Source organism: Ramlibacter sp. WS9, assembly GCF_003797765.1.
In the GTDB taxonomy this organism is placed as follows: domain Bacteria; phylum Pseudomonadota; class Gammaproteobacteria; order Burkholderiales; family Burkholderiaceae_C; genus Ramlibacter.
Genome location: NZ_RKMB01000009.1, coordinates 115,344 through 168,920, shown reverse-complemented (window position 1 = coordinate 168,920; position 53,577 = coordinate 115,344). Strand labels below are relative to the sequence as shown.

Annotated in this window: 66 protein-coding genes and 1 pseudogene (2 of these 67 running past the window's edge); 48 read left to right on the top strand and 19 right to left on the bottom strand. The window is 64.1% G+C overall.

What is annotated here, in order from left to right; translation table 11 throughout:
* Positions 1 to 1,680, bottom strand: partial view of a phosphogluconate dehydratase gene (gene edd / locus EEB15_RS15695; RefSeq protein ID WP_141510810.1) — the 5' portion only. Its footprint begins 162 nt before the window's first position; 1,680 of the gene's 1,842 nt are visible here — the first part of the coding sequence; the start codon lies at positions 1,678 to 1,680; the stop codon falls past the left edge of the window.
* A 175-nt stretch (positions 1,681 to 1,855) separates the two neighbouring features.
* Between edd and EEB15_RS33990 the strand changes: the two genes are divergently transcribed.
* The 11 genes from EEB15_RS33990 to EEB15_RS15640 all read left to right on the top strand — a co-directional run bounded on the left by EEB15_RS33990 (position 1,856) and on the right by EEB15_RS15640 (position 10,696).
* The gene (locus tag EEB15_RS33990) at positions 1,856 to 2,212 is read left to right on the top strand and encodes a hypothetical protein (protein WP_199236548.1); all 357 of its coding nucleotides are present in this window, start codon (positions 1,856 to 1,858) and stop codon (positions 2,210 to 2,212) included.
* Positions 2,213 to 2,270: 58 nt separating this feature from the next.
* Positions 2,271 to 2,858, top strand: coding sequence for a gamma-glutamylcyclotransferase (locus EEB15_RS15685; protein ID WP_141510809.1), 588 nt, complete (start codon positions 2,271 to 2,273; stop codon positions 2,856 to 2,858).
* Between the two features lie 71 nt (positions 2,859 to 2,929).
* Positions 2,930 to 3,454: a superoxide dismutase family protein gene (locus tag EEB15_RS15680; protein WP_141510808.1), complete on the top strand. Its 525-nt coding sequence runs from the start codon at positions 2,930 to 2,932 to the stop codon at positions 3,452 to 3,454.
* Positions 3,455 to 4,802: 1,348 nt separating this feature from the next.
* Complete coding sequence (locus EEB15_RS15675; RefSeq protein ID WP_141510807.1) at positions 4,803 to 5,279, top strand: hypothetical protein; 477 nt, start codon at positions 4,803 to 4,805, stop codon at positions 5,277 to 5,279.
* Positions 5,280 to 5,375: 96 nt separating this feature from the next.
* Positions 5,376 to 5,648: a hypothetical protein gene (locus EEB15_RS15670; protein ID WP_141510806.1), complete on the top strand. Its 273-nt coding sequence runs from the start codon at positions 5,376 to 5,378 to the stop codon at positions 5,646 to 5,648.
* Between the two features lie 985 nt (positions 5,649 to 6,633).
* Positions 6,634 to 6,981, top strand: coding sequence for a hypothetical protein (locus EEB15_RS15665; RefSeq protein ID WP_141510805.1), 348 nt, complete (start codon positions 6,634 to 6,636; stop codon positions 6,979 to 6,981).
* A 505-nt stretch (positions 6,982 to 7,486) separates the two neighbouring features.
* Positions 7,487 to 8,248: a hypothetical protein gene (locus EEB15_RS15660; protein WP_141510804.1), complete on the top strand. Its 762-nt coding sequence runs from the start codon at positions 7,487 to 7,489 to the stop codon at positions 8,246 to 8,248.
* A 113-nt stretch (positions 8,249 to 8,361) separates the two neighbouring features.
* The gene (locus EEB15_RS15655) at positions 8,362 to 8,787 is read left to right on the top strand and encodes a hypothetical protein (protein WP_141510803.1); all 426 of its coding nucleotides are present in this window, start codon (positions 8,362 to 8,364) and stop codon (positions 8,785 to 8,787) included.
* Between the two features lie 642 nt (positions 8,788 to 9,429).
* On the top strand, positions 9,430 to 9,669 hold the full coding sequence (locus EEB15_RS15650) for a DUF6719 family protein (RefSeq protein WP_141510802.1): 240 nt from the start codon (positions 9,430 to 9,432) through the stop codon (positions 9,667 to 9,669).
* Positions 9,670 to 9,829: 160 nt separating this feature from the next.
* Positions 9,830 to 10,288, top strand: coding sequence for a GNAT family N-acetyltransferase (locus EEB15_RS15645; protein ID WP_141510801.1), 459 nt, complete (start codon positions 9,830 to 9,832; stop codon positions 10,286 to 10,288).
* Between the two features lie 30 nt (positions 10,289 to 10,318).
* The gene (locus EEB15_RS15640; RefSeq protein ID WP_141510800.1) at positions 10,319 to 10,696 is read left to right on the top strand and encodes a hypothetical protein; all 378 of its coding nucleotides are present in this window, start codon (positions 10,319 to 10,321) and stop codon (positions 10,694 to 10,696) included.
* 27 nt (positions 10,697 to 10,723) lie between these two features.
* Here the strand turns inward: EEB15_RS15640 and EEB15_RS15635 are convergent, their stop codons facing one another.
* Complete coding sequence (locus tag EEB15_RS15635; RefSeq protein WP_199236547.1) at positions 10,724 to 11,776, bottom strand: alpha/beta hydrolase; 1,053 nt, start codon at positions 11,774 to 11,776, stop codon at positions 10,724 to 10,726.
* Positions 11,777 to 11,931: 155 nt separating this feature from the next.
* On the opposite strand from EEB15_RS15635, the gene EEB15_RS15630 reads away from it, so the two are divergent.
* The 28 genes and pseudogenes from EEB15_RS15630 (at position 11,932) to EEB15_RS15500 (ending at position 28,617) form a co-directional block, all read left to right on the top strand.
* Complete coding sequence (locus tag EEB15_RS15630; RefSeq protein WP_141510799.1) at positions 11,932 to 13,638, top strand: winged helix-turn-helix domain-containing protein; 1,707 nt, start codon at positions 11,932 to 11,934, stop codon at positions 13,636 to 13,638.
* A 39-nt stretch (positions 13,639 to 13,677) separates the two neighbouring features.
* Entirely contained in the window at positions 13,678 to 14,235 is a 558-nt protein-coding gene (locus tag EEB15_RS15625; RefSeq protein WP_141510798.1) for a dihydrofolate reductase family protein, read from the top strand.
* A gap of 298 nt (positions 14,236 to 14,533) precedes the next feature.
* Positions 14,534 to 14,839 carry a cupin domain-containing protein gene (locus EEB15_RS15620; RefSeq protein ID WP_141510797.1) on the top strand — a complete coding sequence of 102 codons (306 nt, stop codon included), beginning with the start codon at positions 14,534 to 14,536 and terminating at the stop codon, positions 14,837 to 14,839.
* Between the two features lie 69 nt (positions 14,840 to 14,908).
* Complete coding sequence (locus EEB15_RS15615; protein WP_141510796.1) at positions 14,909 to 15,466, top strand: hypothetical protein; 558 nt, start codon at positions 14,909 to 14,911, stop codon at positions 15,464 to 15,466.
* Positions 15,467 to 15,542: 76 nt separating this feature from the next.
* On the top strand, positions 15,543 to 15,968 hold the full coding sequence (locus tag EEB15_RS15610; RefSeq protein WP_141510795.1) for a GNAT family N-acetyltransferase: 426 nt from the start codon (positions 15,543 to 15,545) through the stop codon (positions 15,966 to 15,968).
* Positions 15,969 to 16,062: 94 nt separating this feature from the next.
* A complete protein-coding gene (dfrB, locus tag EEB15_RS15605) occupies positions 16,063 to 16,299 on the top strand; it encodes a trimethoprim-resistant dihydrofolate reductase DfrB (RefSeq protein ID WP_199236546.1) in 237 nt (78 codons plus the stop codon).
* Positions 16,300 to 16,322: 23 nt separating this feature from the next.
* Positions 16,323 to 16,859, top strand: coding sequence for a GNAT family N-acetyltransferase (locus EEB15_RS15600; RefSeq protein ID WP_141510794.1), 537 nt, complete (start codon positions 16,323 to 16,325; stop codon positions 16,857 to 16,859).
* A pseudogene (locus EEB15_RS34610) lies at positions 16,859 to 17,134 on the top strand (glutathione S-transferase N-terminal domain-containing protein); the annotation flags it as partial. The gene EEB15_RS15600 and the pseudogene EEB15_RS34610, both read left to right, overlap by 1 nt.
* 48 nt (positions 17,135 to 17,182) lie before the next feature.
* Positions 17,183 to 17,554 carry a glutathione S-transferase domain-containing protein gene (locus EEB15_RS34235; RefSeq protein WP_233259497.1) on the top strand — a complete coding sequence of 124 codons (372 nt, stop codon included), beginning with the start codon at positions 17,183 to 17,185 and terminating at the stop codon, positions 17,552 to 17,554.
* Positions 17,551 to 18,300, top strand: a complete 750-nt coding sequence (locus EEB15_RS15590; protein ID WP_141510792.1) for a ubiquinone/menaquinone biosynthesis methyltransferase — start codon at positions 17,551 to 17,553, stop codon at positions 18,298 to 18,300. Before EEB15_RS34235 ends, EEB15_RS15590 begins: the two co-directional genes overlap by 4 nt.
* Positions 18,297 to 18,722: a hypothetical protein gene (locus EEB15_RS15585; RefSeq protein WP_141510791.1), complete on the top strand. Its 426-nt coding sequence runs from the start codon at positions 18,297 to 18,299 to the stop codon at positions 18,720 to 18,722. Before EEB15_RS15590 ends, EEB15_RS15585 begins: the two co-directional genes overlap by 4 nt.
* A gap of 377 nt (positions 18,723 to 19,099) precedes the next feature.
* Complete coding sequence (locus tag EEB15_RS15580; protein ID WP_141510790.1) at positions 19,100 to 19,906, top strand: hypothetical protein; 807 nt, start codon at positions 19,100 to 19,102, stop codon at positions 19,904 to 19,906.
* A 38-nt stretch (positions 19,907 to 19,944) separates the two neighbouring features.
* A complete protein-coding gene (locus tag EEB15_RS15575; protein WP_141510789.1) occupies positions 19,945 to 20,448 on the top strand; it encodes a hypothetical protein in 504 nt (167 codons plus the stop codon).
* 36 nt (positions 20,449 to 20,484) lie between these two features.
* On the top strand, positions 20,485 to 21,015 hold the full coding sequence (gene aac(6'), locus EEB15_RS15570) for an aminoglycoside 6'-N-acetyltransferase (RefSeq protein WP_141510788.1): 531 nt from the start codon (positions 20,485 to 20,487) through the stop codon (positions 21,013 to 21,015).
* 16 nt (positions 21,016 to 21,031) lie between these two features.
* Positions 21,032 to 21,394 carry an iron chaperone gene (locus tag EEB15_RS15565; protein ID WP_141510787.1) on the top strand — a complete coding sequence of 121 codons (363 nt, stop codon included), beginning with the start codon at positions 21,032 to 21,034 and terminating at the stop codon, positions 21,392 to 21,394.
* A 5-nt stretch (positions 21,395 to 21,399) separates the two neighbouring features.
* Entirely contained in the window at positions 21,400 to 22,143 is a 744-nt protein-coding gene (locus tag EEB15_RS15560; RefSeq protein WP_141510786.1) for an AAA family ATPase, read from the top strand.
* Between the two features lie 423 nt (positions 22,144 to 22,566).
* Entirely contained in the window at positions 22,567 to 22,689 is a 123-nt protein-coding gene (locus EEB15_RS34470) for a hypothetical protein (RefSeq protein WP_255466334.1), read from the top strand.
* 32 nt (positions 22,690 to 22,721) lie between these two features.
* Positions 22,722 to 23,105, top strand: a complete 384-nt coding sequence (locus EEB15_RS15550; protein ID WP_141510785.1) for a cupin domain-containing protein — start codon at positions 22,722 to 22,724, stop codon at positions 23,103 to 23,105.
* 11 nt (positions 23,106 to 23,116) lie between these two features.
* Entirely contained in the window at positions 23,117 to 23,434 is a 318-nt protein-coding gene (locus tag EEB15_RS15545; RefSeq protein ID WP_141510784.1) for a hypothetical protein, read from the top strand.
* The gene (locus tag EEB15_RS15540) at positions 23,434 to 23,940 is read left to right on the top strand and encodes a DUF4440 domain-containing protein (protein ID WP_141510783.1); all 507 of its coding nucleotides are present in this window, start codon (positions 23,434 to 23,436) and stop codon (positions 23,938 to 23,940) included. Before EEB15_RS15545 ends, EEB15_RS15540 begins: the two co-directional genes overlap by 1 nt.
* Positions 23,909 to 24,676, top strand: a complete 768-nt coding sequence (locus EEB15_RS15535; protein WP_233259496.1) for an SDR family NAD(P)-dependent oxidoreductase — start codon at positions 23,909 to 23,911, stop codon at positions 24,674 to 24,676. Before EEB15_RS15540 ends, EEB15_RS15535 begins: the two co-directional genes overlap by 32 nt.
* A 25-nt stretch (positions 24,677 to 24,701) precedes the next feature.
* Complete coding sequence (locus tag EEB15_RS15530) at positions 24,702 to 25,205, top strand: GNAT family N-acetyltransferase (protein ID WP_233259495.1); 504 nt, start codon at positions 24,702 to 24,704, stop codon at positions 25,203 to 25,205.
* A gap of 5 nt (positions 25,206 to 25,210) precedes the next feature.
* Complete coding sequence (locus tag EEB15_RS15525; protein ID WP_233259505.1) at positions 25,211 to 26,038, top strand: DUF2071 domain-containing protein; 828 nt, start codon at positions 25,211 to 25,213, stop codon at positions 26,036 to 26,038.
* An 18-nt stretch (positions 26,039 to 26,056) separates the two neighbouring features.
* Positions 26,057 to 26,743 carry a hypothetical protein gene (locus EEB15_RS15520; RefSeq protein WP_141510781.1) on the top strand — a complete coding sequence of 229 codons (687 nt, stop codon included), beginning with the start codon at positions 26,057 to 26,059 and terminating at the stop codon, positions 26,741 to 26,743.
* On the top strand, positions 26,740 to 27,108 hold the full coding sequence (locus EEB15_RS15515) for a nuclear transport factor 2 family protein (protein WP_141510780.1): 369 nt from the start codon (positions 26,740 to 26,742) through the stop codon (positions 27,106 to 27,108). Before EEB15_RS15520 ends, EEB15_RS15515 begins: the two co-directional genes overlap by 4 nt.
* Entirely contained in the window at positions 27,105 to 27,500 is a 396-nt protein-coding gene (locus EEB15_RS15510; RefSeq protein WP_141510779.1) for a GFA family protein, read from the top strand. Before EEB15_RS15515 ends, EEB15_RS15510 begins: the two co-directional genes overlap by 4 nt.
* An 11-nt stretch (positions 27,501 to 27,511) precedes the next feature.
* Positions 27,512 to 28,228, top strand: a complete 717-nt coding sequence (locus tag EEB15_RS15505) for an enoyl-CoA hydratase/isomerase family protein (protein ID WP_141510778.1) — start codon at positions 27,512 to 27,514, stop codon at positions 28,226 to 28,228.
* Positions 28,225 to 28,617: a DUF1801 domain-containing protein gene (locus EEB15_RS15500; RefSeq protein ID WP_233259494.1), complete on the top strand. Its 393-nt coding sequence runs from the start codon at positions 28,225 to 28,227 to the stop codon at positions 28,615 to 28,617. Before EEB15_RS15505 ends, EEB15_RS15500 begins: the two co-directional genes overlap by 4 nt.
* Here EEB15_RS15500 and EEB15_RS15495 read toward each other — a convergent pair.
* From EEB15_RS15495 to EEB15_RS15480, 4 genes are all read right to left on the bottom strand, one after another.
* The gene (locus EEB15_RS15495; protein ID WP_141510777.1) at positions 28,614 to 29,168 is read right to left on the bottom strand and encodes an NTP transferase domain-containing protein; all 555 of its coding nucleotides are present in this window, start codon (positions 29,166 to 29,168) and stop codon (positions 28,614 to 28,616) included. The genes EEB15_RS15500 and EEB15_RS15495 overlap by 4 nt on opposite strands.
* Positions 29,169 to 29,217: 49 nt before the next feature.
* Entirely contained in the window at positions 29,218 to 30,198 is a 981-nt protein-coding gene (locus EEB15_RS15490; protein WP_141510776.1) for an XdhC family protein, read from the bottom strand.
* Positions 30,199 to 30,270: 72 nt separating this feature from the next.
* Positions 30,271 to 32,508, bottom strand: a complete 2,238-nt coding sequence (locus EEB15_RS15485) for a xanthine dehydrogenase family protein molybdopterin-binding subunit (RefSeq protein WP_141510775.1) — start codon at positions 32,506 to 32,508, stop codon at positions 30,271 to 30,273.
* Between the two features lie 10 nt (positions 32,509 to 32,518).
* Positions 32,519 to 32,977, bottom strand: a complete 459-nt coding sequence (locus EEB15_RS15480; protein ID WP_141510774.1) for a (2Fe-2S)-binding protein — start codon at positions 32,975 to 32,977, stop codon at positions 32,519 to 32,521.
* 91 nt (positions 32,978 to 33,068) lie between these two features.
* Here EEB15_RS15480 and pdxH point away from each other — a divergent pair, with 91 nt between their 5' ends.
* Positions 33,069 to 33,716 (top strand): pyridoxamine 5'-phosphate oxidase, encoded by a 648-nt coding sequence (gene pdxH / locus EEB15_RS15475; protein WP_141510773.1) that lies wholly within the window; start codon positions 33,069 to 33,071, stop codon positions 33,714 to 33,716.
* Here pdxH and EEB15_RS15470 read toward each other — a convergent pair.
* Positions 33,713 to 34,663 carry an AEC family transporter gene (locus EEB15_RS15470; protein ID WP_141510772.1) on the bottom strand — a complete coding sequence of 317 codons (951 nt, stop codon included), beginning with the start codon at positions 34,661 to 34,663 and terminating at the stop codon, positions 33,713 to 33,715. The genes pdxH and EEB15_RS15470 overlap by 4 nt on opposite strands.
* A 61-nt stretch (positions 34,664 to 34,724) precedes the next feature.
* Between EEB15_RS15470 and EEB15_RS15465 the strand changes: the two genes are divergently transcribed.
* Positions 34,725 to 34,952 (top strand): AbrB/MazE/SpoVT family DNA-binding domain-containing protein, encoded by a 228-nt coding sequence (locus EEB15_RS15465; RefSeq protein WP_141510771.1) that lies wholly within the window; start codon positions 34,725 to 34,727, stop codon positions 34,950 to 34,952.
* A 250-nt stretch (positions 34,953 to 35,202) separates the two neighbouring features.
* Here EEB15_RS15465 and EEB15_RS15460 read toward each other — a convergent pair whose 3' ends face one another.
* From EEB15_RS15460 to EEB15_RS15425, 8 genes are all read right to left on the bottom strand, one after another.
* Positions 35,203 to 37,194: a TonB-dependent receptor gene (locus EEB15_RS15460; RefSeq protein ID WP_141510770.1), complete on the bottom strand. Its 1,992-nt coding sequence runs from the start codon at positions 37,192 to 37,194 to the stop codon at positions 35,203 to 35,205.
* A gap of 79 nt (positions 37,195 to 37,273) precedes the next feature.
* Positions 37,274 to 37,636 (bottom strand): hypothetical protein, encoded by a 363-nt coding sequence (locus tag EEB15_RS15455; RefSeq protein WP_141510769.1) that lies wholly within the window; start codon positions 37,634 to 37,636, stop codon positions 37,274 to 37,276.
* A gap of 4 nt (positions 37,637 to 37,640) precedes the next feature.
* The gene (locus EEB15_RS15450; protein ID WP_141510768.1) at positions 37,641 to 38,132 is read right to left on the bottom strand and encodes a DUF3299 domain-containing protein; all 492 of its coding nucleotides are present in this window, start codon (positions 38,130 to 38,132) and stop codon (positions 37,641 to 37,643) included.
* 18 nt (positions 38,133 to 38,150) lie between these two features.
* A complete protein-coding gene (locus EEB15_RS15445) occupies positions 38,151 to 38,384 on the bottom strand; it encodes a hypothetical protein (RefSeq protein WP_141510767.1) in 234 nt (77 codons plus the stop codon).
* 3 nt (positions 38,385 to 38,387) lie between these two features.
* A complete protein-coding gene (locus EEB15_RS15440; protein ID WP_141510766.1) occupies positions 38,388 to 39,590 on the bottom strand; it encodes an ABC transporter permease in 1,203 nt (400 codons plus the stop codon).
* Positions 39,587 to 40,255, bottom strand: coding sequence for an ABC transporter ATP-binding protein (locus tag EEB15_RS15435; protein ID WP_141510765.1), 669 nt, complete (start codon positions 40,253 to 40,255; stop codon positions 39,587 to 39,589). Before EEB15_RS15435 ends, EEB15_RS15440 begins: the two co-directional genes overlap by 4 nt.
* Positions 40,256 to 40,262: 7 nt before the next feature.
* Positions 40,263 to 40,805 carry a peptide-methionine (S)-S-oxide reductase MsrA gene (gene msrA / locus EEB15_RS15430; protein ID WP_141510764.1) on the bottom strand — a complete coding sequence of 181 codons (543 nt, stop codon included), beginning with the start codon at positions 40,803 to 40,805 and terminating at the stop codon, positions 40,263 to 40,265.
* A gap of 540 nt (positions 40,806 to 41,345) precedes the next feature.
* Positions 41,346 to 41,594: a GlsB/YeaQ/YmgE family stress response membrane protein gene (locus tag EEB15_RS15425; protein WP_141510763.1), complete on the bottom strand. Its 249-nt coding sequence runs from the start codon at positions 41,592 to 41,594 to the stop codon at positions 41,346 to 41,348.
* A 258-nt stretch (positions 41,595 to 41,852) separates the two neighbouring features.
* Between EEB15_RS15425 and EEB15_RS15420 the strand changes: the two genes are divergently transcribed.
* Genes EEB15_RS15420 through EEB15_RS15390 form a run of 7 tightly spaced genes read left to right on the top strand, consistent with a single transcriptional unit; the run spans position 41,853 to position 49,776 of the window.
* Entirely contained in the window at positions 41,853 to 42,551 is a 699-nt protein-coding gene (locus EEB15_RS15420; RefSeq protein WP_141510762.1) for a TetR/AcrR family transcriptional regulator, read from the top strand.
* Entirely contained in the window at positions 42,548 to 43,744 is a 1,197-nt protein-coding gene (locus EEB15_RS15415) for an efflux RND transporter periplasmic adaptor subunit (protein WP_141510761.1), read from the top strand. Before EEB15_RS15420 ends, EEB15_RS15415 begins: the two co-directional genes overlap by 4 nt.
* A gap of 5 nt (positions 43,745 to 43,749) precedes the next feature.
* On the top strand, positions 43,750 to 46,962 hold the full coding sequence (locus EEB15_RS15410; RefSeq protein ID WP_141510760.1) for an efflux RND transporter permease subunit: 3,213 nt from the start codon (positions 43,750 to 43,752) through the stop codon (positions 46,960 to 46,962).
* Positions 46,963 to 46,982: 20 nt separating this feature from the next.
* Positions 46,983 to 47,672, top strand: coding sequence for a protein-L-isoaspartate O-methyltransferase (locus tag EEB15_RS15405; RefSeq protein WP_141510759.1), 690 nt, complete (start codon positions 46,983 to 46,985; stop codon positions 47,670 to 47,672).
* Positions 47,673 to 47,682: 10 nt separating this feature from the next.
* On the top strand, positions 47,683 to 48,024 hold the full coding sequence (locus EEB15_RS15400; RefSeq protein ID WP_141510758.1) for a rhodanese-like domain-containing protein: 342 nt from the start codon (positions 47,683 to 47,685) through the stop codon (positions 48,022 to 48,024).
* A gap of 40 nt (positions 48,025 to 48,064) precedes the next feature.
* Positions 48,065 to 49,402: a TolC family outer membrane protein gene (locus EEB15_RS15395; protein WP_141510757.1), complete on the top strand. Its 1,338-nt coding sequence runs from the start codon at positions 48,065 to 48,067 to the stop codon at positions 49,400 to 49,402.
* 5 nt (positions 49,403 to 49,407) lie between these two features.
* Positions 49,408 to 49,776, top strand: coding sequence for a hypothetical protein (locus EEB15_RS15390; protein ID WP_141510756.1), 369 nt, complete (start codon positions 49,408 to 49,410; stop codon positions 49,774 to 49,776).
* An 18-nt stretch (positions 49,777 to 49,794) separates the two neighbouring features.
* Here EEB15_RS15390 and EEB15_RS15385 read toward each other — a convergent pair whose 3' ends face one another.
* The 4 genes from EEB15_RS15385 to EEB15_RS15370 form a co-directional block, all read right to left on the bottom strand.
* Positions 49,795 to 50,577 (bottom strand): hypothetical protein, encoded by a 783-nt coding sequence (locus EEB15_RS15385; RefSeq protein WP_141510755.1) that lies wholly within the window; start codon positions 50,575 to 50,577, stop codon positions 49,795 to 49,797.
* A 9-nt stretch (positions 50,578 to 50,586) separates the two neighbouring features.
* Positions 50,587 to 51,519, bottom strand: a complete 933-nt coding sequence (locus EEB15_RS15380; RefSeq protein WP_141510754.1) for a hypothetical protein — start codon at positions 51,517 to 51,519, stop codon at positions 50,587 to 50,589.
* 136 nt (positions 51,520 to 51,655) lie between these two features.
* A complete protein-coding gene (locus EEB15_RS15375) occupies positions 51,656 to 52,423 on the bottom strand; it encodes an ABC transporter ATP-binding protein (RefSeq protein WP_141510753.1) in 768 nt (255 codons plus the stop codon).
* 24 nt (positions 52,424 to 52,447) lie between these two features.
* Positions 52,448 to 53,577, bottom strand: the 3' portion of a protein-coding gene (locus EEB15_RS15370; RefSeq protein ID WP_141510752.1) for an ABC transporter substrate-binding protein. 199 nt of this gene lie beyond the right edge of the window; the window shows 1,130 of its 1,329 coding nt (coding positions 200-1,329); its start codon lies off the right edge, out of view; it ends in the stop codon at positions 52,448 to 52,450.

The following is a 53,577-nucleotide window of genomic DNA, read 5'->3' as shown; positions in this document are numbered from 1 at the left end:
TGTGCCTGCCACGCCGTCCAGTCGAACGACATCCCCGTCGCGCAGCTTGGCCAGCGGGCCACCGGCCGCAGCTTCCGGCGACACATGGATGGCGGCAGGCACCTTGCCCGAAGCGCCGCTCATGCGGCCGTCCGTCACCAGCGCGACGCGGAAGCCCTTGCCTTGCAGCACGGCCAGCGGCGGCGTGAGCTTGTGCAGCTCGGGCATGCCGTTGGCCTGCGGGCCCTGCCAGCGCACGACGCAGATCACGTCGCGCTCCAGTTCGCCGGCCTTGAACGCGGCGAGCAACTCTTCCTGCGCGTTGAAGATGCGGGCCGGTGCTTCGATGACGTGACGGTCTTCGGGGACGGCGGAGACCTTGATCACGCTACGGCCCAGGTTGCCGGTGAGGAGCTTCAGGCCGCCGGTGGTGCTAAAGGGATCTGTGGCGGGGCGGACGACGTTCGGGTCACGGGAGGGGCCGATGTCTTGCCACGCAAGGGCTTGCTCCCTCTCCCCCTGGGAGAGGGCTGGGGTGAGGGCTGGCACGCGCGTGAATTCGCGAATCCCGCCCTCTCTCACCGTCAGCACATCCTCATGCATCAGCCCTGCATCCAGCAACTCGCGGATCACATACCCCGGCCCGCCCGCGGCCTGGAATTGATTCACGTCCGCCGTGCCGTTCGGATATACGCGCGACAGCAGCGGCACCACGGCCGACAGCTGCGCGAAGTCGTCCCAGTCGATGGTGATGCCGGCCGAGCGCGCCACGGCCACCCAGTGGATCAAGTGATTGGTCGAGCCGCCCGTCGCCAGCAGCGCCGTCATCGCATTGACGATCGCGCGCTCGTCGACCACCCGGCCGATCGGCGCAAACCGCCGCGCCTTGACGATGCCCAGCACCGTGCGCACCGACTCGCGCGTGAGTTCCTCGCGCAGGTCGTTGCCCGGGTTCACGAACGCCGTGCCCGGCACGTGCAAACCCATCGCCTCCATCAGCATCTGGTTGCTGTTGGCCGTGCCGTAGAACGTGCAGGTGCCTGGCGAGTGGTAAGCCGCCTGCTCGGCCTGCAACAGTTCGGGCCGGCCGACCAGCCCTTGCGCTGCCCGCTCTCGCACCTTGGCCTTGTCGCTGTTCGACAAGCCGCTCGGCATCGGCCCGCCCGGCACGAACACTGTCGGCAGGTGGCCGAACTGCAGCGCGCCGATCAACAGGCCCGGCACGATCTTGTCGCAGATGCCCAGCATCAAGGCCGCATCGAACACGTCGTGGCTCAGCGACACGGCTGTGGCCATGGCGATCACGTCGCGCGAGAACAGGCTCAGCTCCATGCCGGGCGTGCCCTGCGTCACGCCATCGCACATGGCCGGCACGCCGCCGGCCACCTGGGCCGTGGCGCCGTGCTTGCGCGCCTCGTCCTTGATGAGGTCGGGGTAGCGGCCCAGCGGCTGGTGTGCCGACAACATGTCGTTGTAGGCGTTGACGATGCCGATGTTGGGCGCTTTCTCGGCAACGATCTTGAACTTGTCGTTGTCGGGGATGCCCGCGAAGGCATGGGCCACGTTGGCGCAGCCCATGCGGTCGGCGCCGCGGTCGCGGCCCGCAGCTTCGTCGATCTGCTTCAGGTACGCGGCCCGGGCCGTGGCGCTGCGCTCCCGGATCCGCTCGGTAACGGTGTGGACGGTCGGATGGAGTTTCATGAATGTTGGTAACTAAATTACAAGCGCCATCGTAACGCCATCCAGCCGGCAACGGGTAACAAACGGGTTCCAAAACCCTGTTTGGCTGCCAGCCAATACACTGCAGGAGCAAGGCCGGTCAACGGCGATCAGGAGGATTGATGCTTACTGTAGAAGAAAACTTTGGTGGCCGGAAATGACGACTCAACCCTCACGGCAGCCGCCGCGCATCGCCGAAGATACGGATGCAACGCCCAGCCCTCGCGGCCGTCTCACTTCGATGGTCTTCCTTGTGTGTTCGGCCCTGACGACTGCCACGTTCGTCGTCTTCTTCCTGATCGGCATTGGCGACGGATCCGTTTCCTCCTTCAATCTCGTCTTGTGGCTCGCCCTGCTGGCGGCGATGGGCGTCAGCCTCTGGGCCGGTCAGGCGCTTCGCGCCAAAGGCAAGTTCGGCGCTGCCATCGCCGCGCTGGCTTTCACTGCGGTTCCCGGGTTCGCGGCAGCATTCTTCATCCTGGTTCTCCTTATCGCTCAGCCGCGGTGGAACTGACGCATGCCGCACCCTGCTCGGCTGCGCGGATCGCGCGACCGCGCTACAGTGACACTTCATGAAAGAAGCGTTGAAGCCGCTGCGCGACCCGATGCCCCTTCTGGACAGGGTGCTGCAGGACTGGGGCGGGCATGACGACCTGTGGATCTTCGGCTACGGCTCGCTCATCTGGAAGCCGGATTTCGAATTTGCCGAGCGCCGGCCCGCCAAGGTGCACGGCTGGCACCGCGCCCTGAAGATGTGGAGCCGCATCAACCGCGGCACGCCCGAGCGGCCGGGCCTGGTTTTCGGGATGCTGTCGGGCGGCTGCTGCCAGGGCATGGTGTTCCGCATCCCCAAGGCCGCCGGCCAGGAAGTGCTGGCCAGGCTGTGGGCCCGGGAGATGTCGCTGGCGGTGTACGACCCGAAATGGCTCACCTGCCACACCAGCCACGGCCCGGTGCAGGCCCTGGCCTTCACCCTGTCGCGCAAGAGCCCCAGCCACACCGGGACCTTGACCGAAGACGAATACCGGCGGATTTTCGAAGAGGCCACGGGCATCTACGGCACCACCTTCGAATACGCGCACAACACGCTGGAAGAGCTGAAGCGCCTCAACATCCGCGACAAGCACCTGGAGCGGCTGCTCAAGCTGCGGGAGTCATAGTTGTTGCGGATTGCCCGCCGGGCGCGTTGGCCCTAGAGTGTGCGGCAACACCCACAACAAGGAGACTTGCCATGGCTTTGCGCCCGTTCGCCGCGTTCACGATCATCACCGCGGCGGCCCTCGCCGGCTGCGCCGCCCCGCCAGCCCCGAAAGTCATGGCCATGGCGACCTTGTCGCCCACCGCGGGCAACACCGCCAGCGGCATGGTGCACTTCACCCAGCAAGGCGCTAAGGTGCTGGTGAGCGGCGAAGTGCGCGGCTTGAAGCCGAATGCGGACCACGGCTTCCACGTCCATGAAAAAGGCGACTGCTCCAGTGCGGACGGCATGAGCGCGGGCGGCCACTTCAACCCCACGGGCGCACCGCACGGCAACCACGATGCCGGGGAACATCACGCAGGCGATCTGCGCATGCTCAAGGCCGACGCGAACGGCGTGGCGAAGTTCAACTACGAGTCGTCCACCATCAGCGTGGGCAGCGGCGTGACGGACATCGTGGGCAAAGGCCTGATCGTGCACAAGGACCCGGATGACTTCAAGACGCAGCCGACGGGGAATTCGGGGGCGCGGTTGGCTTGTGGGGTGATTGCTCGGTGAGAAAAGTTTTGAGGACTTTGGCGGCAAACTAATACACTACAAAATCAAGGCTGGATCGACGGCATCCAGCATCCATGCGGCCCGGGGAGGAGCGAATGAGCAGACCAAGGCAACAACGCCACGTTATTCCGCAGTTTTATTCCGCAACTGGGAGAACCTTCGTCTTGCGGGATAACGCCTGCAGTTCCGGCGGACGTGTTATTCCGCAAAGCTTGAATAATCTTCAACGCTCGCAAAGACTTGCGATCTCGACCTCAGAGCTGATAACCCGCAAGTGCCGGGTTGCAGGTTTGGGAGTGCGGGAGACATTACGTTAAAGCGCACGTGCAGAGCAGCTTGTGATCCGCCCCAGACGACTCCACATCGCGCTCGGGTGTCTATTTGTGTTGGTCGCCGTTTACGGGCTTATGGGTTTCTTTCAGGGCATCATGCTTTTTGCTGGCGAACGAGCCCTGAAGAATGCGAACCTGTGGGGCTCTGTGTTCTTACTCGCGTCTGCCGCAGCAGTTCGGCTGTTTCTGCCGACGCGCGCATCTGGGTCGCCGTCGTCGCCTCGCCGGGTGGTGGTTCGCCGAGTTGTCGGAGTCTTGGTGCTCGCTCTTGGGCTGTGGATTCTCTTGCCCGTACTTCGCGACCTAGTTGCAATTGACAGTTGCTTGGATAAGGGCGGAAGTTTCGATCACGTCCGGTCCACGTGCGACTTCGAGCAGTCCCACGTCAGCCTGTCTGTTTTTGAGCGGCAAGGCTTTCGCTTAGTGGCCGCTCTTGCTCTTGCTTTCCCGGCTCTGCTGGCTGTTGCACAGTGGTGGCAGCACAGAGGGAAGGCGGTTGGCAATGCACTTTAACTGGTCAATCGACACGGACCCACAACAGCAGGAGGCGGCTTCGCCGCTCATGTTGGTGGTCCGGTCATCTTCACGTTATAGGGCGGGGTGAAGGCAGTGGTACGCGAAGCTGTCACGCGATCGGCTTCGCGATCTCACAAACGGCGTCAATCGTTGCCATGCACTCGGACCGCTGCGCTTTTCTGGGGGTTCCGCCTTGGTGCTCGGGCAAGTCGCGGCGCCGCCATCCAAGCCCTTGGCCTGCCGACATCTCCGGCCGAGTCTCTCCATTCGTTGGCCTTCGCGCCGCGGCCTCCTCAAATTGGAGGAGGCGCAGTACTCGGGCGAGTTGGCTTGCCAGCGTCGGTGCGGCAAACTATGGGCATGGGTATCGCGAGGCAAATTATGAGCACGTGCAAAAAGGCCGTCCTGCCCCATAACTTGTCAATCGACGCGGACCCACAACAGCAGGCTGCGGCTTCGCCGCTCATGTTGGTGGTCCGGTCATCTTCACGTTAGACGGCATGAACACTCTATTGCGCGCGATCGGAATTGCTGCCGCGTTGTGGTGCGGTTCCGCGACGGCGCAGATATACAGTCCGCTGTTGGATCTCCGAAACTCGTTCACCCTTCGCACGATCGCGGAGTTCACGGCGTACAGACTTGACTTCCTCGAGCGGAGCTGCGCGGACTCGCTGCCCGATCAGTCCGATCGATTTGGCTCGACGCGCCGCCGTCTCACCGAACACATGTCCCGGACTGACGCGCTCATCGTAAAAAGCAGGACGCAAGCGGAACGCCGCGTGGGAGACGTCGTCGAGGACTGGTATAACCGGTCAAGCGCTTCGCATCAGGCCGACGTGCAGCGCTTCCGCATTTCGTTCGATAACGGCACGCCCAAGGAAGGCGCGGCATGCAAGAGGATTTTTGGCGCAGTTGTGGAGGCACTGGACGAAATGGACGATATGGTTCCGTCGGTCGAAGAGAACACTGAGCACTGACGTGCCGCCTAACTTGTCAATCGACGCGGACCCACAACAGCAGGCTGCGGCTTCGCCGCTCATGTTGGTGGTCCGGTCATCTTCACGTTAAATCGCATGGGCATACTCGCGTCACTTCCGGGCGACACGCTATTTGCGCTGGGGTTATCCGTGCAGGCGTTGTGTGGCTTGGGGGTGTTTCTTATTGCCGGTTGGAGGGCGCTCGTACTGTTCGTGGTTCTTGTCCCGCTTTACTGGCTCATTCCATTCGGACTCGCTTCAGCGCACATGCTCGCGGCTTTGGATGGCGTCTTGTTCCTGCCAGCTGCCTTTCTCGTTGTCGTTTTCATTCGCAAGGTTCGTTCAATCGAGGAAGGCAATGGAAAATAGCCTCTTCAGCTCCACACCGTTTTGTGCGCTCTCCGGAAGAGCGCGACTTAACTTGTCAATCGACACGGACCCACAACAGCAGGCTGCGGCTTCGCCGCTCATGTTGGTGGTCCGGTCATTTCTACGTTATAGCGCGGGGTGAAGGCAGTGGTGCGCGAAGCTTTCACGCGATTGACTTCGCACCGCATACATGGCGTCGAGCGTTGCACATCGCTCGTAGCGGCTCCGCTTTTCTGGGGGTCGCACCCTGGCACTCGGGTGAGTCAAGGCGCCGGCGCCCAGGCGTTTTGCCTGCCGACATCTCCGGCCAGGTCTTGCCGTTTGTTGGCCTTCGCGCCCTGGCCTCATCAAATCGGAGGAGGCGCAGCACTCGGGCGAGTTGGCTTGCCAGCATCCGTGAGGCAAACTATGGCCATGCGTATCGCGCGGCAAACAATGAGCACATGCACAAGGGCCGGCCTGCCCCATAACATGTCAATCGACACGGACCCACAACAGCAGGCTGCGGCTTCGCCGCTGATGTTGGTGGTCCGGTCATCTTCACGTTGTACGGCATGGAAGTGAGGTCGTTGAATGCGGCCGCGAGTTTCCGGCTGCATCGTTGGCCGCGGGTTACGACGCGCGCCTGCGTAGTCATTTCTCTGGGGCAGCGTGGTCAGTGCTCGGGTGAGCGGGCGGGCGCTGCGTGGCTGACTCGTGCTGGCGCCAAGACAAAGGCCCGCGCGCCCGCTGGGCGCAGCCTGCATTTGTGGCGAGCCAGCACACTGCGGGGTTGGCATTCCACGGCCGTTGCGCTACCGTGGTGGCCCATGCCGCCTTCCTCACGCCTACATCCCTTGCATCAGTGGCGCACAGGCGTGCCTGGCTGGTTGGCGCTGGCCACCACGGCTGCGTACAACAAGGCAGTCGACACGGACCCACAACAGCAGGAGGCGGCTTCGCCGCAAATGTTGGTGGTCCGGTCACCTCTACGTTAAATCTCACCATGACACGTCGGCGCGAGCGACAGAAGCGAGAACAGCCAATCCAAGAGGCCGTGCGAGTCGCCGTCTCTAGCGTCGTAGGCAACTATGGTGAGGTAGAGGTCGAGCGCCACAGTTACGACTGGCGAGCCGACGATCTATTTGTTCGGGTTCGCGCCGGCGAGCCGTTGAGCGGCGCTACCCGCAAGGCTTTCCGCAGCCGAGTGGCAGAAGTCATGCGAGAGCTTTGCCCAGCCGGGCAACCCTTCGAAGACTGGATGGTGGTTGTGCAGCGTGGTAGCGAGACCCTCGACACCATCGCGTGGCACGAAAAGACTGACGAAAGCGACGATGCACGGGTTGAGACTTAACATGTCTATCGACACGGACCCACAACAGCAGGCTGCGGCTCCGCCGCTCATGTTGGTGGTCCGGTCATCTTCACGTTATAGGGCGGGGTGAAGGCAGTGGCACGCGAAGCTGTCACGCGATCGACTTCGCGATCTCACAAGCGGCGTCAATCGTTGCCATTCACTCGGATCGCTGCGCTTTTCTGGGGGTTCCGCCCTGGTGCTCGGGCGAGTCGCGGCGCCGCCATCCAAGCCATTGGCCTGCCGACATCTCCGGCCGAGTCCCTCCATTCGTTGGCCTTCGCGCCGCGGCCTCCTCAAACTGGAGGAGGCGCAGTACTCGGGCGAGTTGGCTTGCCAGTGTCGGTGCGGCAAACTATGGGCATGGGTATCGCGAGGCAAATTATGAGCACGTGCAAAAAGGCCGTCCTGCCCCATAACATGTCAATCGACGCGGACCCACAACAGCAGGAGGCGGCTTCGCCGCTCGTGTTGGTGGTCCGGTCATCTGTACGTTAGGTCTCACATGGTCGACCTGCACCGAATTGACCTGACCCGAGAACAATTGGATCGGATACCTGACGGGGAGCGCCGTCTTCTCGTCTTGGTCGCGCATGCGTCGAACGAGCTCAATGCTTTGGCTAAGCTGTTTCACTTTGCCGCCGGATCTGCCGCCGACGAAGGCCTGACTAGCCAAGCAGAGACTATGCAGGCTATGGTGCTAGCGAGAATACTCACGGGGAAGATCTATGAGTTCTGGCAATTGCTGCAGAACTCCTTCTTCGGAGCCCAGCTCTCTCGCGAGTATCAACCACTCCTGGACACTGAATCCGCTACCGCTCTGAACGAGTTGAAGAAGTATTTCGGTAGGGAAAACTTAGTGGCTATCGTTCGGAACAAGTTCGCCTTCCATTACGCTGGAGACCAACTCGACGCAGGCTACGCGGCATTGGTAGATGGGGATCCGCTCCAGATCTACCTCGCGAAGCACAATGCGAACACCCTGTTCTCGTTCGCGGAGACAATCGCCGGTCGATCCATGCTCGAAGCGATTCGACCTGGCGATCCTGCTGGCGCGTTTGAGTCACTGGTAGCCGAGACGTCCAAACTGGTTGGGAACATCGGGGAGGTCGCTGCGGGTCTGATGGTTGTGTGTGTGCAACGGCACATCGGAGCTAACCTTTACGAGCTCGGCGCGAAGGTGATATCGGTGGATGCGGTGCCCGACTCGCAGGCCGTCAGAATCCCCTACTTCATAGAGATTCAAGAGGCCGGCGGTGATACCTAACATTTCGCTCGACACGGAAACGCAACATGAGAAGGCGGCTTCGCCGCAGTTGTTGCGTTCCGGTCAGCTTCGACGTTAGGCCGCATACCGAACCACGTGCAAAGGAGGAAGCTATGGCAGATGAGCAAACACTTCTGAAGGCTGCGATGGACATGTACCAAGCTCAGTACACCGCAACCGACAAGCTTTGGGGGTACTTCTCAGTCGTCAGCCTTGCGCTAGTCGCTTACACGATCTCTAGCGAGAAGGTCACGCGAATCTTTCCCGAGGCGTTCGCCGTTCTTGCTGCCTACGTGGTTTTTTGCTTCGGAAACTTCGCGGCTCTCGAGTCATCGCAGCGCCAACTCGTCGCGCTCGCGAATTTGCTGCGAGAACGCGGGAAAGCGGCTGGCGTAGACGTCGAAGCCTTCAAGTCATTCGACCCTTCTGACCTCAAGTTGTACTACGTAGCAGTTGTGCTCGCAATCTGCATCGCCACCATCCTGCTGGCTTGGTATCGCGGCCGGAAGTCAACTCAGTCAACTGCTGGGCAAAAGTAGCCCAATGCGGCCTAACCCTTCGTTCGAGCGGACCCACACCGGCGTGCGGCGATTGGCCTCCATTTCATTCTGGGCCAATCGCCGCACGCCGGTGTGGGCCGCTCAACTCAAACGTTGAGCGCGCCAACCGCCCGGAGATGCTCGTGCCGCCGAAAGAAACGCGAATGCCGAAGACTTTTGTTGTCGACCTGAGACATTGGCTCACCGAAGAAGGTGCTATTGCTCCAATGCCTGGTCCGGCGCGGCGCCTCGCCGAGTACACGGCCATGATCGTGGCCGATGCCACTAGCTTGATGTCGGATCAGTGTGGCGGAGAAGGCGTGAAGTGCCGATGCCGTCCCGGCCGCAGGCCCTGTTCGGGGACAATCGAAACCGATTTCGAGCTGGAGACAAATCGAGTTGTGTGGTGGTGTCCCGAATGTGGCGAAAGTGGTTTCATAGACAACTGGAAGGGCACACTGTGGGACCGCACGGCAGATCACACAGCCCACTGAAGGCGAATATGAGTCAACCATGCACGCGCCCTAACTTGTCAATCGACACGGACCCACACCTGCAGGAGGCGGCTTCGCCGCAAAGGGTGGTGGTCCGGTCATTTTTACGTTTCAACTACAGCGACGACCAACTTCACGGAGACGAACCATGAAATCACTTTCCTTCGCTTTGGCCTCTACTCTTGGGCTCCTCCTTTCGTATCCGTGCCAATCCCAAACGAAGGTCGAGTACCTCAAAGAAGAGCCACCGAAAGGCTCGGTGCGCTACGGGAAAGTGGTCTATGTCGATGATGGAACTTGCCCCAAAGGAGAAGTGAAGGAAATCACAGGAGGAAGCCAGGAGAAGTCCATCCCGCGCAAAGTCCGCTGTGTCCCTCACCCAAACTAGCCTCATGCGGAACAGATCGTGCCAGCGTCGGCAGGGACTCCTCCGCGTAGCGGCTTCGTCCAACTTGTCACTCGACGCGGACGCGGAGCACCTGCTCCCTTCGGTCGGGCCGTTCCGGGTGCGCCGGTTACGTTCACGCTAGGCATCGAGTTCGAACCTCATGACCACCATCCGTACCCGAATCGCAACGCTGGCTGACCTCGATGTCGTCGCCTCACTGTTCGATGCGTATCGACAGTTCTATGAGCAATCATCCGACCTCCCTTTGGCCAGGAGCTTCATCCGCGATCGCCTCACGAACAACGAGTCCGTGGTTCTTCTGGCCCTGAATGAAAACCAACACGCCGTTGGTTTCTGCCAGCTCTACCCTACCTTCTGTTCGGTCGAAGCAAAGCCGATCTACTCGCTTTACGACCTGTTCGTCACACCAGAAGCAAGGCGCGCAGGCGCTGGCAAGGTGCTGCTACAGGCGGCAGAGAAGCTTGCGGCCGAGAGCGGCAAGGCGAGAATGGATCTCACCACCGCAAGAACAAACAAGGCGGCACAGGCCACATACGAGTCGCTTGGCTGGGTCCGGGATGAAGTCTTCTATGCCTACAGCAAGGCCATCGATGTATAACCCTCTCATTTCGAACGCGGAGGAGCCGCAATGCCGCAGGCCAGCAAATCGGAAGGTCGTTTGCCCGTTTGGGGCTACGCCATAGTCTTGGTTGGCACTTTGTGCACCTACTTCGCCGTCGGTCAATTGCTGCACGCGCCGGATTTCCTGAACGATCTGGAGCAGTACCTCCTGTCGTACCACGCTGTAGAGAGTGTCGATGCCGAGAGGGTCGCGCCGCTTGTCCTGCTCTTGATTCCTGCGGTACTTGGCGGTTTTGGGACACGCGCGATCGTTCGCAGGTTACTTGAAGGTGTGAAACGCCAGGAGTCTCGTCGCTCGATGGCACTCGCAGTCGGCGGCATGCTCGTCTCAGCGCTTGTATTCATCCTTCTGGCGCTCTTCTCGTCGGGCAAGGGGCGGCGGTGAGCCCGCTCGATGCTGCGCTCAAGGTCGTCACCGTCCCGGGCTATCAAGGAACTCCTGGACCGCGCGGAACAACTGCATGCGATTTCTCTCCAGCATGACCGAGTGCGTCCCCTCACCGATCTCGAGGTATTGCTTCCGCGGTGCGTTGACGAGCAGCGGAAACAGGGTCTGCGCCATGTAGCTCGGCGTGTCGGCGTCCCACTCCGCTTTGACCAGGAGCGTCGGTGCCCTGACGGCCGCCGGGTCGTACGGAGGTACCCACTCGCCCGGTACCTGCAGGTCCGCGAAGACGCCGTTGGGAGCGCGCATGACCGGCGGTGTCTGTTTCGATCCCCAGGGGTCGGTTGCAAGCGATGCCTTGACCCAGGCCTCGAACCAGCCGCGCGGAATAAGCTGTTCCTGCTTGTCCTGCGCGACGCCGGCAAGCCAGCGCACTTTTGCCCCGGCCACGTCGACGTGCCGATACGGCACCTTCAAGTCGACTCCACGGGTCGATAGCGGCGCCGCCCTGCGTTGCCACAGCGGCGCGTAGAGCACCAGGCGGTCGACTTTGTGCCCATGGGTGGCGGCGTAGCGCCCTGCGACGGCAGTCCCCCAGGACCAGCCGATCAGCTGGATGCGTTCGACGTTGCGACGGCGGCGGATGAATTCGACGGCGGAATCGACGTCGTCCATCGCTTCGGCAAGCGTGGCGATGGGGCCTGCCGCACCGGCAGAAGCGGAACCCGCGACGGGGCGCGTGGACCCGCCGTAGCCCCGGATGTCGACGAGGTAGACGTCATAGCCGGCCCCTGCAATGAAGTCCATCCACGACATCCCGTCCAGCGGCAGGTCGAAGGTCGACTCCGAAGGGAAGGTCGCGCCGTGAACGAAGAGCACGATCCGGCCCGAAGTGAAGTCCTGCATCCCCGCCGGCCGCTTGTTGCGAACGAAGAGTTCGACGCCCGGCGCTTTGGAGGGTACCTGGAATTCCTCGACTGCCAGGGTGGGCGTTCTCGGTGCTGGCTGCATGCCGGCACAGCCGGCCAGCACCGCCATGATGGCGGCGGCGGTGATCCGCCGTAAGAGATCGTTGAACATGTTCGGCTCCGTTCCTTGGGTGGAGATGCCAATCTGCGCCCGGCACCGGCGGCGCGTCCTGAAAATTGCCGTGCGCCGGCTGAATAATCCTGAATAGCTCTGTACCCGTTCGCCCGCTCGCGGCAAACTACGCTGCGGGAAGGGTTCTCACTCCGATGGGCCGAACCGAAGACTTCACTGCTGCGACCACGTTCCGCTTCGCCGACTTCGAGCTCGATGTTCACCGGCGCACGCTGCGTCGCTCGGGCGCCAACGTCGAGTTGCGGCCGCTCGCTTTCGACGCGCTGGCCTGGTTCGTGCGCCACCCGGGATCCGTTGTCAGCAAGGACGAGCTGATCGCTGCCGTCTGGCCCGGGCAGGTGGTGACGGACGACTCGATCGCGCGCTGCATCAGCGACATCCGGCGCGCGCTTGGCGATGTGGGGCAGACGGTGATCAAGACCGTGCCGCGGCGAGGCTACACGCTGGCGGTCCCGGTGGAAACGGACGGGCCGGGGTCCGGCGAACCCGAGCCTGCCGGGCTTGCGCCCCGCAAGAGTGGCATCCGGGGCCGGAATTGGTTCCTGGGAGCGGGCGTGGCCCTGTTGTGTATCGCCCTGGCTTGGGTGGCCTGGGCAGTGCGGCCGCATCCGGAAACTGGAGCCGCCCGCCCGGTTTTGTCGATCGTGGTGCTGCCCCTGGCCAGCGTGGGCGGCGACCCGGCACAAGACCGCCTCGCGGCCGCACTCACCGATGAGATCACCGTCGACCTGTCGCGCATCCCGGAGACCTTCGTCATCGCCCGGGCCACCGCGGACAGCTACCGCGGCCGCGGTATCGACGCCCGTCAGGTGGGCCGCGAGCTCGGCGTGCGATTCGTTCTCGACGGCAGCCTCGTGCGTATGGGCGAATCGGTGCGGCTGACGCTGCAGCTCGTCGACAGCGAGAGCGGGCGCGCCCTGTGGGCAGACCGCATCGATGGCGAGCTGTCCGACCTTCCTGCGCTCTATCGACAAGTCACGGGTACGGTGGCGCGCTCGCTCGACCTGAAGCTGCAGGAAGTGGTGACCGCCGGCGCGCGGGTACGGGCCGCAGCCGACCTGCAAGACCTGCTGCTGCAGGCCCGATGGCTTCTCCAGTTCAATCGCGCCACGCCTGACTCCGTCCAAGAGGCGCGCCTGCTTCTGGAGCGCGCAAATGCGCGCGACCCGGGATCGGCGCTCGCGTTGGCGCTGCTGGCGCAAACCTACAACATCGACGTCTCTCAGCGCTGGTTGAGCCGGCGCGGCGCGACGCGCGAACAGTGGCTGCAACATGCCGACAGACTGTCGGAAAGGGCCTTCCAGCTGGATCCCGGAGACTCGCGTGTCGTCGGTGCGCGCGGCACGGCATTCGCCTTGGCCGGCCGCTCCGAGCTGGCGGTGGAGTTGCTGGAGCGCCAGATCGGACTCAATCGAAACGACGCCAGTGCCTGGTTCTGGCTCGGTTATGCCCGTTGCACCCTCGGACGGCAGGATGAAGCCATCGCTGCCCTCGCGCAGGCACAACGACTCAGCCCGCGCGACCCGAACCTCAACGGCATCTACCTCGTGACCGCCGCGGCGCATCTGTACCTGGGACACGACCGCGAGGCGCTCGATTGGGCGCGGCGCTCGGTGCTCGAACGACCGCAGCATGCAGTGGCCCATTCATGGGTTGCCGCGGCGGCTGCGAACCTGGGCGAGGCGGATGCCGCGAGCAGCGCGCTTGCCGCCTTCAGGCGACTGCTGCCCTCCTACACGATCCAGTCGTTCCGCGACGAACGGTTGTGCGCCAATGACCTTTGCCGCAGCCAGCGGGAGCGCTATTACGCGGGACTGGCGAAAGCTGGGCTCCCTCACTAGCGAGTCATAGACTGCAAGCATGCCAGAACGGAGGACACCATGGGACTCTTGGCCTTCAGTATCAACATCACCCTGGACGGCTGCGTCGACCACCAGGAAGGAATCGCCGACGACGAGACGCACGCTTTCTTCACCCGCCTCATGGACGAGAGCGGAGCGATGCTGTGGGGCCGCGTCACCTACGAGATGATGGAGAGCTACTGGCCGGCGGTCGCCCGCGGCGACGCGCAGGCACCGCCGGCGATGCGCGAGTGGGCGGTCAAGCTCGAGGCCAAGCCGAAGTACGTGGTGTCCAGGGCGCGAAGAGACTTCCCGTGGGCCAACAGCCACCACATCGCCGGCGACCTGCGCATGAGCGTACAGAAGCTCAAGGACGCGACCCCGGACGGCGTACTGCTCGGTAGCGGCAAGCTCGCGACCGAGCTGGACCGGCTTGATCTGATCGACGAGTACAAGTTGCTCGTCCACCCCAGGATCGCCGGCCACGGCCCGACCCTGTACGAGAGCGGGCTGCCCAGCACGCGACGGCTCGAATTGATCTCGGCGAAGCCGCTCCGTTGCGGCGCGGTCGCCATGCACTACCGGCGCGCGCGCTGACTCGGAGATGGGTCATGTCGCCCAACAACGCGCTGCACTCGACGGGCCTCGCACTCAAGGGCCCAGCGCTCTCGCATCAGCCGCCGCGCATCTTCCGCCGCATTGCGTGATGCGAGCGAAGATGCAGGCCGACTGCGACCAGCGCCGAGCCTCCCGCTATCAGCAGCAGGCCGAACACGCTGCTTATCGCGCCTCTAATTCATAGCGCAGCCTCACGACATCCGTCCCAACGGTACCGCGTCGACCGGTCCAGCGGCTACATTTACGACATGCTTCATGTCGCGGCTCAGGAGTTGAGATGATCATCAAGAAGAATCAGGTACCCGCCGAACGGGCGGAACGCGAGTCCTTTGGTGTTTCGGACACCCTGCGGTTGTCAGACGCCGGAGGGCTTTCACAGTACGGAGCCTACGTGCAGACACTGCACCCCGGGGCGCGGTCCTCCAACAATCACTGGCATGAGAACGAAGACGAGTTCCTGTACGTGCTCTCCGGTGAAGTGACCGTCACAGAAGGGGCGGAAGCTCAGGTCTTGCACACCGATGGCAAGGCTTGGCGCCTGCTAGAGGCAGATGGGCAACTGTTCAAATCCGGCGTCTTTTGAAGCGGCGCGACTGCCGCCTGACCGCTCGTTCAACTCGAACCTGAAGCGTCACACGCATCTCGCGTCTCAATGCCAAGTCAATCGGTTCTCCTCTACCTTCTGATCGTCGGCTGCGAGGTGGCGTTCTGGTTGGTTCTCCTTCTGAGCCTGACCGCGCGATACCTGCTGCATCGAGAAGTTCTGAGTCGATGGCTTCTCCACTCACTGCCGGCTATCGACGTCTTGCTCTTGGTGTTCACCGCCTTGGACCTGAGTTCTGGAACCACGGCCACAACTGCACACGGCCTTGCTGCGGTCTACGTTGGATTCACCATTGCGTTCGCTTCCGTGGCGGTTCGATGGGCGGACGCGCACTTCGCCTACCGCTTCGCGTCCGGACCCGTACCGACCAAAGCACCGACGACCGGATGGAGTCCCGTCAGACTTGAGCTTGGGCTCTGGCTACGCTGCATCGCAGCATGGATCATTGCCTTCGCCTTACTCGAAGCCTTGATAGCCTACGTGGGGAACGACGCGATCACTAATCCCTTGCAGGCCTGGTACAAATTCGGTTTCGGGTGCGTCTTCTTCTGGTTTATCTTTGGCCCGGTCTGGAGCTTGGTGTTCTTTCGTCGGGAGGCACGATGACGCCTAACCCTTCCATCGAGGGGACGCCCAAAAGGCACATCACCCATTTTTACTAGCGCGCAGGTAGAAACAACCCATGCTGTCACTCCGAACCGATCCCGCGGTGCAAGACGTGGACTTGATCCATCGCTTTCTCTCGGAAGACTCTCCCTGGGCCAAGGGCATCCCCAAGCTCCTGGTGCGTGAATCCATACAGAACTCGCTGAACTTCGGCCTATTCGAGTCAGAGGCGCAGGTCGCATACGCACGGGTGGTGACTGACTACACAACCTTTGCCTACGTCCTTGACGTATTTGTTCTTCAAGAACACCGCGGCAAAGGCTACGGCAGAATGCTCATGGAAGCAGTCCTCGCCCATCCGCGCCTGCAGGGCTTGAGGCGGTTGGTTCTCGTCAGCAGCACCGCGAGGGGTCTCTATGCAAAGTACGGCTTCGCTCCACTCGAGAAACCGGAGACGTTCATGGAGATCACGCGCGCAAACCCATACGCCAGTGACGCCTGACCTGCGCTCAACTGGAGAGGCGAAGACACTGCAATCCAGGCGCTAAACTATTTGCATACTGAGCGATCTCGCGAGACCTTCAGCAAAGGGCGATATGGAACAAATCAGCAAAGTCGTTGGTTCTCAAAATGAGCGCCAACTCAAGCAATCAGAACCGACGACGTTTGGACTGGGAGATCGCGTACGAAAAAAGTCCGGGGCCGCGTGGCAAGGCTGCGTCGTCGGCTGGTACAGCACAACTCTGACTCCAGAGGGTTACGCCGTCGAGTCCGAGGCTCATCCAGGCTCAGTACAAATCTATCCGGTCGCGGCACTTGAACGCGTGGCCTAGGCCTGGGAACCAAGAAGGTTGCCATGTCGAACATTGCACTTCATCATCGACTGGCCCGACTGGAAGACCTCGGCGCGCTACGGAGCCTGATGGACGCCGCGATCTCCGAGCTGCAGAAGCCCTTCCTTGACGACCGTCAGATCGCGTCAAGCCGAACGATCATGGGGCTGGACACACAACTCATCGAAGACGGAACATATTTCGTCGTCGAACTGGACGGCCAACTCGTGGGTTGTGGAGGTTGGAGCCGCCGTGCCACGCTTTACGGGGGCGATCAGTCTCCCGGGCGAAGTGCCGTTCTGCTGGATCCGAAGATCGATGCCGCACGTGTGCGAGCGATGTATACCCATCCCGACCACGTTCGCACGGGGATAGGTCGCCTGATCCTCGGTCTTTGCGAGGCGGCAGCCAGGAGTGAGAGCTTCCGAACCGTCGAGCTCATGGCCACGATGGCAGGAGAACCGCTCTATCGTGCCTGCGGCTTTGAAGCAATTGAAAGTGTCGAAGACGAGCGAGGTGGCACTGCCGTGCCTCTCCTGCGTATGTGCAAAGCGCTGTGATGCCGCGAGAACCAACCCTTGCGACCGCGACGCGGCGCACGCCATCAAACGTAACCCTCTATGGCCTACCGCGCAGTGTGTATACGCGCATCGTCCGCCTCACGCTCGAAGAGAAGGCTGTGCCTTACCAAGTGGAAGAAGTTGATATCTTCGGACCAGATGGAGTGCCTGCAGCTCACACTAGGCGACATCCGTTCGGGCGAATCCCTGTGCTCACTCACGGAGAGCTGTCGATCTACGAAACTGCGGCAATCTGTCGCTATGTAGATGAAGCATTCCCTGGTCCGTCGCTGCAGCCACCCACGCCATCCGGGCGAGCGCGTATGGCACAAGTGATCGGCCTGCTCGACTCCTACGCCTATCGGCCGATGGTGTGGGGAGTCTTCGTCCAAAGGGTTCGCATTCCCACGACAGGCGGCTCCACCGATGAATCGCTGGTTGCCAAGTCATTGAAAGGGTCCCGCGTCGCCCTTGCGGCGCTTTCGGCTCTCGTCGGGGACTTTCCGTTCCTTGCCGGCACAACACTCTCTCTTGCAGACCTTCACGCCTATCCGATCCTCCGCTACTTCGCTCTCACCCCAGAGGGACAAGTCGCCATTGCCGAACATCGCGCTGTCGCGGAGTGGATGGCGAGGCTCGGTACCCGCGCAAGTGCGGAACGCACCGTAACCCAGTATGAACAGACAGCGTCATGACGGTCACAGAAACGCCACCACACTTGAATGCCGCAGACTTTGCCTGGCAGAAGGACGACGTCTTCGGCCGCATCGCGTCAAGGTACGACAGGTTGTGTGACGCATTCAGCTTCGGCATACACAGGCTCTGGAAGCAAAGGGTCGCGGAGCGTATCGCAAGCGAAGAGTGGGACACGTTGCTTGATGGGGCCACAGGCACTGGGGACATCATTCTCCGAGTCTTGGAGCAACCATCAACCACGGGACGAACGGTTATCGCATCGGACGTGAGCGCAAAGATGCTTGCAATCGCTGAGCAACGACTGCAGGCACACAAGGGAAGTGTCAGCCTCCAACTGCTTGACGCCGAAAACATGCCATCCGTTCAAAGCGGCAGCTTCGACGCTTACTCGATATCGCTCGGCATGAAGATCTGCAACCGCCGGCTCGCTGCACAGGAGGCCTTCCGGGCGCTCAAGCCAGGTGGGCGATTGATCATTCTCGAGGCCTCCAACATTCCCTGGACATTTGTCAACCGCGCATACTTTCTCTACATGTCGATCTGCATGCCGGTCTTGGGGTGGCTGGCCACTGGTGGTGATGCGTCTGCCTATAAATACTTGCTGCACGGGATTCGGGATTTCCCCAGCGCGGAGGAGCTCGCTCTGGAGCTGGAAAGCTATGGGTTTGAGGGCGTGACCTTCGAACGGTTGTCTCTCGGCATTGTCGCGATCCATACTGCACGCAAGCCGCGGGTGCAGCAATGATGCTCAAGCACCACTTCACATTCGAGAAAGACTGGCGTTTCGCACCGGCGGCCTTCTGGGTGCATATTCCGACTCCCAACACCGAGCGCGAGTTCGCTCCTCCGGCGCCGGAGCCGATCCCCCACAAGGGTTACGCATTCCTGCATGTCGAGGTCGAGGGCGTAGACCTCCAGTTCAGCGCGCCGGCGCAGCTTGATCACTTCATCGAGGTCCTGCGCCGGAAGCCCCTCCCCACTTCGAGGCAGCTCTCATCCAAACGAGGGTTGGCACTTGGTCCCAATGGGCATTGGCTAAGCCGATTACCGGCGAAGCTCAAAGCACCGCGCGCCCGGGAGAAAATGGTTCGAGTTCTTCGAGAGGTAAGAGCCAAGGTGGTTGGAACGGGCTCAGACATTGCGTTCAATACGAGCGCGTTCATGTAACCGGTAAACCAGCATGGGGCAATACACCGAGCATTGGGCTGAATACCAGAGAGCGTCCAACCGCCGCACACTCCAATTGCTGGGCGCGATGCTGCTTGTCCCTGCCATCGGGTTGCTGGGTTACGCCCTCTCGGGTATCACTGAGTGGGCGGTTCATGTAGCCGTTGCGCTTCTCGTTGTCTGGCTCGTCCTGTTCACACGATTGGCCATGCGCGCTTCCAAGGTGCAATGCCCTCGATGCTCGGCCACTTATTCGCGCGGCAGGTCCGTTGTCAACTGCCCAAAATGCGGGCTCCGCATGTTCCAGGAAGACCCTTCCGGGCACGACGCATAATGGCCGGCAACCGGGCGCGCACCAGCAGAAAGGGACCCCGGCCTTGAAGCCCGTAGCACGTGCACTGTTCATCGGCGCCGGTCTCGCTGCGCTGGTCTTGGCCGCCGGTTTTTACGTGCAGTTGCCCTGGGCGACCGGCACGTGGCCATGGCCCGGCGGACGCCTCTCCTATATCTTCGTCGCCTCAATTCTGGCTGCAGCAGCGCTGCCGGTGCTGTGGATCGGCGTTTCCGGCGAGTTCGCTGCTGCAGCGGGAGGCGCCCTCAACTTGTCCATCGCTTATGCGGGCGTCGCGGTCTATGCACTGGGACAAGGTGGCAGCCCCGCAGTCACACCCACAGGGCGTTTCGGTTTGATATGCGTAGTCGTGTCTGTGGTTTGTGCGGCGCTGTTTCTATGGTCGCGGCGGTTGCCGTTTCACGATCGCCGGCCGGTGCCGCGGCACATCCGTTGGTCGTTCGTCCTGTTCGCGATGATTCTGGTCGGCGTTGGCGGCAAGATGGTGTTGCAAGGCGCCCAGCTCTTTCCCTGGCCGCTGACTGAAGCGCACGCGGCAGTCTATGGGTGGATCTTCCTGGGCGCAGCGTGCTACTTCCTGTATTCCGTTGCAATGCCGGTGATGGGCAACGCGACAGGCCAGCTGCTTGGCTTCCTCGCGTATGACTTGGTGCTGATCGTGCCGTTCGCCCAGCATCTCGACAAGGTGACGCCGGCGTTGCGAATCAACCTTTGGGTCTATTTGGCAGTGCTCGTGTTCAGCGCCTTTTTGGCACTGCATGCGCTTGGATTGTATCGAGCGACGCGGCTGTGGCGCATCGAGCGGCATGGTGCCCATGCAGTGCTCCAGTGATTTGCAAATCAAACTGAACGCTTCCAAGGTTGCAACGCATGAACAACCCCTCTTATCAAAGCTTCTCCTCCGTCCTGGTGCGGGCCCTCCTCGCTGGCTCCGTCTACGAGCACAAGTACGAAGGCGGAACCGCTACAGCCATCCGACTCACCATCCAACCGCGAAAGTGCACGCTGCAAGACAACGGACGCGGGATCGGTCTTCATCGGGAAGGCTATGTCTCCGGCCTCGTGGAGCAATTGGCTGTCCGCCGCAACGAGGTCGCCTTGCACGGGCTTGGCCTGGCGCTCATTGCGATGTCGTCACCTTCCATGACGATCCAATCCCGACGCGGCGGACACAAGTACTTGCAGCGGTTCGAATGGGCAGTCGCGCAAGGTGGAGTCGAAGTCGAACCTTGGGACGGCCCAGCGGGTACCGAGATTTCACTGACCCTCGCCGACTCGGCGCCCGAGATCGATTTCGACGAGGTCATGGTGCAGGCCGATTTATGGCGTTCAGCTCATCCTGAGCTTCACATCGAAGTCGTCCGCGGCGACTAGCGGTATGGATATTTTCTTAGGATGATGCAGCCCGTCATGGCCGCACTCGACCTCCCCGTGACCCTGCGCCTGATGTCGGATGCCGACATCTCCATGTTGCATGACTGGTTGAATCGCCCGCATATCGTCGTGTGGTGGGGCGGCGAAAGGCCCTCACTCGAGACCGTGCGCGAGAAGTACCTTCCGCGAGTCCTGGCGCAGGATCGCGTGGTTCCGTATATCGGCATGCTCGGCGACATGCCATTCGCGTATGCGCAGTCCTACGTGGCGCTGGGCGCCGGCGGCGGATGGTGGGAAGACGAGACCGATCCGGGGGTCCGGGGCATCGATCAATCCATCGGGTATGCGGAGCTACTGGGTAAGGGCCTGGGTAGCAAACTGGTGCTCGCCTTGGTGGACGTGCTTTTTACCGATCCAAATGTTACGAAGATCCAGACGGACCCGGCACCGAACAACCTTCGCGCCATACGATGCTATGAGAATGCAGGGTTCCGGAGTGAAGGCATTGTCGTGACGCCAGACGGCCCCGCCGTGTACATGGTCAGGGACAGGCCACCGAAGAAATGAACTTGAACAGCGCTCAATGACATCCCGCCCCCATTTCTCAACCGTCGACGAGTACATCGCCGCAGCCGATCCGAAGGCGCGGGAAATCCTCCAGACGATTCGAAAGATTGTCTCCGCTGCCGTGCCGGACGCAACCGAGTGCATCAGCTACCAAATGCCTGCGCTTCGCCACAAGAAAGTGTTCTTCTACTTCGCGGCGTTCAAGAAGCACATCGGGGTCTATCCGCCAGTTCAAGACCACGCCCTTGCTACGAATCTGGCGCGGTACCGCGGACCAAAGGGCAACCTCCAATTCCAGTTGGATGAGCCAATACCCTACGACTTGATCGCTCGCGTCGCGCAGTCGTTGGCGAGGCAGTATGCGGCCGCAGCGAAGTAGGACGCATGAGCAAGCGCGCCAAGCCGTATCTCCTTCACGCGTCGATCCGTCCGGACGCGGAGATTGATTACGAGTCCTACCCGTTCAGCATTCCCGCCGTGCGCGAGATCGCCAACATTGATTTCCATCCGAACGTGACTTTCTTCGTAGGGGAGAACGGTTCTGGCAAATCAACCGTCATGGAGGGCATCGCCGTCGCACTCGGCTTCGGGGCTGAGGGCGGAACCAAGAACGTGCGCTTCCAGTCGGCCGGTTCACTGTCGGCGCTTCATGACAGCCTGCGCCTTGCTCGTGGCGTACCCAAACCACGTGACGAATACTTTCTTCGAGCCGAAAGCTTCTTCAACGTCGCGAGCTACATGGATGAAACGGGTTATCTGGAGGGCTACGGCGGGAAGTCGCTGCACATCCAGTCGCACGGCGAGTCGTTCATGGCGGTGCTTCTGAACAAGTTGCGCGGCAATGGCCTCTACCTTCTCGATGAGCCCGAGGCGGCCCTGTCTCCGAGCCGGCAGCTTGCGGCACTCAGCGCGATCCACCAGCTTGTGGAAGATCACTCGCAGTTCGTCATTGCAACCCACTCGCCCATACTGCTGTCGTATCCCAACGCGAAGATCATTCTGTTCGACAGATCCGGTGTCAGCGAGGTCGCTTTCGAAGATACTGAACACTTCGCTGTCACCCGAGACTTCTTGAACAATTATCCGAGGCGCCTGGAGCAGCTACTTCGAGATGACACAGACACGTGACCCTTTCGTGGAAAGAAAACCCGCTTTCCGCTACGCCATCGCGCTTCTTGCCGGCGCATTCATCGTGGGATTCGCACCCTGGCTCGTCGCCGGCTTGGGTTGAGTTGCGCCCATGTCACCTGATGTTCCCAGCCCAATCGACCTGCGCGTGATGGCGGATGCGCTCGCGTGGGAAGCTTCGGCCATGGAGAAGCGCCCTTGGCGTTCCGAGTTCTTTGACACGATCGCCACGGCGTTGAAGGACTGTGCCGGGACGCGGCTTGGTCCGACGGCCTCGGCACGTTCGGGGCCGTTGTGACAAATCAAGCGATTCACGAGTTGCGCCACAAGCGCTATGCCCAGGAGTTGCACGCGCGGGTGCGAACCCTTCTGAGCCCCGATGGGCCTTACCTCGTATGCGATCATTTCGCCGGAGATGGCGGCATGGGCAACAACGCGCTGTACATGACGGTCGAGGAGCAGGCGCAAGCATTGCGCGCGGGCGGTTTTGACGAGGTATCCGAGCTCCTGCGCAAAGGCGGTATGGTTCTCTTCCACGCGACCTGACAAGCAGTTCAACATCCGCATTGGAGGTTCCCTTGCACTTCGACCCAAGCGAAACCTACGTTCGCCTCACCGCTGGCGGCTCCGCGGAGTTGATCGCGGACGGTGAGGGCTTCTGGTCCATGCCGGAGCCCCAACTTAACGACCTGAGTGCAGACTGGCTCATCACCGAGTTCGAGTGCGCTTCGGACTGGTCGAACTGGGAGATGCATCCAGAGGCCGAGGAGTTTGTCTATCTGCTGTCGGGCGCCGCGGTGCTGTTGCTGGAGCAGCCGACAGGAGTCGAAGAAGTGCCGCTTTTGGGACGCGCCGCGGTCGTGGTGCCCAAAGGTATCTGGCACACTGCCAAGGTCAGCCAGCCAAGTCGCATGCTGTTCGTCACGATGGGGCGTGGCACTCAGCACCGTGCTGCAGTCTAAGGGAGACAACTGTGAGCGATGGATGGAGCCACGGTGAGAAGAAGTTGGCGCGCCGTGTCTTTGAGGAGGCGCTGGGGGCGGAGCTGTCGGAGGTCATGGCGGAATTTCGAGCACGCGCTGCATCGATCGCTGAGCCGGACGACATGTGGCAGCTTGAGGACTACTTGCGCGAGAAGCGCATTGGCATCGAACGGAAATACGACTATCGATACTCGCAGCTGATCTGGGTCTTCGGTAACTTGTTGCGGGAGGGCCGGATCCAGGAGGCACAGTTGACAGGCCTTTCGGAGGAGAAGTTGGACTCTATCCGGCGCATTGCCACATTTTGATGAACGGCTTGGACCCACGCTACCCCGCGTCAGCCTGCCGGCTGTTCGTCGTGGTGCTACTCTGCTGGAGCAGCGTCGCATGTTCCACTGGGAGTCTCCACCTGCGTGAAACCTTGCTTACCAGGGCATCGGTGATCGAGTTTCTGAACCGATTCGAGGAGGTTGCCGAGAAGGAGAACTTCGAACTCATTCAAGACATGGTCCACGACGACGCGTTTTTTCGCTTCAACGACGGAGACTTTGTCGGGAAGCAGGCCGTGCGAGGTGCCTTCGAGAAGACCTGGAAAAGCGGAGGCGGCGCCATGAAGGAGCGCTTCTACCTGACCGATGTCAAGGTGCTATCCGTTGACGCAAGTGGCGCAACGGCCACGTATACGTACAACTGGCAAGGTTCAATGGACGGTCGATCCTTCAAGATCCAGGGCAGAGGCACGCGCGTACTTGTCGTCGAGGGCGGCCGGCTGCAGATCATCCATGAACACCTCAGCCGGCTTCCAAAGCCATGATGCGATGAATCTCCATCTCACCGGCCTTTCAGCAGTGGTTACCGGCGGCTCCTCGGGCATTGGTGCCGCCATCGTTCGTGTATTGGCCGAAGAGGGTTGCGACGTAGCCTTCTGTGCGCGAAACCAGGCTCCCATTGACAGCCTACTTGCCTCCGTTGCCGCCCTCCCCGGCAAAGTGACCGCGCGGGCGCTTGATGTCACCGACGGCACTGCGTTTGCAATTTGGCTCAGTAGCCTGAATGCGTTCGATATATTTATCCCGAACGTCAGCGCACTTTCAAGTAACTGGCAGTGTGCGGTGGAGACGGACATACAAGCCGCGGTCAATACCACCGAAGCCGCGATTCCATTCCTGGCCAGGTCGCGAAACGCTGCCATCACATACATCGGGTCGAAGGCGAGCTCGCTGGCCGCGCCACAATCGGCTGCCTATGGCGCGGCAAAGGCCGCAATGGCTCACTACATGAAGTCCTTGGCCTCGCGGCTCCTGCCCACTGTGCGCGTGAACACCGTGTCTCCAGGAGACACGCTTGCAGAACGAGGGTTTTGGGACAAAGTACGGCAGCAAGAGCCTGATGCCTTCGCCAAGGTCGTCGAGCGAAACCCGATGGGGCGTTTGGCCACGCCGGACGAGATCGCACGCGTGGTGGCCTTCATCTCCAGCCCGGCCGCGAGCTTCGTGGCAGGGGCGAATTGGTATGTTGATGGGGGTTCGATCAAGCATGTGCAGGCATAAGGAGCACTCTCCGACGATCCGCTCCGTGCGCGTCGACGATGGCCTCGTGCGCCTGACCCAGCTCATTCATGCGGCTTACGCACCGCAGGCCGCAAAGGGCCTGCACTATTGGGGCACGCACCAATCCGTGGATGACACGCGCAAGCGGCTCGCATCCGGTCATAGCCTGGTTGCAGAGACCGAAGGAGAGATTGTCGGAACCATCACGGTTCGGCCGCCGCAGCCGGATTCGCCGGTTGCGCTCTATCGCGACGCCGGCACCTGGACCATTTGCCAGTTCGCGGTCGATCCGGTGTCCAAGGGCACTGGGTTGGGCAAGGCGCTTCATGAAGCCGCGGTGGCCCACGCCCTGCTCAATGGTGCCTTGGCAGTGGCGCTAGACACGGCCGCACCTGCCGTGGGTCTTATCGCGATGTACCGGGCATGGGGGTACGAGACAGTGGGCGAAGTTGACTGGCGCCCGCACACCAACTACCTTAGCGTTGTGATGCACAAGTCCCTCAGCAACGCAGAAGGCGGTAGGCCGTGATTGACATGGAGGCTCAACCGGCGCGAACGGAGATGCTCGACGTGCAGATGCCGATGCGCCTGAAGTTCGCGGACGTATTGCACGACCGCCCCAGGCCGTCCGGCATCGATGTGCTTTGCAAACTCCAACACTTCTCGATCATCACGTACGCATTCAATCCAGCTCGTTTTCATGGAGTGATGCCGCCGCGTTTCAGGTTGGACACCGTGCAAATCGACGGTGTCGAAAAGGCCTTGATCTCTGTCGTGCCCTTCGTGGATGTCGACTTCACCTCGGCGGTCTATCCGTTTCCGAAGTTCCGGATGGGACAGACGAACTATCGCATCTACATCGTCGACAGCGTGACGAATGAGAAGTGCGTCTGGTTCTTGGGGACCACGCTGGATTCCTGGACCGTTGCCGTCCCCCGCCACGTCTGGAATCTCCCTTGGTACTCGGGCAGGGTCCGTTTTGCTTGCGAAGTCGACAGCGAGAACCGCTATGTCAAGTACGCCATGGAGACGCAGGCCCGCTGGGCTCCAGCGCGAGTCGAGTTCACGTGCGAAAAGCACATGGAGCTATGTCTGCCGGGGTTTCCGGACGTGGAGTCGGGACTGGTTTACCTGACCCACCCGCTCCGCGGCTACTATCACCGGATAGACGGGCGCCTGGGTACTTACCGCGTTTGGCATGGTCAGCTGCGAGTCAACCCCGGGAAGCTCGTGAGTGCCGATTTCGGTCTTCTGGAACGGCTTGGACTCGTGACGTTGCAAGAGCAGCAGCACCCGCACAGCATCCTCGTAGAGCCGATGAATGAATTCACGATCTATCTTCCACCGCAATTGGTGCCTTGAGTCCGCAGGCTTGACTTCGTGAAAGCCATCATTTTCACCCTGATACTCGCAACGCTTGCGTTGACCCAGGCATGTGGGCATCGACATCCGTCCACCGCCGACCTCTCGACGATTGCGGACGGGAAGTCTTGGCGGGTCACCCACACCGATGCGCAAACCACTGAAGTTGACGGCAAGCGCGCCGTGCGGTTGGTCGCGGAGGGCGATTCGGCCAACGGCATCGTCGGTTTGGCCTTGCCGCGTGCGTTGAGCTTTTCGACGGGAACGATCGAGATCGACTTGAAGGGGCGAAACCTCAGGCAGCGAAGCTTCCTGGGCGTGGCTTTCAACGTGATCGACGAGAAGACCTTCGAGGCCGTCTACTTTCGCCCGTTCAACTTTCAGGCGGCGGAGCCCATACGCAACCGCTCGGTGCAATACATCGCGTGGCCAGTCAACACGTGGGAGCACCTCCGAAGGACAGCACCCGGCCAGTTCGAAAACGCGGTGAAGCCGGTGCCCGATCCCGACGGCTGGTTCCATGCCCGGATCGAGGTGACGGACAGCCACGTGCGGGTCTTCGTGAATGATGCGAAAGAGCCGAGCCTCGTCACCCGCCGGCTTTCGGCCGGCGGCGTTCAACGCCCCGTCGGGCTCTTCGTCGATTCAGGGGATGGGCACTATTCGAACCTGACGGTGATGCCCTTAAAGTCACCGGCGCCATGACCTCAGACGCGAACTGTGTCATCCAAGCCCAGTTGGACGCCTACAACGCCAAAGACATCGAGGCGCTGCTTGCGACATACGCGCCGGACGCGCAGCACTTCACGCTCCATGGCGAGCTGTTGGCGCAGGGCCACGAGCAACTCCGGCCGCGCTTTCTGGCACGCTTCTCTGAGCCGGACCTGCATGCCAAGCTCTTGTCGCGGGTGGTCGTCGGCAACGTCGTCACCGATGCCGAGCTGATCACCCGCAACTTTCCCGAAGGCCTCGGCACGCTGGAGATGCTGTGCATTTATGAAGTTGCCGATGGGCGCATCCAGCGTGCATCATTCGCGCTCGGCGAGAAAAAACTCTTTGTAGCCCCGTGACCCATCGAACAGCCTCCTGTAGTTGCGGCCAGCTGGTCGCAACGGTTTCCGGTGATCCCATCCGGGTCTCAGTGTGCCATTGCCTGGCGTGCCAGCGCCGCACGGGCAGCGTCTTCGGCGCGCAGGCACGCTTTGACCGCCGGAACGTCACGACAGAAGGCAAGTCGACCGCTTACGTGCGGGTCGGCGATTCGGGCGGCACGGCCACCTTTCACTTCTGCCCGACGTGCGGCGCCACGGTTTACTACGTGCTCGAGGGACACGACGACATGATCGCCATCCCGGTGGGCGCATTCGCCGATCCCGCGTTTCCGCCGCCGGTGCGGTCGGTCTACGAGGAGCGCATGCATGCGTGGGTGGGATTGCCGGCTGACATCGAGCACATGGAATGACCTCCCGCGCCATGAACGAATCCAAACTGCTCGTGGAGCGCGACGGCGGCGTCTTGACGCTGGTGCTGAACCGCCCAGGCAAACTCAATGCGATCGACAACGACCTGGCGGCCGCGTTGCTGGACGCGCTCGATGCAGCGGCGATGGACTCATCGGTGCGGGCCATCCGCCTGCGAGGCAACGGGCGCGCGTTCTGCGCGGGCCGTGATGTCAGCGAAGCGCCCACCGACAAGGATCTGGAACTGGTGCAGGCCGTCGCCATGTCGATCGTGCGCAACCCCAAGCCCGTCGTCGCCGCCGTGCACGGCTGGACGGTCGGCGCAGGCCTTGAGTGGATGATGAACGCCGACATCGTCTACGCCGCCGACAACGCCCGCTTCAAGCTGCCGGAGGCGTCCATCGGCGTCTTCGTCACCGGCGGGCTGGTCGCGACGCTTCCGGCCGCAGTGGGCTTGTCGCGCGCCAAGGGTTTGATGCTGCTCGGCGAGGAGTTCTCTGGCGCCCAGGCTGCGGACTGGGGCCTGGTCTACCGGGTTTGCCCCGCGGAGGATCTCGACGCGGCTTCCCTGGACGCGTGCCATCGCCTGGCGGCACTCAAGCCCAAGGTGGCCTCCGAATTCAAGCGGGTGTTGAATCTCTTCGGCCTGGAAGGGTTCGCCCGCGCTGTTGACGAAGAATCCAAAGTCCAGCGCGCCTTGGGCCGTGACGACGAGGAGCACGTGCCATGAGCGGTATGCAGAAGTCGGCACCCGCGGCCAACCCTGCGGCCTACATCGCTTCGCTCGGCGGCTGGCAACGCCGCTATGCGCACGCGTTGCGGTCCGCCGTCAGCGGTGCCGCGTGGCTCGACGAGCACGTCAAGTGGGGCCACCTGGTGTACTTTTCCAACGGGCCGGTGCTGCTGATCCGGGCGGAGGAGACGCGGCTGCTCTTCGGCTTCTGGCGCGGGCAGCGACTGCGGGGCATCGAGCCGCGCCTCAAGCCCGGCGGCAAGTACGAGATGGCGACACTCGAATTGGTCGAGGCAACGCCGCTGGAGCGCGCTACCGTCGTCGACCTGGTCAAAGAGGCCGTGGCATTGAACGCCTCATTGGGCGACCCCACGCGCCTGAGTTAAGGCGTCTGCCGCGCCGCGAGCAGCGCCTCGGCGTTCCGCAGATCCTGCACGGTGTCAATGTCTGTGACGATGCCCGGATCATCATCTTCGTCCAGGCGGCCGGCGGCGTTGATCGCTTCCTGCGAGCGCAGAACGGCAGCCGCCCCTTGCGGGCCCTTCAGCATCAGCAGCGCCTCGCGGCATGACGCAGCAAAGCCTACGGGGTGCCCACGCTGGCCGCGGTAGTGCGGAATCACCGCGCCGTAGTGCGACAGCGCGGCGGCGACGGCTTGCAGCGTCCTGGGTTGGATGAGGGGAAGATCCCCGGGCAAGATGAGCCAGCCTGAGGCATCGGACGTGGCTTTGACGCCCGCGGCGATGGAGTCCCCCATGCCGTCGTGCCCCGCATCTTCGAGGTGCCAGGCGAGGCCGCTGGCGCGGACGGCGTCCAGGGTTCGTTCGAGGACGGGTTTGCCGCCGAGCAGTGCGCGGAGCTTGGAGCCGGTGCCGCCGGAGGCGATGAAGCGGGCGCCTTGGCCGGAGGCCAGGACGAGGATGGTGGGTTGGCTCACGGTAGTGCCCTCACCCCTGCCCTCTCCCAGAGGGAGAGGGAGGAAGAAGTTATGAGACGGAGCAGCCGGCGACGGGCTGGGCCGTCGGCGCTATGGCGTTCTTGCACTCGATGATCTGCGCGACGATGGACACGGCGATTTCGGCCGGGGTCTTGGCGCCGATGCGCAGGCCCACGGGGCCGTGCAGACGCGACAGCTCCGCTTCGGTCAACTCGAAATGCTCGGCCAGCCGCGTCTTGCGCGTGGCCTGGTTGCGGGACGAGCCGAGCGCGCCCACGTAAAACGCGTCAGACCTCAGCGCTTCCAGCAGTGCCATGTCGTCGAGCTTCGGGTCGTGCGTCAGCGCGACGATGGCTGTGTGCGCGTCGGCATGCATCTCGCGCACCACGTCGTCGGGCATGCCGGGCACGTGCGTCGCTCCGGTCATCACCAGCATGCCCGCGTACTCTTCACGCGGATCGCAGACGAGCACTTCGAAGTCGAGCATCGCAGCCATCTGCGCGACGGCCTGCGAGAGCTGCCCCGCGCCGATCAGCAGCAGCCGCCACTTCGGGCCAAACAGCGTGGTGAGCTTCAGCCCGTCGAACTCCATGCGTTCCTCGCGCGATGCAGCCGACAGCGCGACCTCTCCGGTCGCCAGGGTAAGGGTGCGGGCAACGAGCTCGTGCGCCGCGGTGCGTGACAGCAATTCTTCAATCCAGTGCGCGTCTTGCAGCGGCTCCTGCACCATGCGCAGCGTGCCGCCGCAGGGCAGCCCGAAGCGCGCCGCTTCTTCCTTGCTGACGCCATAGGCGATCATGGACGGCATGCCGTGGCGCTCACCGGCTTTCACTCGCGCGATGAGGTCGTCTTCGACACAGCCGCCCGACACCGAGCCGCTCACCGCGCCGTCGTCGCGCACGGCCAGCAACGCGCCCGGCGGACGCGGCGCGCTGCCCCAGGTTTCGACGACGGTGACGAGCGTCACCGCGTGGCCGGCACGGTGCCAGTCGAGGGCATCGCCCAGCACGCGAAGGTCGAGACTTTCCATAAGCTCATTTTCCCCCGTTTCGGGCGGCCTTGCATTCGCAAATTGATACAAAGCGGCTCCGGGCCGTGTGACTTACCCCAACTTGAACGGCAGTTCGCGCGGCGTGCTGCCAGTCAGCTTGGCGACAGCGTTGGCAAACGCCGGCGCCAGCGCGGGCAGGCCCGGCTCGCCCATACCGGTGGGCGGTTCGGCGCTGGGCACGATGTACACCGTGATCTGCGGCATATCCGTGATGCGGGGCACCGGGAAATCGCCGAAGTTGCTCTGCTCGACCACACCGTCCTTGAGCGTGATCGCCGCGCCGGGCAGGCACATGGACAAGCCCATGAGCGCCGCGCCCTGCACCTGCGCCTCGACGCTGGTTGGGTTGACCGCCAGGTTGCAATGCACGCCCGCCGTCACGGCGTGCAGCTTGGGCACGCCCTTCTCCACCGACGCCTCGACGACGTACGCCACCACCGACTGGAACGACTCGTGCACCGCCACGCCCCAGGCGCGTCCGGGCGCCAAAGTACGCTTGCCGTAGCCGGACTTGTCGACGGCCAGCTGCAGCGCCGTCTTGTGGCGGGGATGCTTGTCGCCCATCAGCTTCATGCGGTAGGCGACGGGGTCTTGCCCCGTCGCACGGGCCACTTCGTCCAGCAAGGTTTCCATTGCGTAAGCGGTATGCGTGGAGCCGACGCTGCGCCACCACAGAACCGGCACGTTCACCTGCGGGTGGTGCGCCGTCAGGCGCATCGGCACGTCATACGGCTCCTTCATGCCCTCGACCATGGTGTTGTCGATGCCGTCCTTGACCATGAAGGCCTCGAAAGGCGAGCCCTTGACGATGGACTGGCCGACGATCGTGTGGTCCCAGGCGAGGATGTTGCCCTGCGCATCGAAGCCGATCTCGGCGCGATGCACGTGCATGGGCCGGTAGTAGCCGCCCTTGATGTCGTCCTCGCGGCTCCACAGCGTGCGCACCGGCGCCTGCAGCCCGGCAGTGCGCGCGGCCTTGGCGACCTGGCAGGCCTCGACCACGTAGTCGCTGGTAGGGATGGCGCGGCGGCCGAAGCCGCCACCGGCCATCTGCGTGTTGACCTTGATCGCTGTCGGCGGCACGCCCAGCACCTTGGACGCGGCCATGGTGTCCAGGCCCGGCATCTGCGTGCCCATCCACAGCTCGGCGCCCGTGCCGTTGAAGGCAACAGTGCAATTGAGCGGCTCCATGGGCGCGTGCGCGAGGAACGGAAAGACGTATTCGGCGCTGATCTTCTTGGGCGCGGACGCCAGCTTCGACATGTCGGCGTTGTATTTCACGGCGCCGGGCTTCTTCGACAGCTCGCGGTAGCTGGCCAGCAGCTTGGCGCTGTCGGCCTTCTCGACACCGGTCGTGTCCCATTCCAGCTTGAGCGCGTCGCGTCCCTGCTTGGCGGCCCAGTAGCCGTCGGCGATGACGGCGACGCCCTCGCCGCCGCGGTCCACCGGCACACGCACCACGGCTTTGACGCCCTTCACGGCTTTGGCCGCCGAGTCGTCCACCGACTTGAGTTTGGCGGCGAACACGGGCGGGCGCGCCACCACGGCGGTGAGCATGCCGGGCAGGCGCACGTCGATGCCGTAGCTCTGGCCGCCGCTGGACTTGGCGCGCGCATCCAGGCGGCCCGTGGGCTTGCCGATGATGCGGAACTGCTTCGGGTCCTTGAGGGTGACCTTCTCGGGCACGGGCAATTTCATCGCGGCATCGGCCAGTTCGCCGTAGCCGGCCTTCTTGCCGCCAGGGCCGATCACGCTGCCGTTCTCGGTGCGCAGCGTGGCCGCGTCGACACCCCACTGCGTGGCAGCGGCGGAGACCAGCATCGCCCGGGTGCGGGCGCCCAGCTCGCGGTACTGCGTGTACGAATTCTTGATGGAGTTCGAACCGCCCGTCAGGTGCAGGCCGAACGCCGGGTCCACATATGCGGGGTTGGCGTTGCCGTGCTCGCTGCGCACCTTGGACCAGTCGGCGTCCAGCTCCTCGGCCAGGATCATCGGCAAGCCGGTCTGCACGCCCTGGCCGAAGTCGAGGCGGTTGATGGTGACGATGACGGTGCCGTCGCGCTCGATGCGGACGAAGGCAGAAGGCTGCTCGGTCGCTTTCAGGCCGGCAGCGGGCGCAGTCCCTTGCGCGACTACCGCGAGGGGGAACGCGCCGAGCGCGAAGCCGGAAGCGGTGGCCACCTTCAGGAAGGTGCGGCGGGGCATCTCGCCCGTGGGCGCGTCGTCGCCTGCGTCGCCGCGGCGCTGCAGCATGTTGGGAAGCTCGAAAGTGGTGGTGTCGAAATGCATGTTCTTCCCCTTAGGCGAGCTGCGAAGCAGCTTCTTTGATCGCGCTGCGAACCCGCGCGTAGGTGCCGCAGCGGCAGATGTTGCCGGCCATGGCAGCGTCGATGTCGGCGTCGGAGGGCTTGCGGTTGGTCTTGAGCAGCGCGGTGGCGCTCATCACCTGGCCGCTCTGGCAGTAGCCGCATTGCACGACGTCGTGCTTGACCCAGGCATCCTGCACGGCCTTGCCGACACGGTCAGATGCCATGGCCTCGATGGTGGTGATCTTCTGGCCGGCGGCCGCGGAGATGGGCGTCACGCAACTGCGGATCGGCGAACCGTTCAGGTGGACGGTGCAGGCGCCGCAAAGCGCCGCGCCGCAGCCGAACTTGGTGCCCGTCATGCCCAGCGTGTCGCGCAGGGCCCAGAGGATGGGTGTGGAAGGATCGGCGTCGACCGACAGGTCCTTGCCGTTGACGTTGAGCGTGGCCATGTGAGCTCCCTGGAGATTTGTTGGGGGACGGGTGGGGAATTGCGGAATGTAGCGCTTCGATTCTTAGCTGGCGATGAGAGAATCCCCTCCCATGAGCACGACTTCTTCCCGCCTCGCCGAACTGCGCAAGAACTACGAGCGCGCCGAACTGAGCGAGGATGCCTCTTTCGGTGACCCGCTGCAGCAATTCGACAAATGGTTGACTGAAGCGATCAGCGCCGAGGTGCCGGAGCCCAACGCCATGACGCTGGCCACCGTTGCGGGAGACCTGCGCCCCAGCACCCGGGTGGTGCTGATCAAGGGCTACGACGACCGCGGCATCGTCTGGTACACCAACTACGACAGCCGCAAGGGCCAGGAACTGGCGGGCAACCCGTATGCCGCCCTGCAGTTCCATTGGGTGGAGCTGGAGCGGGTGGTGCGCATCGAAGGCCGGGTGGAGAAAACCAGCGCCGAAGAGAGCGACGCCTATTTCAATACCCGACCGCTCGATTCACGCATCGGCGCCTGGGCCAGCCCGCAAAGCCAGGTGATCGCCAGCCGCACGGTGCTGGTGGCCAACGCCGCCAAGTACGGCGCACAGTTCATGCTCAACCCGCCGCGCCCGCCGCATTGGGGCGGATACCGCCTGGTGCCGGACGAATGGCAGTTCTGGCAAGGCCGCAAGAGCCGGCTGCATGACCGGCTGCGGTACACGTTGCGCGAGGGTGCCTGGATTCGCGAACGCCTGGCGCCTTAAGCCCGGGATGACAACACCCACATCACCAGCGACAACGTCACCAGCCCCAACGCCGTCGACACCGCGATGCCGGCGGTGATCCGTTCCTCCGCCACCTTGTAGCGCTGCGAAAACAGGAACACATTCGCCCCCATCGGCAGCGCCGCGACCAGCACCATCACCGCGAGCGGTACGCCGGTGAGCCCCAGTGCCCATCCCACCGCCGCCACCAGCGCCGGAAGCACCAGATTCTTCACGGCCGTCAGCGCCAGGGCGCCCCGCCATTGCTCGCCCACCTTCGTGGCAGCCAGCGTCGCACCCACCAGCAGCAACGCCAACGGCCCGAATGCGTTGGCCATCAGTTGCAGCGGCTTGTCGATGACGGCGGGAATGACCCAGCCGGTCTGCGCGAACAGCAGCCCGGCGATGATCGGCAGGGGCACAGGATGGATCACCGCGTTGCGCAGGGCGAGGAGCGCGGTGTGCGCGATGTGCCGGCCGCTGTGCCGGCCGGCTGCGGCCTCTTCACGCAACAGCGCTATCTCCAGCACCACCGTGGCGATGGTCAGCATGACGAGCGAATGCACCGCGATCAGCGTGAACAGGACGACCAGCCCCGCGTCGCCATAGGCCAGGCCGACCAGCGGGATGCCGATCATCACGGTGTTGCTGAAGGTGTTGCCCAGCGCCAGGACCGCACCGTTGCGGTTGAACCCCTTCCATGCCAGCGTGGCACCGAAGATGACCGCCACCGCGATGAAGTAGCTGGCGATGGGCCGGAAGTCGAGCTGCTCGACCCGCACCGTGCTCATGGTGCGAAACAGCAAAGGCGGCGTCAGCACGACGAAGACCATGCCCGACAAGTCCTTCACGCCCGCCCCGCCGATCCAGCCCTTGCGGCCCGCGAGGAAGCCCAGGGCGATGAGGATGACGACCGGGATGAGGGCGGAGAGGACGGGGTTGTTCAAGTTCTACTTGGCGATTGGGGCCAGACGCGCTAGTCTAGCCGTGCACTCCTTAACCACTGTCATGCACCGGCTCAAGTTGATCCCTGTTGGCGAGAATCTCGCGGCCGAACTACCGCCGGACATCGTCGCTAGGCATGGCTTGAAGGCCGGCGACGACTTGGTCATGTACGCAACTGACGAAGGCTGGAAGATCGCGATTCCTGGCACGCCTCTCGATGAGCAGTTGCGCGCCGGGTTGCGGATCATGGCTGATCATCGCGAGGTGCTGAGCCAACTTGCGAAAAGCTAGCCGTCCGCTATCTTCCGGCGGTTCCCCCAACTCCGCAGGCCGGCGTGCCGGGTGGCTGTGCCGGGGCTCCGGAGATTATTCGCGCGCGTGACCAAGTTTCGCGCGCCAACCGCAGATGTTGCGCAAACCCGCGGGCGTGCCGCTCAGCATCTGCGCGATTCTCCGGTGACCCGGCACGGACGCCCGGCGCGCCACAAACCTGGTGGCGCGCCGCCATGGATTGCGGTTCAAGCCCGCAATGACGGGCCGGTTAGAAACTCGCCCGCAACCCCACCTTGAAACTGCGCCCCGGCAACGGCGACTTGCCCGGCGCGGTTTGCGTGAGGATGGACGTCGCGCTGTACGCGAGCTTGTCGGCGGCGTTGTCGACACGCGCGTACCAGAGCAGATTGTTGGGGCCGGCCGCCATCTTGTACGTCAGCGCCGCCGACCACAAGGTGTAGGCGTCGGTCGGCTGCTCGCCCGCAGGCACCCTGTCCTGACGCGCCGAATGATCGAACCCTAAACGCGCGCCCCAGTCGCCTTGCGTCCAGCCCAGCGTTGCGCCCGCGCGCACCGGCGCGATGCGCGGCAGCGGCTCGCCGGTGGTGGTGTTCGTCGCACGCACGACGTCGCCCCGCAACTCCAGGTCGAGTGCGGACGACGCGCTGTCGTGCAAGCGGATGCTGCCACCCGCTTCCAACCCGCGGAAGCGCGCGCGCACCTGTTGGTAGGCGAACACGGGCAAGTCATCTTCCACCGCGCCGGTCGCGGCCAACGCCAGGTAGTTGGAGAAATTGCTCTGGAAGGCATTGACCTTGAAGCTGTGATGCCCGCTCTTCCACTGCAGGCCCACATCGGCGTTGAGTGACTTCTCCTTGCCGAGGTCCGCGTTGCCGACTTCCCACGCACCTGTCGCCACGTGCGGCCCGTCGGCGAACAGCTCGTAGTCTTTCGGCGCCCGCTCGCTGTGGGCGAGGTTGGCGGTGAGATTCCACTGCGGCGTGAGCTTCCACAACGCGCCGAGCGCGTAGCTCGTCGGGTTGAAGTCGCGTCCGGCCGGGACGAAGCGCGGCACTATCGGATTACCTTCCGACTCGACTTTCACGCTCTCCGTACGAGCGCCGAAAGTGAGCTTGCCCCAAGAGGTAGCGAGCTCTTCGTACGCGAACAGCGCGGCTTGGCGCGTGCGGCTGTAGGGTGCGAACGCTTCTTCGCCATCGGCCGAGAAGCGCGTGTTCTCCACCTGGATGCCGATCACGCCGTCCAGCGCGCCGATCTTGGCGTGGCGCGCTTCCACGCGGAAGTCGTTGCCCCGGTTCTTGAACACCGTTCCCGTCTCGCCAGCGTCGAACTCCGTGTGCGTGTAGTCGGTGTGGCTCGCGTGCGCCTTGACTGACTTGAACCAGCCGCCCAGGTCACGCAACTCGCCTTCGATGGCGTAGCGATTGCTCTTCATGCCGATCGTGACTTCGTCTTCGGCCACCGTGCCGTAGTCGCTGCGATAGGTGCTGGCCGACGCGCCCACGTAGCCTTTGTCGAAGAACAGCGATCCGCCGACGGCGCCTCCGCGCACGTCGCTCGCCGAGTTGCAGATGCGCCGCGCGAACGATGTCTCGCCTTGCTTCGTGCACCCCAGCGAAACGGGCACGCGCACGTCCTGTGTGCTGCGGTCAAACACGTCGGCATGCAGGCCGTAGCGCGCGGTGCCGCCCTCGATCAGCACACCCGCGCCCTTCTCCCGGTTGCCGCTGGCCAGGCCCAGGTCGACCTTGCCGCTCACGCCCTGCATGGGTTCGGTGGGGATGCGGTTGTCGATCAGGTTGACGACGCCGCCGATGGCGTTGCCGCCGTAGAGCAGCGCGCCCGGGCCGCGCAGCACTTCGATGCGCTCGACGCTGATCGGGTCGGCCGTGACGGCGTGGTCGTAGCTGAGGCTGGACGCATCCAGCGCCGCGCCGCTGTTGCTCAGGATGCGGACACGGTCCCCATCCAGCCCGCGGATGACGGGCCGGCTGGCGTTGGGCCCGAAGTAGGTGCTGGAGACGCCGGGCGTGTTGTTGAGCGTTTCGCCCAGCGTGGATTGCGAGCGCAGCAGCAGGCCCTGCCCCGAGTACTGGGTGGCGGGCGCGACGAGTTCCGAGCCCAGCGGGTTGCCGGTGACGGTGACTTCCTTGAGCTGGACCTGGCTTTGCGCGGCGGTGTGGCTGCACAGGATGACGATGGCGGCGCCCAGGGCGCTGCGGGAGAAATTGGGATGCATGGATATCCGATTCGACTGACGGCCAAAGACTGGCGCGCGCCGCCCCTTCAAGGGACGGCACGCGGCGGGATGGGGAAGGTCAGCGAACGGAAGGCGGGCCGCGCGCGTCGAACAGCGCGGCCCAGCGGGCGAGGTATTCGCCCTGGTACCAGAGGATGAGGGCCGCGGGCGCGCACGCCGGCAGTTGCAGGGCGGGCATTTCAGGGACGGCGCCCTGCCCGAGCTGGTCGAACAACCGGCAGCCGGGATCGTCGTGCGACGAGAACAGGCGGGCCGTCCAGCTCTCGCCGGCGCCCGGCCCCTGGTCTTGTTGGAACTGGACGGATAGCGAAGCGGCATTCCGGCTGCCGTCCGCGTGGACGACGCGGTGCATCAAGCCCAGCGTCTGCGCTGCCACCAGCGCAAACAGCACGAGCCAGAGCCAACCGCGCCGAGCCGCCATGCGATTACTTGACGCCCACGGCTTCGGTGAGCCGGTAGTACAGGCCGTACGGATCGTCCGCCAGCACCGCGAACTTGCCTTCCACCGTCACCGGGTCCAGCGTGTAGCGCACGGGTGTCTTTGTCTTGACCTCGACCATGCTTTCCGGGCCGCCGGGCGTGCAGAAGCCGCACGACATCGGAACCGAGCTCAGCAGGAAGTGCGTCTGCTTCTCGCCCGGTTCCAGCGGCATCATGAACCCCTGGACGCGCTGCGTCTTCTGGTTCAACGCCAATTGGGCCTTGCCAAAATCGGGCAGCAGCTTGTTCTTTTCGGCACGCGTCTTGACGGCCGTCAGCACTTCCCATGACACGACATCTGCACGCGCCGGAAGAGGCGCGAACGGGCTGTTGGGGCTGTGCACGCCGGGGCCTGTGCCCATGGGCACAGGCGGGCTCAACTGCGCGCCGGCCGTGGCGGCGGCCAAAAGGGCCAACAAGACGACTGCTCTCTTCATGGCTTGCTCCCGAGCAACTCAGTGCTCATGCTTCATTCCGCAGTATTTTCCTATACCCAGGCCCTTGCAGGCGGCCAGCAGTTCTTTCTGGCACAGCTCGGGCTTCTTGCCCGATTCCAGGCACTTGGCCATCGCCTCATGCGCAACCGCCATCGCCCGATGGCGCTGTGCGTCCTTCTTGATGTCTTCCGGGCTTTCGGCCGCCCCTGCCAGCAGCGGCAATAAGGCCGCCAGCATCCACATCCGCTTCATGTATTACCTCGAATTGAGCAATTGGGCCACATCGACCCGCGACGCGCTCACGGCCGGGATCAGCGCGGCCAGCGTGGCCACGGCGACCGCGGCCACCGGGATCCACGCTTCGGCCGAGACCCAGATGCGCCCGCTGACCGGCAGCGACCGCTGCGCCTCCAACAAGTAGCCTACCAGGGCTGTCAAGCCATGGCCGAGCGCCAGGCCCAGAATCGACGCCAGCACGGCCAGCCACAGTGCCTCACACAGCAGCAAGGCCGCGACCTTGGCCGGCGTCGCGCCCAACATGCGCAACATCGCCAGATCGGCCCGGCGTTCGCGCACAGCATTCCAGAACGCGATGAAGACGCTCAAGGCGGCCGTGAACAGCAGCACGGCGCCCACGCCACGCAGTACTTCCGAGCCCACGCCCAGCATGCGAAGCAGGCGCGAAACCTCGATGGCCGGCGCGGCGGCCTGCATGTCGGTGCTGCCATTGACCCAGCGCGGGAACGTGACCGCCGCCAAAGGACTTTTGTAGGTGATCAGCGCGATGGTGACTTCACGCGCGGCCTCCAGCGCCTTGCGGTCGGCGTCGTCGATGGCCACCGCCTTCTCGTGGACCTGCCAGACCGTCTCGGTCGGCGTGATGATCAAACGGTCCACCACGCATCCGCACGGTGCCAGCACGCCCTTGACGCGAAAGAGGTTCTCGCCGTGATCGTGACCGCCGCCGCCCAGGCCATGGCTGCCGATGAAGGTGTCGCCCGTGACCATCCCGACGTCGCGAGCCACCTGCGCGCCCAGCGCCACCTCCATCGGCCGCTCCCAGGCCTGGCCCTGGGCGAATGCCATCTTGTAGTGCGCCAGGTAATCGGTCGTGGTGCCGACGATTCGAAAACCGCGGAAGCTGTCACCCAGGCTGAGCGGAATCAGCTTGTCGACCTGCGGCTGCTGGCGCAGCTTCTGCACGTCTTCCAGCGGAATGTTGCCCGGCGGCACGTCGATGTGGAAAACCCCGGCCAGGATCAGCTGCATCGGGCTGCCTTTGGCGCCCACCACCACGTCGATGCCCGCCAGATCGCGCTGGAAGGCGCGGTCGATCTGCTCGCTGGCCAGCAGCACGAACGTGATGGACGCGAGCCCCAGCGTGAGCAACAGCAGGTTGAGCACGGCCTGGAGCGGACGCGACCACAGGTAGCGGAAGGCGAGCGCGGCGGTCTTCATGACGGCGCGCCCTGCGCGTCCGCCACTGCGGCGCCGAGCTGGTAGACCGTCGCCGTGGGCATGGCCTCGTGCACTCGCCGGTCATGCGTCGCGATGACGAGCGTCGCGTTGCACCGGCGTGCGCAGTCCTCGAGCAGCTTCAAGCCTGTGCGCGCGCTCTCGTCGTCCAGGCTGGCCGTGGGCTCGTCGGCCAGGATGACCTTCGGCGCCATCAGGATGCTGCGGGCCAGCGCCACACGCTGCGCCTGGCCGCCCGACAGCTGCGACGGGCGCCGATTGGCGAGATCGCCGACGCCGAGCTGGTCAAGGGCGCGCGCCACGGCAGCTCCATCCTCGCGCACGCCGGCGGCGTAGAACGCCAGGGACAGGTTGCGCTCCACGGTGAGCGCGTCGCTCAGGTGCAGCTTCTGCGGAAGAAAGCCGATGCTGCGCGCCCGCCACGCGTCGCGCGCGGCGCGCGAGAGCTTCGACAGCGGCTGGCCGGCGATCACCACCTCACCGGCGGAAGGGGTCAGCAGCCCCGCGGCCAGCGCCAGCCAAGTCGACTTGCCCGCGCCGGAATTGCCGCGCAGCAGCATGGTGCCGCCTTGCGGCACGCCGACATCGTGGAACGACAAGACAGGCCCGGACGGATAGGCGTATCGCAGCGCGCGGGTCTCGATCACGGACGCTTCATTCTTTCACCAGCTCGGAAAAAGTCTTGCGGAACTTGGCGACCTTCGGCCCCGCCACCGCCACGCAATAGCCCTGGTTCGGGTTGCGCTCGAAGAAGTCCTGGTGATAGTCCTCGGCTGGCCAGTAGTTGGCAAGCGGCAGCACCTCGGTGACGATGGCGCGGTCGAACACCTTGTCCTGGCTCATCTGACGGATCAGCTCGTCGGCCACGTCCCTTTGTTCGGGTGTGGTGTAGTAGATGCCGCTGCGGTATTGCGTGCCGGTGTCGTTGCCTTGGCGGTTCAGCGTGGTGGCGTCGTGGATGATGAAGAAGATCTCCAGGATCTGCCGCGTGCTGATCTGGGCCGGATCGTACGTGAGCTTCACGACTTCGTTGTGGCCGGTGGTGCCGGTGCACACCTGTTCGTAGCTGGGGCGCTGGGCCTGGCCGTTGCTGTAGCCCGACTCCACGTCGGTGATGCCGCGCACGCGCACGTAGACTGCTTCGGTGCACCAGAAGCAGCCACCGCCGAGGACGATGGTTTGCGGGGATGAGGACATGCGCATTTCTCCAGGAAAAGCCGTCTGTCGCGGCGGCCGGCGCCAATCTTACGCGCGGGTGTGTGTTGGCGGCGCCGCTGCTCTTGAAATCCCGCATTCGGTTACTTCACGGCAACGCCGTGCATGGCGTTGCCGTGAGCGCGTGGCAGGCCACTGGTGGCTGGCCGATGTTGGGGCGGACCGCTGAAGCGTTGGCAAGCGACCGGTGGCGCGCCTCGATGGTTTGCGAAGCTGTGCGTGGGCGGGCTGTGGCGCGAATACAGCCCAGGCGCTTGCGGCGGGTGGCCTCGCGACCCAGCACGGCTTCAGCCGTGCGACCGTTTCATGCTCGCGAAAATTGTTTGAGTCGCAGCGTAGCGGAGGCGAGTTTTTTCGCGCGGGTCGCGGGGTCTCCCGGCGCAAGGAATTCGGCAGGAGCTTGCGAAGCAGGCGATGCCGAACGCCGTAGCCATCGCGCCGCAGCCCGCCCACGCACAGCTTCGCCGCGAGGTCTACGGGCCCAATGCAAACAAGGCGTCCCAGAACTTGCGCGAGGACAGACTAAGACCTTGAACGGGGCTTCTTCTTGCCGGACTGCAACGGCCCGACGCTCCGGCGCAGCAGTTTGAGAATGAGCAGCATCACCACCGCACCTGCCACCGCAAAGGCGAGGGAGCCGATGTGGAAAACCTTGTCGTTGACCACGCCCTTGTTCAACAGCGCGACGACGAAGTCACCGCCGATGAACGCCCCGAAAACGCCGACCAGCACGCTTTCGATGAGGCCGGTGCGGCCTTCGCTTTTCATCATCGTGGCCGCGAGCCAACCGATGGCGCCGCCGACGGCGCACCAGATAAATGAGTTGATGGGGGTTCTCCGGCAGAGGTCAACGGCCCCGGGACGGGGCGTCCCATCATGTTCCCTTTCCTGCGGCGCGCGCGCCCGAGTGGTGGTTTACTACAGATTTACCTGAAAAAACAGGGGCCTGGGTGCGACGACCGGGGCTGGACAGTTGACGTCCGCCGCCCCCAAAGCTACATTACTAACCAGTCAGTCATTAACTTTCCCATGTCACTTTCCAAGCTGATCGGCGCCCGCGGCGACGAGGGGCAATCCAAACGCGAACGGCGCAAGGAAGCGCGGCCCGGCGAACTGCTGGACGCCGCGCTCGACCTGTTCGTCGAAAAGGGCTTCGCCGCCACGCGCGCCGAGGAAGTGGCCGCGCGCGCCGGCGTGTCCAAGGGCACGCTGTTCCTGTACTTCCCCAGCAAGGAAGAGCTGTTCAAGGCCGTGGTGCGAGAGAACATCTCGGGTCGATTCCAGGAATGGAACCACGAATTCGAGACCTTCGAGGGCAGCAGCGCCGACATGGTGCGCTATTGCATGAAGGTCTGGTGGGAGCGCGTCGGCGCCACCCGGGCCTCCGGTATCACCAAGCTGATGATCAGCGAAGCCCGCAATTTCCCCGATCTCGCCGCGTTCTATCAGCGCGAAGTGATCCAGCCCGGCCAGGACCTGATCCGGCGGATTCTGCAGCGCGGCGTCGACAAAGGCGAGTTCCAGGTACTGGACATGGACTATGCGTTGTTCAGCATCACGGCGCCCATGGTGTTTCTCATCATGATGAAGCACTCGATGGGCGCCTGCATGCCGCAGGACTACCCGCTCGACCCGGAGCGCTATATCGCATCGCAGGCGGAAACGCTGCTGAACGGGTTCAGCACGCGTGCAGACAACGAGAACGACAAGAGACGGGGCAAGAAATGAGACTGACCAAGCGCCACTACAAGTGGCTCATCGCGGGGATCGTGTTGCTGCTGATCGCTTTCAGCGTCGTGCGCGCGCTGTCGGCGCGCAAGGCGCAGCAGGAGGCGGTGGCGCAGGCCAGCGTGGCCAAGGCGCAGACGGTCGTCGAACTCGCGGCCACCGACGTGGTGAAGGCGGAAGTGCGTGAACTGTCGCAGGGCCTGCCGATTTCCGGCTCGCTAAAGGCTGTCAACTCCGCGCTGGTCAAAGCCCGCGCCGCCGGCGAACTGCAGGGCCTGACGGTGCGCGAAGGCGATCTCGTGAAGGCCGGCCAGGTGATCGCGCGGGTCGAGGCCACCGAGCACACCGCCCGCGTCAAGCAGGCGCAGGAGCAGGCCGACTCGGCCAAGGCGCAGATCGACATCGCGCAGCGCCAGTGGGACAACAACAAGGCACTGGTGGACCAGGGCTTCATTTCCAAGACCGCGCTGGACACCTCGTGGAACAACTTCTCCGCGGCGCAGGCCAACCACAAGGCGGCGCTGGCGGCTGTGGACATGGCCCGCAAGACGCTGGACGACACCGTCCTGCGCGCGCCCATCACCGGCGTCGTGGCGCAACGCCTGGCGCAGCCCGGCGAGCGCGTCAGCATCGATGCGAAAGTGATTGAGATCGTCGACCTGAGCCGGCTGGAACTGGAAGCGACGCTCGGCGCCGGCGACTCGGTCGACGTGCGCGTCGGCCAGCAGGCCGCGCTGCAGATCGAAGGCAGCAACCGGCCCATCGTGGCGAAAGTCGCTCGCATCAACCCGAGCGCACAAGCCGGCAGCCGCGGTGTGCTGGCGTACCTCACCATCGCGGACTCGGCCGGCCTGCGGCAGGGCCTGTTCGCGCAAGGTACTTTGGCGACGGGGCAAACCTCATCGCTGGCGGTGCCGCTGGCCGCGGTGCGTACGGACAAGCCCGCGCCCTACGTGCAAGTGGTCGAGAACAACCAGGTCGCGCACAAGACGGTGGAGCCGGGCGTGCGTGGTGAAGCCGGCAATGAAGTGATGGTCGCGGTGAAGGGCCTCGCGCCGGGCGCCGTGGTGATCAAGGGGAGCGTGGGGCCGTTGCGTGAAGGCGCGGCCGTGCGCTTCACGCAGACGGCGGCGACCCCTGCCGCGGCCCCGGCGCCCGCGCGCGCGGCGTCCACCGCCAAGACCGCGCCGTAATCGCCATGTGGTTCACCCGCATTTCCCTGAAGAACCCGGTCTTCGCGACCATGATCATGCTCGCGATCGTGGTGCTAGGCCTGTTCTCGCTCCAGCGCCTGAAGGTCGACCAGTTCCCCAACATCGACTTCCCGGTGGTGGTGGTGCAGGCCGAATACCCCGGCGCGTCGCCTGAAATCGTCGAGAGCGAAGTCACCAAGAAGATCGAGGAAGGCGTCAACTCGATCGCCGGCATCAACGCCCTCACCTCGCGCAGCTACGAGAGCCAGTCGGTCGTCATCATCGAGTTCCAGCTGCACATCGACGGGCGCAAGGCCGCCGAGGACGTGCGCGAGAAAGTGGCGGCGATCCGCGCGAACTTCCGCACCGAGGTGAAGGAGCCGCGCGTGCTGCGGTTCGACCCTTCCGCGCGCGCCATCTGGTCGCTCGCCGTATTGCCGGATTCCGACAAAGGCAAGGCCATGGGCGCGGTGGAGCTCACCAACTGGGCCGACCAGGTGCTCAAGAAGCGGCTGGAGAACGTGCGCGGCGTCGGCTCGGTCTCGCTGGTGGGCGGCACCAAGCGCGAGATCAATGTGTACCTGAACCCGGTTGCGATGGAAGCGCTGGGCATCACCGCCGATCAGGTCGTCGCGGCCGTGCGCAACGAGAACCAGGACTTGCCGCTGGGCGCGATCCGCTCGCTGGCGCAGGAGCGCGTGGTGCAGATCGACGCACGCATGCAGCGCCCGGAAGATTTCGGCAAGATCATCGTGGCGCGGAAAGGATCAGGAGCCGCCGGTCAAGCCGGCGGGGGCTCGCCGGTACGCGTCGACCAGGTCGCGCGCATCTCTGACGGCGCGCAGGAAATCGACAGCCTGGCCCTCTACAACGGCGGCCGCACGCTGCTGCTCACCGTGCAGAAGTCGCAGGACGAGAACACCATCGAAGTGGTCGACGGCCTGAAGAAGACCGTGGCCGAGATGGCTACGCAGCTGCCGCCGGGCGTGCGGCTGGAGCCGATCATGGACGGCTCGCGGCCGATCCGCGTGTCGGTAGAGAACGTGCGCCGCACGCTCATCGAGGGCGCGCTGCTCACGGTGCTCATCGTCTTCCTGTTCCTGAACTCGTGGCGCTCGACGGTGATCACCGGGCTCACGCTGCCGATCTCGATCATCGGCACCTTCCTCTTCATGAACCTGTTCGGTTTCTCGATCAACATGATCACGCTGATGGCGCTGTCGCTGTGCGTGGGCCTGCTGATCGACGACGCGATCGTCGTGCGGGAGAACATCGTGCGCCATGTGCAGATGGGAAAAACCTCGTTCCAGGCTGCGCTGGACGGCACACAGGAGATCGGCCTGGCGGTGCTGGCCACGACCTTCTCCATCGTGGCGGTGTTCCTGCCGATCGGGTTCATGGGCGGCATCATCGGCAAGTTCTTCCACGAGTTCGGCGTCACCATCGTCGCCGCCGTGATGATCTCGATGTTCGTGAGCTTCACGCTGGATCCGATGCTGTCCTCGATCTGGCACGACCCGGCCATCGACTCGCATGGCAAGCCCAAGGACAACCCGAACTTCTACGACAAGACGATCGGCCGCGTGACGGGCTGGTTCGACAGCGCGACCGAATCGCTGGCGGAGGGTTACCAGACCATCCTGCGCTGGTCGCTGGGCCATAAGCTCGCCACCGTCATCGCCGCCGTCGCCATCTTCATCACCAGCATCTTCATGGTGCCGCTGCTGGGCACGGAGTTCGTGCCCAAGGCCGACTTCTCCGAGACCAGCCTCAACTTCTACACGCCGGTGGGCTCGTCTCTGGAAGCGACCGAGGCCAAGGCGCGGCAGGTCGAGTCCATCATCCGCGAATTCCCGGAGGTGAAGTACACGCTGTCCACCATCAACACCGGCAACGCGCAGGGCAAGATGTACGCATCGGTCTATGTGCGCCTGGTGGACCGCAAGCAGCGCAGCGTCAGCGTCGACCAGATGGCGGGCGTTTTGCGCGAGCGGCTGAAGCAGGTTCCCGGCATCACCGTCACACACGTGGGCTTGCTGGACGCGGTGGGCGGCAACAAGCAGGTCGAGTTCTCGCTGCAGGGGCCGGACCTGAAAGAGCTGGAGCGCCTCCAGATGCTGGTGGCGGAGAAGGTCCGCGGCATCCCCGGCCTGGTGGACCTGGATTCCAGCGTCAAACCCAACAAGCCGGTGGTGGGCATCGACGTGAAGCGCGACGCGGCGTCCGACCTGGGCCTGTCGGTGGCGCAGATCGGCAGCTCGCTGCGCACGCTGGTCGCCGGCCAGACGGTGGGCAACTGGCGCGCGCCCGACGACCAGACCTACGACGTGAACGTGCGCCTCGCGCCCGACGCGCGCAATGCGCCGCAAGACCTGGAGCGCCTGCCCTTCGCCATGGGCGCCAACGCCGACGGCAGCACGCGCGTCGTGCGCCTGAACCAGGTAGCGACGGTGAAGGAATCGACCGGCCCCAACCAGATCAACCGGCGCGACCTGACGCGCGAGGTGGCGATCAACGCCAACGTCTACAACCGGTCGGCGGGCGAAGTGTCGAACGACATCCGCGCCCAGCTCGACACCATCGCCTTCCCGCCCGGCTACCGCTACCAGTTCAGCGGCTCCACCAAGAACATGGCCGAGTCGTTCGGCTACGCGGTGTCTGCGCTGGTGATGGCGGTGATCTTCATCTACATGATCCTGGCCAGCCAGTTCAAGAGCTTCCTGCAGCCGCTGGCGCTGATGACATCCCTGCCCCTTACCTTGATCGGCGTGGTGCTGGCGCTGCTGATGTTCCGCTCGACGCTGTCGATGTTCTCCATCATCGGCATCGTGATGCTGATGGGGTTGGTCACCAAGAACGCCATCTTGCTGGTGGACTTCGCGATTCGCATGCGGGAAGAAGGCATGGACCGCACCGAGGCGCTGCTGCATGCGGCGCGCGTCCGGCTGCGCCCCATCCTGATGACGACCTTGGCCATGATCTTCGGCATGGTGCCGCTGGCTTTCGCCCTGACCGAAGGTTCGGAACAGCGTGCGCCCATGGGCCAGGCCGTGATCGGCGGGGTGATTACCTCGTCGCTGTTGACGCTGGTGGTGGTGCCGGTCGTCTATTGCTACCTGGACGACCTGGCTGCCTGGTTCTCCCGCAAGCGCAAATCCTCGGGTGGGGGTGGCAGCATCGCCGCGGTGCCGGCCTCTAAAATCGGCGATTTGCCCTGATTTCGCCCAAGGAACCCCCCATGAACGCCCCCGCCGACCTCGCACAAGCCCGCTTCAACATGATCGAACAGCAGATCCGCCCCTGGGATGTGCTGGACAAGTCCATTCTCGACCTGCTGTCCGTCATGCGGCGCGAAGAGTTCGTTCCGCTCGCCCACAAGGCGCTGGCCTTCGTCGACATGCTGGTGCCGCTGCGCGGCCCGGCCGAAGAAGCGCTGCGCAAGGGCCAGTGCATGCTGGAGCCGAAAGTCGAGGCCCGCCTGCTGCAAGACCTGCGCGTGCAAGCCCACGAGAAGGTGCTGGAAGTCGGCACCGGCTCCGGCTACATGGCCGCCCTGCTGGCGCATCGCGCGCAGCGCGTCATCTCGCTCGAGATCGACGGCGAACTCGCCCGCGCCGCCCGCGACAACCTGCAGCGCGCCAGCATCTCCAATGTCGACGTGCGTGAAGCCGATGGCGCCAAGGGCCTGTCGGGCGAAGCGCCTTTCGACGTGATCCTGCTCTCGGGCTCGGTCCCTGAAGTGCCGCAGGCGCTGCTCGCGCAACTCAAGGTGGGCGGCCGCCTGGCGGCGATCGTCGGCAGCGAGCCTGTGATGCGCGCCACCTTCGTCACCCGTACCGGCGACGCCGCCTACACCACGGCGCAGCCCTGGGACACGGTGGCACCGCGCCTCGCGGGCTTTCCCGAGCCTTCGCGCTTCAACTTCTAAAAGCCGGCCCATGATCGATCAAGTCCGCCCCGCCGACCTCGCCGCCTGGTTCCAGGCCCAGCCCGATGGCGCCGTGCCCCTGGTGCTGGACGTGCGCGAGCCGTGGGAACTGGAGCGAGCGAGCGTGAAGGCGGACGGCTTCGAACTGGTGGCGATCCCGATGAACCAGCTGCCCGCGCGCGTTGCCGAGCTCGACCCGGCGCGCCCGGTGGCGTGCCTGTGCCACCACGGCGCGCGCAGCCAGCGCGTGGCGATGTTCCTTGCCGGCAACGGCTTCGAGCGCCTGGCCAACATCGCCGGCGGCATCGACGCCTGGTCGGGCGAGCGCGACCCGGGTGTGCCGCGTTACTAGGCTCCACGAAGACAGACTCATTCGATCACAAGGACGGAACATGAAATTACTGCGGCGGACCTCACGGCTTTTGCCCCTGTCGGTGGCGCTGGGCGCGGCGTTCGCCGGCCCCGTGCAAGCCCAGAGCCTGCTCGAGCTGTACGAATCGGCGCGGGCGTACGACGCCACGTGGCAATCGGCCAAGGCCCAGTACGACGCCAACCTGTACCGCGCCGAACAGGCCCGCGCCGGCATCCTGCCGTCGGCCAACCTGTCGCTCGGCCTGTCCCGGGCGAACGTCGACAACACCGTGCCTGCGATCGATCGGGGCGTCACCGGGCAAACCGGCACCATCAGCGCTTCGCAGCCGCTGTACCGGCCCGCCAACTTCGCGACCTTCCAGCAGGGCAAGCGCCAGGTGGAGCTGGCGCAGGCGCAGCTCACCGCCGCCAGCCACGACCTGATCATCCGCGTGAGCCAGGCCTACTTCGACGTGCTGGCCGCGCAGGACACGCTGGCCTTCGTGCGCGCGCAGAAGACGGCCGTGGGCGAGCAGCTGGCGTCGGCCAAGCGCAACTTCGAAGTCGGCACATCGACCATCACGGACACGCGCGAAGCGCAGGCGCGGCACGACCTGGTGATTGCCCAGGAGATCCAGGCCGAAAACGATTTGCGCGTGAAGAGGCTGGCACTCGATTCGCTCGTGGGCAAGCCCGACGTCAAGCCCAACACACTGGCGCTGCCGATCACGGTGCCCGCCCCCCAGCCTGCCGACGTGAACGTCTGGGTTCAGCAAGGCGAAGAGAACAGCCCTTCGATCCAGCAGTCCAAGACAGCCGTGGAGATCGCCCAGCTCGAGACCGAAAAGGCCAGGGCCGGCCACAAGCCGACGCTGGATCTGACGGCGAGCTACAACGTCAATCGCAACCCCGGCGGCAACACCACGGTGCCCGTCGACACGCGCAGCAACACGAGCACCGTCGGCCTCTCGTTCAACCTGCCGCTGTTCGCCGGCTTCGCGACGCAAAACCGCATTCGCGAAACACTGTCGCTGGAAGAGAAAGCACAGGCCGACCTGGAATCGGCGCGCCGCAACGTCGCCCAGGCTGTGCGCACGGCGTTCTTCGGCCTGGTCTCGGGCCAGGGCCAGGTCAAGGCGCTGGAAGCCGCCGAGGCCTCCAGCCAGAGCGCGCTGGACGCCAACCGCCTGGGCTACCAGGTGGGTGTGCGCATCAACATCGACGTGCTCAATTCGCAGAGCCAGCTGTTCCAGACCAAGCGCGATCTGGCGCAGGCGCGCTACAACGTGCTGATAGGGCACCTGAAGCTGCGGCAGGCCGCCGGCACGCTGCTGCCGGAAGACCTGGCCAGGCTGAACGCGCTGTTGGCCAAGGGCTGACGGCGATGCGGGGCGCCTGGCTTATCGCGCCTCTCCTTATCGCACCTCTGCTCGTCGTGGCCCACGGTGCGGGCGCGCAGCCCGTCGGCCTGGACGCCGCCGTGCAGTCGGCGCGCGCCCACGCCGCCAAACACACGGGGCAAGCCGCGCAATCGTTCGAACTCGTGAAGGCGCAAGCGGTGACTTGGCCCGATGGCAGCCTGGGCTGCCCGCAACCCGGGATGAACTACACGATGGCCTTGGTGCCCGGCTACCGCATCCAGCTTCGTGCGAAAGGCAGCGCGGTGATGGACTACCACGCGAGCGACACGGGCGCGCTGGTGTTGTGCCCCGCGTCTCGCTCTGTCGAGCCTGTACCCGACAGCCGCACTTAGGGTCCCCGGCTGCGCGGTTCAGCCCGCCTGCAGTTCCTTCAGCAGAAGGCCCGCGCCGGCCTGCCCCGACACGGCATTCGGGTCGAACTGATGGTCCGCCACGAATCGGCCCTTGGTGTAGAGGTTGGAGAAACTCCAGAGATAGGGAGAAGGCAGGCCGCGCGTGCGATAGCCCATGCCGTTGTAGCTCTCCCAGCGAAACAGCATGCTGGCGACGCTCCAGTCGGCCAAGCCGACGAAGCCCTTCATTCGCAGCGCGTCTTCGGCGCTCTGTTCCCAGGTGAACGGCGGCTGCCCGGCGATGGGGCGTCCGGCGGGCACGCGGACCGTCCGCTGCGTGAGTGGATCTCCGTTGTGCAGGTGCAGCTTGAAATTGCAGCTGCTCTCCAGCGAATGAATGATGCCGATGAACATCCAGGGGATGCCCAGCTTGTTGCCCAGCGCCTCGTAGCGCGCACGGCCCTGCTTGATCAGCGCGCATGTTGCGTCGATCGCGGCACCGCGCTCCGGCCGGGGCTGGCAGCTGTCGAAGCTCTGGCGGTATTCGTCCGCAATGTCGGCGAAGTTCGTGCTCTTGTTGATGGTGGAAGGCGGTACGGAGCTGACCGCCGGAACCGGCGCCAGCACCTGCGCGGCGTTCTCGGTGGCGAACGGTGAGCCGGGGAAGGTGCAGGTGAGCGTGAAGGTTCCGCCCGGCCCGGGCGTGCGCTGGATGTTGATCGCGCCGAGCTGCTTCCACTCGCTCTCGACCTCCAGGGCATCGGCTGCGGTCAATCCTTCAAGGCGTGCGTCGTGCGACATGGCGGGCTCCTATTTCGGCAGTTTCAACGCCGACACCGCTTCGGCGCGCTCGGCGGCAAAGCGCTGGAGCCGCATGAAGGACGAGACGTCGACATTGATGCCCCTGCCGCGGAGAAAGTCCTCCAGCTGCTTGCGGTTCGCGGCGTTGAGCGTTCCGCCCGGGAAGACGAAGTCACGCAGCGTGACCGTGTTCTTGTCCGCCTTGACGGTGAATCTTCCGGCGATGGTTTCGGAGTTCGACACGACGGGCGGCTGGCCGGTCGCGGCGTCACCGGGGTTGCCCACCGGCTCCACGTTCTTGACCGCAATGTTGACTTCCGCTTCGATGTTTGCGGGCAGGCACAGCGCCGCGTAGCCGCGGATCACCCGCATAGCGGCGGGCCGGCTGGAGTAGCCCTTTTCCTGCACTTCCCGGTACTTGGACTGTTGCCCCTTCACCAGTGACCGTACCGATGAGGGATCCAGGTTGTAGAGCAGGCTGCCGCTCAGGTTGTCGACGGTCGCACTGGCCAGCCCGAAAGCGATCGCCGTGATGGCCACGTCCTTGGCCGCGGCCTCCACCGCCGCCAGGATGCCTGCTGTCGCCGCGCCGAGGAGCCCGATCTGTGCCGTGGTGGTCTTGCGGTCGCGGTTCAGGCGAAAGAGCGCGTGCATGTACGCCTCGCACTTGCCGTCGGCATAGTCCATGCCCGCGGCGATCACCGCATCCCAGTTGGGGGGCGCATCCGCCCCGACGCCCGGCACCTGCGCGAGTTCCATCAGTTCGACCAGCACCGCGTCCTGGTTCTTGCGGAAAGTATTAAGTTCCGAAGCCGAGAACTCAGCCCCGGGGCCGTCGCGCACGATCGTGCCGTTGTTGTAGGTGGCGCAGCCGGTCGATGCGAGCGCGATGGCCGCCACGGTGCCTACAAGGGCGAGCCGCGCGAGAACAAGTTTGAACATGGTCGTTGACCTCTGTGGTGAGTCCCTGAACGACCGGGTTATAGGCTTGTCGCGGTGTTTTCGCCTCCTCAGATTGGAGGAGAACAGCGGCCGATGGAGGGGCTGCGCCGTGAAATGGCGCGGGCGCGCCGAGCGCCTACGCCCGCGCCTCGCGGAAGCTGCGCCGCTCACCTGCTCGTGTGCCCAGGTAGGACTCCTGCACGTCCTTGTTGCCGGCGAGCTGGTCGGCAGTTCCGTGCATCGCCACTTGGCCGCTTTCGAGCACATACGCGGTCTGTGCGTGTGCCAGTGCCATGTGGCTGTTCTGTTCGGCGATGAGAAAGCTCACGCCTTCCTGGCGGTTGAGATCGCGCACGATGCCGAACACCTCGGCCACCAATTGCGGCGCCAGGCCCATCGAAGGCTCGTCGAGCAGCACCAGTCGCGGGTTGGCCATCAGCGCCCGCCCGATGGCGCACATCTGCTGCTCGCCCCCGGAGGTGAGGGCCGCCCGCGAATCGCGCCGGGTCCTCAGGCGCGGAAAATAGGTGTAGACCTTTTGCAGGTTGCGCTCGCTCTCGGCGGGATCTTTCCGCCGCGTCCATGCGCCGGCCAGCAGGTTCTCTTCGATGGTCAGGTGGCCGAAACAATGCCGGCCTTCCATCACCTGCACCAAGCCGCGCCGCACGAGGGCCGAGGCGCGCGAGTTCTCGATGCGCTCGCCTCGCAGGCTGATGCTGCCCTGGGTCACCTTGCCCCGCTCGCCGGCCAACAGGCTGCTGATGGCGCGCAAGGTGGTGGTCTTGCCGGCGCCGTTGCCGCCGAGCAATGCGACGATGCCGCCTTCCGGCACCTGCAACGATACGCCGCGCAGCACCAGGATCACATGGTTGTAGACGACTTCGATGCCGTTGACTTGAAGCATGGAGGCAGTCAGCTCTGGAGGTGATCAGCTCTGGCAATCCGCTGGCGTGCGACGCTCCAGCTTCTTGTCACCCGCGTATTTTTCGGCCGAGCCCTTGACCATGGGCTTGATGATCTGTTCGTCGCCTTGCAGCCACTCGGGTGCTTGCACCCACTTGGCCCCGTCCCAGGTGTGGATGCGAGCCCAGCTGGCGCCCAGATGGTCGGCACACGTGGTGCCGAAGGGGCGCAGCACGCCGGCAAACCCCAGCGCATCCAGCCGCTTCTGGTCGAGGTTCAGGTTTTCCAGTCCCCAGCGCGCCTGCTCACCGGTGACCGGCTTGCCTTTGGCGAAGCGCTCCTGCGCGCGGCGAACGCCTTCCACCGCCACCATGGCGGACACGAGGCCCCGCATGTACAGCACCGAGCCGACTTCTTCCTTCGGGCCGGTGCCCTGCCCTTTGGCGTGCACCTGCGCCAGGATGTCCTTGACGATCTTGGCGTTGGGCTCGGCGCCGTGCTGCATCATCACCGCGTGGTAGCCCTTGGCGCCCTCGCCCACGTCCTTCACGTCCGGCTCGGCGCCCGACCACCAGGAGCCGTACATGCGGTCCCGCGGAAAGCCCGTGGCCTGCGCTTCTTTCAGCGCGGTCGAATTCATCACGCCCCAGCCCCACAGCAGGATGTAGTCGGGGCGGTTCTGGCGAACCTGCAGCCAGGTCGACTTCTGTTCCACGCCCGGGTGCGTGACGGGCAGCGTGGCCAGCTCGAAGCCATGCATGCGGCTGCGCTCCTGCAGCAGCGCAATCGGTTCCTTTCCGTACGGGCTGTCGTGGTAGACCAGCGCGATCTTCTTGCCCTTCAGCTTGTCGAGGCCGCCTTCGCGCTTGCCGATCTGCTGGATGATCGCGTCTGCGGCGATCCAGTGCGTGCCGAGCAGCGGGAAGTTCCACTTGAAGACGTTGCCATCCTGCGTGTCGGAACGGCCATAGCCCGCCGTGATGAGCGGGATACGGTCGCGTGGCGCCGTTTCGGTGAGCGCGAACGCCAGGCCGGTCGACTGCGGCTGGAACAGCACGGCACCGCCATGCTTTCCCTTGAGGCGCTCGTAGCACTCCACGCCGCGGTCGGTGGCGTAGCTGGTTTCGCATTCCTCGTAGAGGATCTTCACGCCGT

Coding starts and splice junctions, on each gene's coding strand:
- EEB15_RS33990 (WP_199236548.1), top strand. CDS start 1,856: ATGACGACTCAACCCTCACGGCAGCCGCCGCGCATCGCCGAAGATACG.
- EEB15_RS15685 (WP_141510809.1), top strand. CDS start 2,271: ATGAAAGAAGCGTTGAAGCCGCTGCGCGACCCGATGCCCCTTCTGGAC.
- EEB15_RS15680 (WP_141510808.1), top strand. CDS start 2,930: ATGGCTTTGCGCCCGTTCGCCGCGTTCACGATCATCACCGCGGCGGCC.
- EEB15_RS15675 (WP_141510807.1), top strand. CDS start 4,803: ATGAACACTCTATTGCGCGCGATCGGAATTGCTGCCGCGTTGTGGTGC.
- EEB15_RS15670 (WP_141510806.1), top strand. CDS start 5,376: ATGGGCATACTCGCGTCACTTCCGGGCGACACGCTATTTGCGCTGGGG.
- EEB15_RS15665 (WP_141510805.1), top strand. CDS start 6,634: ATGACACGTCGGCGCGAGCGACAGAAGCGAGAACAGCCAATCCAAGAG.
- EEB15_RS15660 (WP_141510804.1), top strand. CDS start 7,487: ATGGTCGACCTGCACCGAATTGACCTGACCCGAGAACAATTGGATCGG.
- EEB15_RS15655 (WP_141510803.1), top strand. CDS start 8,362: ATGGCAGATGAGCAAACACTTCTGAAGGCTGCGATGGACATGTACCAA.
- EEB15_RS15650 (WP_141510802.1), top strand. CDS start 9,430: ATGAAATCACTTTCCTTCGCTTTGGCCTCTACTCTTGGGCTCCTCCTT.
- EEB15_RS15645 (WP_141510801.1), top strand. CDS start 9,830: ATGACCACCATCCGTACCCGAATCGCAACGCTGGCTGACCTCGATGTC.
- EEB15_RS15640 (WP_141510800.1), top strand. CDS start 10,319: ATGCCGCAGGCCAGCAAATCGGAAGGTCGTTTGCCCGTTTGGGGCTAC.
- EEB15_RS15635 (WP_199236547.1), bottom strand. CDS start 11,776: ATGTTCAACGATCTCTTACGGCGGATCACCGCCGCCGCCATCATGGCG.
- EEB15_RS15630 (WP_141510799.1), top strand. CDS start 11,932: ATGGGCCGAACCGAAGACTTCACTGCTGCGACCACGTTCCGCTTCGCC.
- EEB15_RS15625 (WP_141510798.1), top strand. CDS start 13,678: ATGGGACTCTTGGCCTTCAGTATCAACATCACCCTGGACGGCTGCGTC.
- EEB15_RS15620 (WP_141510797.1), top strand. CDS start 14,534: ATGATCATCAAGAAGAATCAGGTACCCGCCGAACGGGCGGAACGCGAG.
- EEB15_RS15615 (WP_141510796.1), top strand. CDS start 14,909: ATGCCAAGTCAATCGGTTCTCCTCTACCTTCTGATCGTCGGCTGCGAG.
- EEB15_RS15610 (WP_141510795.1), top strand. CDS start 15,543: ATGCTGTCACTCCGAACCGATCCCGCGGTGCAAGACGTGGACTTGATC.
- dfrB (WP_199236546.1), top strand. CDS start 16,063: ATGGAACAAATCAGCAAAGTCGTTGGTTCTCAAAATGAGCGCCAACTC.
- EEB15_RS15600 (WP_141510794.1), top strand. CDS start 16,323: ATGTCGAACATTGCACTTCATCATCGACTGGCCCGACTGGAAGACCTC.
- EEB15_RS34235 (WP_233259497.1), top strand. CDS start 17,183: ATGGCACAAGTGATCGGCCTGCTCGACTCCTACGCCTATCGGCCGATG.
- EEB15_RS15590 (WP_141510792.1), top strand. CDS start 17,551: ATGACGGTCACAGAAACGCCACCACACTTGAATGCCGCAGACTTTGCC.
- EEB15_RS15585 (WP_141510791.1), top strand. CDS start 18,297: ATGATGCTCAAGCACCACTTCACATTCGAGAAAGACTGGCGTTTCGCA.
- EEB15_RS15575 (WP_141510789.1), top strand. CDS start 19,945: ATGAACAACCCCTCTTATCAAAGCTTCTCCTCCGTCCTGGTGCGGGCC.
- EEB15_RS15565 (WP_141510787.1), top strand. CDS start 21,032: ATGACATCCCGCCCCCATTTCTCAACCGTCGACGAGTACATCGCCGCA.
- EEB15_RS15560 (WP_141510786.1), top strand. CDS start 21,400: ATGAGCAAGCGCGCCAAGCCGTATCTCCTTCACGCGTCGATCCGTCCG.
- EEB15_RS34470 (WP_255466334.1), top strand. CDS start 22,567: ATGGGCAACAACGCGCTGTACATGACGGTCGAGGAGCAGGCGCAAGCA.
- EEB15_RS15540 (WP_141510783.1), top strand. CDS start 23,434: ATGAACGGCTTGGACCCACGCTACCCCGCGTCAGCCTGCCGGCTGTTC.
- EEB15_RS15535 (WP_233259496.1), top strand. CDS start 23,909: ATGAACACCTCAGCCGGCTTCCAAAGCCATGATGCGATGAATCTCCAT.
- EEB15_RS15525 (WP_233259505.1), top strand. CDS start 25,211: ATGGAGGCTCAACCGGCGCGAACGGAGATGCTCGACGTGCAGATGCCG.
- EEB15_RS15515 (WP_141510780.1), top strand. CDS start 26,740: ATGACCTCAGACGCGAACTGTGTCATCCAAGCCCAGTTGGACGCCTAC.
- EEB15_RS15505 (WP_141510778.1), top strand. CDS start 27,512: ATGAACGAATCCAAACTGCTCGTGGAGCGCGACGGCGGCGTCTTGACG.
- EEB15_RS15500 (WP_233259494.1), top strand. CDS start 28,225: ATGAGCGGTATGCAGAAGTCGGCACCCGCGGCCAACCCTGCGGCCTAC.
- EEB15_RS15490 (WP_141510776.1), bottom strand. CDS start 30,198: ATGGAAAGTCTCGACCTTCGCGTGCTGGGCGATGCCCTCGACTGGCAC.
- EEB15_RS15485 (WP_141510775.1), bottom strand. CDS start 32,508: ATGCATTTCGACACCACCACTTTCGAGCTTCCCAACATGCTGCAGCGC.
- EEB15_RS15480 (WP_141510774.1), bottom strand. CDS start 32,977: ATGGCCACGCTCAACGTCAACGGCAAGGACCTGTCGGTCGACGCCGAT.
- pdxH (WP_141510773.1), top strand. CDS start 33,069: ATGAGCACGACTTCTTCCCGCCTCGCCGAACTGCGCAAGAACTACGAG.
- EEB15_RS15465 (WP_141510771.1), top strand. CDS start 34,725: ATGCACCGGCTCAAGTTGATCCCTGTTGGCGAGAATCTCGCGGCCGAA.
- EEB15_RS15460 (WP_141510770.1), bottom strand. CDS start 37,194: ATGCATCCCAATTTCTCCCGCAGCGCCCTGGGCGCCGCCATCGTCATC.
- EEB15_RS15455 (WP_141510769.1), bottom strand. CDS start 37,636: ATGGCGGCTCGGCGCGGTTGGCTCTGGCTCGTGCTGTTTGCGCTGGTG.
- EEB15_RS15450 (WP_141510768.1), bottom strand. CDS start 38,132: ATGAAGAGAGCAGTCGTCTTGTTGGCCCTTTTGGCCGCCGCCACGGCC.
- EEB15_RS15445 (WP_141510767.1), bottom strand. CDS start 38,384: ATGAAGCGGATGTGGATGCTGGCGGCCTTATTGCCGCTGCTGGCAGGG.
- EEB15_RS15440 (WP_141510766.1), bottom strand. CDS start 39,590: ATGAAGACCGCCGCGCTCGCCTTCCGCTACCTGTGGTCGCGTCCGCTC.
- msrA (WP_141510764.1), bottom strand. CDS start 40,805: ATGTCCTCATCCCCGCAAACCATCGTCCTCGGCGGTGGCTGCTTCTGG.
- EEB15_RS15425 (WP_141510763.1), bottom strand. CDS start 41,594: ATGATGAAAAGCGAAGGCCGCACCGGCCTCATCGAAAGCGTGCTGGTC.
- EEB15_RS15420 (WP_141510762.1), top strand. CDS start 41,853: ATGTCACTTTCCAAGCTGATCGGCGCCCGCGGCGACGAGGGGCAATCC.
- EEB15_RS15415 (WP_141510761.1), top strand. CDS start 42,548: ATGAGACTGACCAAGCGCCACTACAAGTGGCTCATCGCGGGGATCGTG.
- EEB15_RS15410 (WP_141510760.1), top strand. CDS start 43,750: ATGTGGTTCACCCGCATTTCCCTGAAGAACCCGGTCTTCGCGACCATG.
- EEB15_RS15405 (WP_141510759.1), top strand. CDS start 46,983: ATGAACGCCCCCGCCGACCTCGCACAAGCCCGCTTCAACATGATCGAA.
- EEB15_RS15400 (WP_141510758.1), top strand. CDS start 47,683: ATGATCGATCAAGTCCGCCCCGCCGACCTCGCCGCCTGGTTCCAGGCC.
- EEB15_RS15395 (WP_141510757.1), top strand. CDS start 48,065: ATGAAATTACTGCGGCGGACCTCACGGCTTTTGCCCCTGTCGGTGGCG.
- EEB15_RS15390 (WP_141510756.1), top strand. CDS start 49,408: ATGCGGGGCGCCTGGCTTATCGCGCCTCTCCTTATCGCACCTCTGCTC.
- EEB15_RS15385 (WP_141510755.1), bottom strand. CDS start 50,577: ATGTCGCACGACGCACGCCTTGAAGGATTGACCGCAGCCGATGCCCTG.
- EEB15_RS15380 (WP_141510754.1), bottom strand. CDS start 51,519: ATGTTCAAACTTGTTCTCGCGCGGCTCGCCCTTGTAGGCACCGTGGCG.
- EEB15_RS15375 (WP_141510753.1), bottom strand. CDS start 52,423: ATGCTTCAAGTCAACGGCATCGAAGTCGTCTACAACCATGTGATCCTG.